General features: G+C 41.1%; 44 protein-coding genes and 1 other RNA gene (1 of these 45 running past the window's edge). 19 read left to right on the forward strand and 26 right to left on the reverse strand.

Annotated features, from left to right (window positions below; genetic code table 11):
• The 4 genes from I6F41_RS08770 to fabB form a co-directional block, all read right to left on the reverse strand.
• The coding region (locus I6F41_RS08770) for a FimV/HubP family polar landmark protein (RefSeq protein WP_331460880.1) at positions 1-2,234 on the reverse strand (2,234 nt) is incomplete at its 3' end.
• A gap of 348 nt (positions 2,235-2,582) precedes the next feature.
• Positions 2,583-3,599 carry an aspartate-semialdehyde dehydrogenase gene (locus tag I6F41_RS08775; protein ID WP_011328736.1) on the reverse strand — a complete coding sequence of 339 codons (1,017 nt, stop codon included), beginning with the start codon at positions 3,597-3,599 and terminating at the stop codon, positions 2,583-2,585.
• Between the two features lie 45 nt (positions 3,600-3,644).
• Positions 3,645-4,766, reverse strand: coding sequence for a 4-phosphoerythronate dehydrogenase (locus I6F41_RS08780; RefSeq protein ID WP_086998476.1), 1,122 nt, complete (start codon positions 4,764-4,766; stop codon positions 3,645-3,647).
• Between the two features lie 109 nt (positions 4,767-4,875).
• Positions 4,876-6,087 carry a beta-ketoacyl-ACP synthase I gene (fabB, locus tag I6F41_RS08785; RefSeq protein WP_011328738.1) on the reverse strand — a complete coding sequence of 404 codons (1,212 nt, stop codon included), beginning with the start codon at positions 6,085-6,087 and terminating at the stop codon, positions 4,876-4,878.
• A gap of 181 nt (positions 6,088-6,268) precedes the next feature.
• Here fabB and mnmC point away from each other — a divergent pair, with 181 nt between their 5' ends.
• Entirely contained in the window at positions 6,269-8,278 is a 2,010-nt protein-coding gene (gene mnmC / locus I6F41_RS08790) for a bifunctional tRNA (5-methylaminomethyl-2-thiouridine)(34)-methyltransferase MnmD/FAD-dependent 5-carboxymethylaminomethyl-2-thiouridine(34) oxidoreductase MnmC (RefSeq protein WP_197108188.1), read from the forward strand.
• 82 nt (positions 8,279-8,360) lie between these two features.
• On the forward strand, positions 8,361-8,996 hold the full coding sequence (locus I6F41_RS08795) for an NAD(P)-binding oxidoreductase (RefSeq protein ID WP_011328740.1): 636 nt from the start codon (positions 8,361-8,363) through the stop codon (positions 8,994-8,996).
• A 5-nt stretch (positions 8,997-9,001) separates the two neighbouring features.
• On the opposite strand, the gene I6F41_RS08800 is transcribed toward I6F41_RS08795, so the two are convergent.
• Positions 9,002-9,760, reverse strand: coding sequence for a sulfite exporter TauE/SafE family protein (locus I6F41_RS08800; protein ID WP_197108190.1), 759 nt, complete (start codon positions 9,758-9,760; stop codon positions 9,002-9,004).
• A gap of 595 nt (positions 9,761-10,355) precedes the next feature.
• Here I6F41_RS08800 and gltS point away from each other — a divergent pair.
• Positions 10,356-11,570: a sodium/glutamate symporter gene (gltS, locus tag I6F41_RS08805; RefSeq protein WP_011328742.1), complete on the forward strand. Its 1,215-nt coding sequence runs from the start codon at positions 10,356-10,358 to the stop codon at positions 11,568-11,570.
• Between the two features lie 713 nt (positions 11,571-12,283).
• Here gltS and ssrA read toward each other — a convergent pair.
• Positions 12,284-12,640, reverse strand: a transfer-messenger RNA (tmRNA) gene (gene ssrA / locus I6F41_RS08810).
• Between the two features lie 270 nt (positions 12,641-12,910).
• Here ssrA and I6F41_RS08815 point away from each other — a divergent pair.
• Positions 12,911-14,536 (forward strand): DUF342 domain-containing protein, encoded by a 1,626-nt coding sequence (locus tag I6F41_RS08815; RefSeq protein ID WP_197108192.1) that lies wholly within the window; start codon positions 12,911-12,913, stop codon positions 14,534-14,536.
• On the opposite strand, the gene rnt is transcribed toward I6F41_RS08815, so the two are convergent.
• On the reverse strand, positions 14,520-15,218 hold the full coding sequence (gene rnt, locus I6F41_RS08820; RefSeq protein WP_011328771.1) for a ribonuclease T: 699 nt from the start codon (positions 15,216-15,218) through the stop codon (positions 14,520-14,522). The two genes, I6F41_RS08815 and rnt, sit on opposite strands and share 17 nt — an antisense overlap.
• A gap of 207 nt (positions 15,219-15,425) precedes the next feature.
• Between rnt and I6F41_RS08825 the strand changes: the two genes are divergently transcribed.
• Complete coding sequence (locus I6F41_RS08825) at positions 15,426-16,304, forward strand: flagellar protein MotY (protein WP_086998494.1); 879 nt, start codon at positions 15,426-15,428, stop codon at positions 16,302-16,304.
• A gap of 10 nt (positions 16,305-16,314) precedes the next feature.
• On the opposite strand, the gene I6F41_RS08830 is transcribed toward I6F41_RS08825, so the two are convergent.
• Entirely contained in the window at positions 16,315-17,205 is an 891-nt protein-coding gene (locus I6F41_RS08830) for a DMT family transporter (RefSeq protein WP_197108194.1), read from the reverse strand.
• A 220-nt stretch (positions 17,206-17,425) separates the two neighbouring features.
• Between I6F41_RS08830 and I6F41_RS08835 the strand changes: the two genes are divergently transcribed.
• On the forward strand, positions 17,426-18,628 hold the full coding sequence (locus tag I6F41_RS08835) for an aromatic amino acid transport family protein (RefSeq protein ID WP_182684173.1): 1,203 nt from the start codon (positions 17,426-17,428) through the stop codon (positions 18,626-18,628).
• A gap of 194 nt (positions 18,629-18,822) precedes the next feature.
• Positions 18,823-19,188: a hypothetical protein gene (locus I6F41_RS08840; protein WP_041454510.1), complete on the forward strand. Its 366-nt coding sequence runs from the start codon at positions 18,823-18,825 to the stop codon at positions 19,186-19,188.
• A gap of 73 nt (positions 19,189-19,261) precedes the next feature.
• On the opposite strand, the gene I6F41_RS08845 is transcribed toward I6F41_RS08840, so the two are convergent.
• Positions 19,262-21,448 carry a TonB-dependent receptor gene (locus I6F41_RS08845; RefSeq protein ID WP_197108196.1) on the reverse strand — a complete coding sequence of 729 codons (2,187 nt, stop codon included), beginning with the start codon at positions 21,446-21,448 and terminating at the stop codon, positions 19,262-19,264.
• Positions 21,449-21,833: 385 nt separating this feature from the next.
• Here I6F41_RS08845 and I6F41_RS08850 point away from each other — a divergent pair, with 385 nt between their 5' ends.
• The gene (locus I6F41_RS08850) at positions 21,834-22,424 is read left to right on the forward strand and encodes a LuxR C-terminal-related transcriptional regulator (protein ID WP_182684175.1); all 591 of its coding nucleotides are present in this window, start codon (positions 21,834-21,836) and stop codon (positions 22,422-22,424) included.
• On the opposite strand, the gene I6F41_RS08855 is transcribed toward I6F41_RS08850, so the two are convergent.
• The 6 genes from I6F41_RS08855 to I6F41_RS08880 are packed head-to-tail and all read right to left on the reverse strand — an operon-like array spanning position 22,414 to position 28,152.
• Entirely contained in the window at positions 22,414-23,265 is an 852-nt protein-coding gene (locus I6F41_RS08855; RefSeq protein ID WP_197108198.1) for a hypothetical protein, read from the reverse strand. The two genes, I6F41_RS08850 and I6F41_RS08855, sit on opposite strands and share 11 nt — an antisense overlap.
• Complete coding sequence (locus I6F41_RS08860) at positions 23,255-25,663, reverse strand: fimbria/pilus outer membrane usher protein (protein WP_197108200.1); 2,409 nt, start codon at positions 25,661-25,663, stop codon at positions 23,255-23,257. Before I6F41_RS08860 ends, I6F41_RS08855 begins: the two co-directional genes overlap by 11 nt.
• A 5-nt stretch (positions 25,664-25,668) precedes the next feature.
• On the reverse strand, positions 25,669-26,355 hold the full coding sequence (locus I6F41_RS08865) for a hypothetical protein (protein WP_231613476.1): 687 nt from the start codon (positions 26,353-26,355) through the stop codon (positions 25,669-25,671).
• Positions 26,356-26,393: 38 nt separating this feature from the next.
• Positions 26,394-27,098: a molecular chaperone gene (locus I6F41_RS08870; protein WP_182684178.1), complete on the reverse strand. Its 705-nt coding sequence runs from the start codon at positions 27,096-27,098 to the stop codon at positions 26,394-26,396.
• 55 nt (positions 27,099-27,153) lie between these two features.
• Positions 27,154-27,630, reverse strand: coding sequence for a hypothetical protein (locus I6F41_RS08875; RefSeq protein WP_182684179.1), 477 nt, complete (start codon positions 27,628-27,630; stop codon positions 27,154-27,156).
• Between the two features lie 51 nt (positions 27,631-27,681).
• The gene (locus tag I6F41_RS08880) at positions 27,682-28,152 is read right to left on the reverse strand and encodes a hypothetical protein (protein ID WP_011328783.1); all 471 of its coding nucleotides are present in this window, start codon (positions 28,150-28,152) and stop codon (positions 27,682-27,684) included.
• A 1,160-nt stretch (positions 28,153-29,312) separates the two neighbouring features.
• Here I6F41_RS08880 and I6F41_RS08885 point away from each other — a divergent pair.
• Positions 29,313-30,518, forward strand: a complete 1,206-nt coding sequence (locus tag I6F41_RS08885) for an acetyl-CoA C-acyltransferase (RefSeq protein ID WP_197108202.1) — start codon at positions 29,313-29,315, stop codon at positions 30,516-30,518.
• Between the two features lie 55 nt (positions 30,519-30,573).
• Positions 30,574-31,368: an SDR family oxidoreductase gene (locus I6F41_RS08890; protein ID WP_011328786.1), complete on the forward strand. Its 795-nt coding sequence runs from the start codon at positions 30,574-30,576 to the stop codon at positions 31,366-31,368.
• 205 nt (positions 31,369-31,573) lie between these two features.
• Here I6F41_RS08890 and I6F41_RS08895 read toward each other — a convergent pair whose 3' ends face one another.
• The 6 genes from I6F41_RS08895 to I6F41_RS08920 all read right to left on the reverse strand — a co-directional run bounded on the left by I6F41_RS08895 (position 31,574) and on the right by I6F41_RS08920 (position 40,191).
• Positions 31,574-32,767, reverse strand: a complete 1,194-nt coding sequence (locus I6F41_RS08895; RefSeq protein ID WP_011328787.1) for an acyl-CoA dehydrogenase family protein — start codon at positions 32,765-32,767, stop codon at positions 31,574-31,576.
• Between the two features lie 25 nt (positions 32,768-32,792).
• On the reverse strand, positions 32,793-33,950 hold the full coding sequence (locus I6F41_RS08900; protein WP_197108204.1) for an acyl-CoA dehydrogenase family protein: 1,158 nt from the start codon (positions 33,948-33,950) through the stop codon (positions 32,793-32,795).
• Between the two features lie 21 nt (positions 33,951-33,971).
• The gene (locus tag I6F41_RS08905) at positions 33,972-35,582 is read right to left on the reverse strand and encodes a FadD3 family acyl-CoA ligase (protein ID WP_197108205.1); all 1,611 of its coding nucleotides are present in this window, start codon (positions 35,580-35,582) and stop codon (positions 33,972-33,974) included.
• Positions 35,583-35,592: 10 nt separating this feature from the next.
• On the reverse strand, positions 35,593-37,317 hold the full coding sequence (locus I6F41_RS08910) for an FAD-binding protein (RefSeq protein WP_197108207.1): 1,725 nt from the start codon (positions 37,315-37,317) through the stop codon (positions 35,593-35,595).
• A 79-nt stretch (positions 37,318-37,396) separates the two neighbouring features.
• Complete coding sequence (locus I6F41_RS08915; RefSeq protein ID WP_197108209.1) at positions 37,397-39,091, reverse strand: class I adenylate-forming enzyme family protein; 1,695 nt, start codon at positions 39,089-39,091, stop codon at positions 37,397-37,399.
• Positions 39,088-40,191: an MBL fold metallo-hydrolase gene (locus tag I6F41_RS08920; protein WP_197108211.1), complete on the reverse strand. Its 1,104-nt coding sequence runs from the start codon at positions 40,189-40,191 to the stop codon at positions 39,088-39,090. The genes I6F41_RS08915 and I6F41_RS08920 overlap by 4 nt, the downstream gene beginning before the upstream one ends.
• A gap of 153 nt (positions 40,192-40,344) precedes the next feature.
• On the opposite strand from I6F41_RS08920, the gene I6F41_RS08925 reads away from it, so the two are divergent.
• The gene (locus I6F41_RS08925; protein WP_011328793.1) at positions 40,345-41,745 is read left to right on the forward strand and encodes a spinster family MFS transporter; all 1,401 of its coding nucleotides are present in this window, start codon (positions 40,345-40,347) and stop codon (positions 41,743-41,745) included.
• 18 nt (positions 41,746-41,763) lie between these two features.
• Positions 41,764-42,858 carry a Rieske 2Fe-2S domain-containing protein gene (locus I6F41_RS08930; protein WP_011328794.1) on the forward strand — a complete coding sequence of 365 codons (1,095 nt, stop codon included), beginning with the start codon at positions 41,764-41,766 and terminating at the stop codon, positions 42,856-42,858.
• Between the two features lie 79 nt (positions 42,859-42,937).
• Here the strand turns inward: I6F41_RS08930 and I6F41_RS08935 are convergent, their stop codons facing one another.
• Both I6F41_RS08935 and I6F41_RS08940 read right to left on the reverse strand, forming a co-directional pair.
• The gene (locus I6F41_RS08935; RefSeq protein WP_011328795.1) at positions 42,938-45,106 is read right to left on the reverse strand and encodes a TonB-dependent receptor; all 2,169 of its coding nucleotides are present in this window, start codon (positions 45,104-45,106) and stop codon (positions 42,938-42,940) included.
• A 352-nt stretch (positions 45,107-45,458) separates the two neighbouring features.
• On the reverse strand, positions 45,459-46,898 hold the full coding sequence (locus tag I6F41_RS08940; RefSeq protein WP_197108212.1) for a coniferyl aldehyde dehydrogenase: 1,440 nt from the start codon (positions 46,896-46,898) through the stop codon (positions 45,459-45,461).
• Between the two features lie 394 nt (positions 46,899-47,292).
• Here I6F41_RS08940 and I6F41_RS08945 point away from each other — a divergent pair, with 394 nt between their 5' ends.
• Genes I6F41_RS08945 through I6F41_RS08975 form a run of 7 tightly spaced genes read left to right on the forward strand, consistent with a single transcriptional unit; the run spans position 47,293 to position 54,697 of the window.
• Positions 47,293-48,273 carry a flavin reductase gene (locus I6F41_RS08945; protein WP_011328797.1) on the forward strand — a complete coding sequence of 327 codons (981 nt, stop codon included), beginning with the start codon at positions 47,293-47,295 and terminating at the stop codon, positions 48,271-48,273.
• A complete protein-coding gene (locus I6F41_RS08950; protein ID WP_182684186.1) occupies positions 48,270-49,058 on the forward strand; it encodes a fumarylacetoacetate hydrolase family protein in 789 nt (262 codons plus the stop codon). Before I6F41_RS08945 ends, I6F41_RS08950 begins: the two co-directional genes overlap by 4 nt.
• A gap of 24 nt (positions 49,059-49,082) precedes the next feature.
• The gene (locus I6F41_RS08955) at positions 49,083-49,985 is read left to right on the forward strand and encodes an acetaldehyde dehydrogenase (acetylating) (protein ID WP_197108213.1); all 903 of its coding nucleotides are present in this window, start codon (positions 49,083-49,085) and stop codon (positions 49,983-49,985) included.
• An 11-nt stretch (positions 49,986-49,996) separates the two neighbouring features.
• A complete protein-coding gene (dmpG, locus tag I6F41_RS08960) occupies positions 49,997-51,031 on the forward strand; it encodes a 4-hydroxy-2-oxovalerate aldolase (RefSeq protein WP_011328800.1) in 1,035 nt (344 codons plus the stop codon).
• Positions 51,028-52,341, forward strand: coding sequence for an MFS transporter (locus I6F41_RS08965; RefSeq protein WP_041454514.1), 1,314 nt, complete (start codon positions 51,028-51,030; stop codon positions 52,339-52,341). Before dmpG ends, I6F41_RS08965 begins: the two co-directional genes overlap by 4 nt.
• A 49-nt stretch (positions 52,342-52,390) precedes the next feature.
• Positions 52,391-53,158, forward strand: a complete 768-nt coding sequence (locus tag I6F41_RS08970; RefSeq protein WP_011328802.1) for an SDR family oxidoreductase — start codon at positions 52,391-52,393, stop codon at positions 53,156-53,158.
• Positions 53,159-53,191: 33 nt separating this feature from the next.
• Positions 53,192-54,697, forward strand: coding sequence for an FAD-dependent oxidoreductase (locus tag I6F41_RS08975; RefSeq protein ID WP_011328803.1), 1,506 nt, complete (start codon positions 53,192-53,194; stop codon positions 54,695-54,697).
• 240 nt (positions 54,698-54,937) lie between these two features.
• Here the strand turns inward: I6F41_RS08975 and I6F41_RS08980 are convergent, their stop codons facing one another.
• The 3 genes from I6F41_RS08980 to I6F41_RS08990 form a co-directional block, all read right to left on the reverse strand.
• Positions 54,938-55,864, reverse strand: coding sequence for a TauD/TfdA dioxygenase family protein (locus I6F41_RS08980; protein WP_197108214.1), 927 nt, complete (start codon positions 55,862-55,864; stop codon positions 54,938-54,940).
• A 39-nt stretch (positions 55,865-55,903) separates the two neighbouring features.
• The gene (locus tag I6F41_RS08985) at positions 55,904-56,674 is read right to left on the reverse strand and encodes a class II aldolase/adducin family protein (protein ID WP_197108215.1); all 771 of its coding nucleotides are present in this window, start codon (positions 56,672-56,674) and stop codon (positions 55,904-55,906) included.
• Positions 56,675-56,804: 130 nt separating this feature from the next.
• Positions 56,805-57,671: the 3' portion of an AraC family transcriptional regulator gene (locus I6F41_RS08990; RefSeq protein ID WP_011328806.1), read on the reverse strand. The gene runs 150 nt beyond the window's last position; only the last 867 of its 1,017 coding nucleotides appear in the window; its start codon lies beyond the right edge, outside the window — the gene reads right to left on this strand; its stop codon occupies positions 56,805-56,807.

Below are 57,671 nucleotides of genomic sequence, written 5' to 3' on the forward strand. Positions count from 1 at the left end.
GCTTCAGGCTGTTCTTCATCATCCTGCTCACTTACTTCATCGATTAAGCTGTCGATATCGTCAATATCATCTAAGTCAAAGTCATCAGCTTCTTCTACTAACTCAGCTGTATTATATTGCTCTTCAAGCGCTGCTTCAGGCTGCTCTTCATCGCTTTGTTCGCTAACTTCGTCGATTAAGCTGTCGATGTCGTCAATATCAACACCATCATTTTCTTCAACTAATTGTGTCGTGCTGCTTTGTTCTTCAAGCAGATCATCATCCTGCTCGTTTGCTTCATCGATTAAGCTATCGATGTCATCTAAATCAAAGTCGTCATTCTCTTCTACGAGCTCTGTAGCGCTGCTTTGCTCTTCCAGCAGATCATCGCCCTGCTCGTTTGCTTCATCGATTAAGCTATCGATATCATCTAAATCAAAGTCGTCGTTTTCTTCAACTAGCTCTGTAGCGCTGTTTTGCTCTTCCAGCAGATCATCGCCCTGAACGTTTGCTTCGTCAATTAAGCTGTCGATATCATCTAAATCAAAGTCGTCGTTTTCTTCAACTAGCTCTGTAGCGCTGTTTTGCTCTTCAAGCAGATCATCGCCCTGTTCGCTTTCTTCATCGATTAAGCTGTCGATATCGTCTAAATCAAAGTCGTCGTTTTCTTCTACGAGCTCTGTAGCGCTGCTTTGCTTTTCAGGCAGAGCATCGTCCTGCTCACTTACTTCATCGATTAAGCTGTCGATATCATCTAAGTCAAAGTCGTCGTTTTCCTCTACCAACTCTTCTGTATTTTTTGGTATTGATGATTGCTCTGATTCTAATAAATCATCAATATCAAAATCGTCATCTTCACTTGCTAACTCTTCACTAAAGGCAGATATTTCATCGTGAGAATCCCCACTCTCTGGTGCTACTTTGTCGCTATCACTCGATTCAATTTCTGGTAAGCTATCGTCTTCATCAAATAAGCTATCTAAATCATCAGCACTTAAAATATCATCACTGTTTTGTGATGTGTTTAAGTCTAAATCAATAGTGTCCTCTAAGCTGTCATCTACAGGCTCATCAAAGCCTTGCTGCATAAAAATATCGAGCTCATCATCGTCTTGGCCGTCTTCATCATCAAAAATGATGTCATCGCTCAGTAAGCTTTCTAACTCATCTTGATCTAATAAATTGCTATCGTCTAATGAGTCGTCAAACGCTACATCGTCATCTAACAGCGCGTCATCCGAAATACCGTCATCTAATTGAACACTTAAATCATCCAACGGATCAGGAATAATAGGATCGTCGTGGCTAGCTGCACTTACAACATCATCGCTGTCATCACTGCTATAAACGGGAGTTTGCGGTAAAAACTCTTCATCTTCTTGGTTATTTTGTTCTGTGTTATTTGCGCGTTTACGTAACAACATTACAACGGCAAAAATAATTAATAATGCAGGTATAGTCATTAACAAAATTAAAACCAGCGGATTAGATAGCAAGGCTCCTAAGTCAAATTCGGCATCTTGTTTGGCGTCTTTGATTTTTTGTTGCGCTATTATTTCATTTTGTTTAACTATTAATTCTTTAAGTTGCAGCTGTATTTCGCTGTCTTGCCCTAGTTGCTCGCGTAAGTTTTTTAGCTCTTGTGAAATACCTGTGAGTTGTTTTTTAAGCTTGTTATTCTCTACTAATATTTCTTCAACATTGTTTACCGAACTTTTAAATTGCTGTTGCAGCTCAACTAATCTATTACTTTGATCCGTTTTTATGTCATTTAATTCTTTTTGTAATTCTTTTTTAGCTTCGTCTACGTCAACTTTACGCGCTTGCGTTACTTTGGTTTGAGCTGTATTAATTTCGCTTTGCGTTAGCGTGCCGTTTTTCTTTTTTTCCCATAACTTGTCGTCTTGTTCAGAGCGCTGTCTTGCTAGCTCAGAGCTAACACTTTTAATTTCAGCTAAGGTGGGTATGTTTAAATAGGCACCACTTTGCATGTGGTTAAGGTTTTGTTCTAAAAATGAATTTGGATTTTTGTTATACAAGGCCTGCATAACTTGATAAATGCTTACAGAGTTATCAGGACGAACTTTAACAGCAATACGCCAGAGTGTATCGGTCGGTTTTATTGGCCCTATTGCTCGTCCTTGCACACCATAGTCAACGCCTTTAGGCCCCTTTAGTTGGGTACTGTCTTGAGAGTAAACAGAAGTGACTATCAATGCAGACGCCAATATAATAAGTGAAGCTAAACCGCGCATGCTGATCCTTTAATGTTTAAATGTTAACGTAGCGCCACAAAGTGGGCGCATAAACATTGATTATTCTTGCCGTTATCAACCAAATGGCTGACTCACATTTTTTATTACAATCTATTTTTATTGCAAGCTCTATTCCAGTTACAAACTATAAACCAGTTAGCCACTAATATCCATCGCAACACTTTGAAAATAAATACCTTAAATTTATAATTAAAAGTATTTAAATCTGTTACATCAACATCTTTATACGCTTTTAAATTATATGCGGCAATTAATTGACAGCCATATAAACAAAAAGCGGCAAACAAATAATGTTTACCGCTTTTTTTGCTTTAAAGCTATAAGTAATTACATGTAGTTAGCAATAAGCTCTTCTGCAATTTGTATGCTATTTGTTGCTGCACCTTTGCGGGTATTATCGCTTACAACCCACATATTTAAACCATGTGGATGTGAAATATCGGCGCGTAAACGACCAATATAAACTGTGTCATTACCGCTGGCATCAGATACCGCTGTTGGGTAATCGCCCGCATCATCAATAAGCTCAACACCTGGCGCGTCGTTTAATAACTGTTTTACGTGTTCAAGGTCATATGGCATACGTGTTTCTATATTGATTGACTCTGAATGACCAAAAAACACCGGTACTCTTACACACGTTGGGTTTACTGCAATGGTAGTATCGCCTAATATTTTATGCGTTTCGTTAACCATTTTCATTTCTTCACGGGTGTAGCCGTTATCTTCAAATGCATCTATTTGTGGGATCACGTTAAACGCAATTTGCTTAGGAAATATATCGCTGTCAACTGGACGGGCATTCATTAAGTTAGCGGTTTGCTTTGCTAACTCATCAACCGCTTTTTTACCTGCGCCCGACACTGCTTGATATGTTGATACATTAATACGGTCAATTCCGTAAGCATCGTATATTGGTTTTAGTGCCAACATCATCTGAATAGTTGAACAGTTAGGGTTGGCAATTATGTTACGGTTTCTAAAATCGGCTAAGCTTGCTGCGTTAACTTCTGGTACGATTAGAGGGACTTCAAAATCATTTCTAAAAAATGATGTATTGTCGATTACTACACAACCAGCATCTGCAGCAATTGGCGCGTACTGCTCTGACACACTACCACCAGCAGAGAAGAAGCCTATGTGCGCTTGGCTAAAGTCAAAGCCTTCAACATCTAGTACTTCAATGGTCTCACCACAAAACTTAATGTCTTCGCCTGCGCTGCGGCTGCTAGCAAGTAAAAAAAGTTGATCCACTGGAAATTTACGATCTGCTAATGTTTCAATGATTTGACGACCAACTAAACCTGTAGCACCAAGTACCACAACGTTATATTTTTGCGACATATTTATTCCTCTTTAAGCGATATTAAAACAACATCGCTAGTTAAATTAGTTTGCAACAGTAAACCCAAGCTGGGCTAAAGCGGCTAGCTGCGAGCTATCACCTTGTATTGTTAAAGTGCTAAATTCTCGTCTTACAGGGTAGTTTTTACGTAAACTATCAAAACCGTTATTCGCTAAATCACGCAGTAAAATACCGTCATCACGGCGTACGTCGTAAATTAAATGCACCAAACGCGCAATATCAGCTTCATTAAAACTTTGTCCTAATGTAGCTTGCGTAATTGCAGGCACGGGTAAAAACTCGTCGAGCGACTTTGTTGCTTCTATCCCTTTGAGTTCACAAAACTTTTGATACAATATTTGTGTACCACGGGCTTTCCCTTCAAGGGTGTGCCCTGCAATGTGAACGCTTGCATAGCGCACATGCTCCAATAGCTCAGTTAAAATAGTGGGTTCGTTTTCCCATACATCAAGCACTAAATCTAAATCGGCACCCGCTTGCATCACTTCTAATAATGCTTGATTGTCAATCACATCACCACGGCTTGCATTAATTAACGTAAGCCCGGGTTTGAGCGCTTTTAATCTGGCTTTATCCATCATATGTAGCGTTTTATGCTCGCCACTTTTTATAAGCGGAACATGAAAAGTTACAATATCTGACTGCGCAAGTAATTGATCAAGTGCTACGTGCTCGTTTAATAAGCCTTGCGCATGTTTTATTGGATCACATAAAAGTACAGTTAAATTCAGCGCTTGTAATTTTTGCGCCAAACAACTGCCAATACTGCCTACGCCAACTATACCTATTGTTTGATTATTAAGTGGGCGGGCGTTTTCTTGGCTTAAGGCATATAAACTGCTTATTACATACTCGGCTACCGCAATTGCGTTGCAGCCTGGCGCGCTACTAAAGGCAATATTTTTATCATTTAATAATTGCGTATCAATATGATCAACACCAATTGTTGCGGTGCCAACAAAGCTTAGTTTGTTAGCGTGTGCTAAAAGCTCATTATTAACCTGAGTGACTGAGCGAGTAAGCAGCACATCTACGTCTATTAGTTGATCGGCTGTTAATTGTCGCCCATCAAAACGCTCAACTTCACCAATGTCTGCAAAGTACTGCTCAACTAAAGGCATATTCTGATCGGCAAGAATTTTCATACAGAGTCCGTTTGGCAATTAAGGGTCGCTATTGTAACGAACAACCTAGGCTTTGCACAAACTAAAAAGCCGAGCAATGCTCGGCTTTGGGTATTTAGTAAGAAACTAATTAACCTTTATATTTACTCATAACTAACGTGGCATTTGTACCACCAAAGCCAAAGCTGTTCGACATTACAGTATTTAACTCAACATCACGACGTTCAGTAACAATATCAAGGCCTGCAGCTTGCTCGTCTAATTCATCAATATTAATTGATGGTGCAACAAAGCCATGCTCTAGCATTAATAAAGAGAAAATAGCCTCGTGAACACCCGCCGCACCTAGGGCATGGCCTGTCATTGCTTTAGTTGCGCTGATCATTGGTGAATTACCACCAAATACGTCTTGAATAGCGCCAAGCTCTTTAACATCGCCCACTGGAGTAGATGTGCCATGCGTATTTAAATAATCAATACTTTCTACGTCTTGCATAGCTTGGCGCATACAGCGTGCAGCACCTTCGCCTGAAGGAGCAACCATGTCGTAACCATCAGACGTTGCACCATAGCCAACAATTTCTGCGTAAATATGTGCGCCACGAGCAAGAGCATGTTCAAGCTCTTCAACCACAACAATACCGCCACCACCAGATATAACAAAACCATCGCGGTTTGCATCGTACGTACGCGATGCTTTTTCTGGTGTTTCGTTGTACTTAGTAGAAAGTGCGCCCATAGCGTCAAATTCCATTGCTAAAGTCCAGTGCAGCTCTTCACCACCACCAGCAAAAACAACATCTTGCTTGCCAAGTTGAATTTGTTCTACTGCATTACCAATACAGTGCGCTGATGTAGCACATGCAGAACTAATAGAGTAGTTAACACCTTTAATTTTAAACGGTGTTGCTAAACATGCAGACGTGGTGCTTGCCATAGTACGTGGCACCATATAAGGACCTACACGCTTTACGCCTTTTTCGCGTAAAATATCAGCCGCTTCTACTTGCCATTTAGATGAACCACCACCAGAACCAACTATAATACCCGTACGCTCGTTTGACACTTGCTCGTCAGATAAACCTGAGTCTGCAATCGCTTGCGTCATTGAAATATAAGAATAGGCAGCAGCATCACCCATAAAACGCATTGCTTTGCGGTCAACATGTTCTTTAACGTCAATATCAATTTTGCCCGACACGTTGCTACGTAGCTTGTAATCGGCAAATTCTTGGTTAAACGCAATGCCACTACGGCCTGTTTTTAACGATTCTAATACTTCTTCTTTGTTGTTACCAATACTTGATACAACACCGATACCTGTAATTACGGCTCTTCTCATGGGTAATTCCCTTAGCTTAATACTTAATTGCGTTCTATTTTACGCGAATTTAATCATCTAAGTGGTCAGCTTTCTAGCGTACACTTGTACTCTGAACTGCTAGCTTATAAATAACGCCAGACTATTTCAAAGAAAACACGTAAAATAATTAAAAAATTTCATCTCTAAAATTAAATGGGTCATGATAAAAAACGCCAACATTCACTTTAACCACCAAGGCACACCTGTTGCCAATGACTTCGATGATATTTATTATTCTGACGATAATGGCTTAGCTGAATCTTATTATGTGTTTTATCAGCAAAACAATATAGATACACGGTTACAAAGCCATGACCAAGCACATTTTGTTATAGCCGAAACCGGTTTTGGTACTGGCCTTAACTTTTTAAATACATGCCAGCACTTTACTGACCACCTTGCACGCCAACAAGTTCAAAAGCAACTAAACTATGGTGTAAAGCGACTACACTTTATTGCCTTTGAAAAACACCCATTAAGTGTAAGTGACTTAAGCAAAATATTAACAGCATGGCCTGAACTTAATTTATTAAGTGAGCAACTTATCAGCCAGTATCCCATTAATTTAGCAGGCTGCCATCGACTTGAATTTAATAATGGGACAATAGTGCTCGATTTATATTTTGGTGATGCACTGGAATCGATTAAAACAATGAGCTATCCGCGCTCAGGTATAGTAGATGCTTGGTTTTTAGATGGTTTTGCACCGAGTAAAAACCCTGACATGTGGCAACAAAGCCTGTTTAATGCCATGGTTAACATTTCAAAAGTAGGAGCCACCCTTGCTACCTTTACCGCTGCCGGCTTTGTTCGTCGTGGGTTAAGTGATGCAGGCTTTACCATGCAAAAAGTTAAAGGATTTGCGCACAAACGTAGCATGCTAATTGGCACATTAAAACACACTAACGATACGCAATCGGCGCCAAGTTATTTTAATCACGATGCAAGCCCGCTTAGTAATGTGGCGGTAATTGGTGGTGGTATTGCCAGCAGCTGTATTTTATACAGCCTAGCTAAGCGAGGTATTAGCAGCCAATTATTTTGCCAAGATGCTGCACCCGCTATGGGGGCATCGCACAACGTGCAAGGGGCGGTATACCCTCATTTACAAGCAAAAAACTCCCCACACAGCGAGTTATTTGCGCATAGCTTTTTATATGCCAAACGGCTTTATAAACAGTTACTCAATGATGGCTTTAGTTTTGATCATAGCTGGTGCGGTGTATTGCAGCATGCAGTAAAACAGCCACTCGTTGATCGCCATGAAAATTTAGCCCAGCAGCAATTATGGCCACAAACATTAATGCGTAACGTAACCGCAGAGCAAGGAGATACTATAGCCGGAGTTACTACTGGTTATTCTGGCGTCTATTTTGAACAAGGTGGCTGGGTAAACCCACCACAACTAGTTAATGCTATGTTGAGCGCCGCCCATTGTTTGGCGCCTTATAAAAGTACTTTTAACTGCCATATAGAACAATTAAAAAAAACCAGCAACGGCTGGCTACTTTTTAGTAACGGCAAACAGTTTGGCCCCTTTAGCGATGTAATTATATGTGCAGGTGAGCACAGCGATGCATTTGCACAAACTAAAGCACTACCAATCGTTGGTGTACGCGGGCAAGTATCGCATGTGCAGGCAAGTGAGCAGTCAACTAAACTAAAAACAGTGCTGTGCCATAAAGGCTATTTTACACCCGCTTATTTAGATCATCATTGCATGGGTGCAACGTTTGAAAAAAACACCAAAAGCCGACAAGTAACTGAGCAAGACAACCTTAGTAATCGCGAGCAATTACTCAACTTTTACGGCCACTGTAATTTTGCAACTAGCTTAGGCAATATAACCGCAGCAAAAGCCGCAGTGCGTTGTAGTTTTATTGATCACTTACCTATGGCAGGAGAATGGGTAGAGCAAAGCGATTACCTAACTGCCTTTGCTAATTTACGTTTAGGTAAACGCTATCAGTACCAAGCCCTAAGTAAAAAACAACAAGGGCTACATATTTTCACCGGCTTTGGTGCACGTGCTTTATGCAGTGCGCCACTTTGCAGTGAACACTTAATTAGCAGTTTAAACAACGAGCCGCGCCCTCTCAGCGAGCGTGTAAGCCAAGCTATTCACCCTGCTCGTTTTATAGTGCGTGATTTAATTCGTAATAAAATTTAATCAGTTAGCTATACTTGAAAGGTATACCAACGAGTCACGATCTACTGTAAGCTGAAATAGCAAACAAATTTAGGAGTTAATGATGAGTAAAACCTTAATTATTGGCGCAAGCGGGCAAATTGGTAAAATGACTACCGAGTTATTACTCCAGCATGAGCATAATGTAATCGCTTTAGTGCGCAATAAAAATAAACTAAGTGATTTAAATAGCGTACATTTAACTATTATCGAACAAGATTTAGAAAGCGATTTTAGTGACGTAGTAAAAGACTGTGAGCAAGTTATATTTGTTGCTGGCTCAGGCGGCGGTACAGGTGCTGATAAAACCTTATTAATTGATCTGTGGGCTGCTACTAAGGCAATTAACTTTTCAAAAGAGCACGGTGTTAAACACTTTATTATGGTGAGCTCGTTAGGTGCTGACGATCCTGATGCAATTCAAAGTGATCTAAAACCTTACCTAGTAGCTAAACACATGGCAGACAGATACCTAATAAATAGCGGCCTTAGTTATACCATTGTACGACCGGGTGCATTAACCAACGAAGCTGCATCAATGCTTATTAGCACAACACGACCAAGCGATCGTTCAAATGCAAAAATAAGCAGAGAAAACGTTGCTCATGTTTTATTTAACATTGCGCAAAATCAATGTAATAGCAGTTGTATTTTTGAGCTTTTTGATGGCGACAGCCCTATTAAAGCTGCGGTAAAATAATCTGCTTATAGCAATATTTCACTTATGCCTTGCCAAGCCAATTGGCAAGCCATAAGTGTTAATATAACCTTAAAAATAGCTTTAAAACGTGCTGTAGGCATACGTTTAAGTAAATAAATACCTAACCAGGTGCCTAGCGCACCACTGGCAATCATACCTATCACCAATGGCAACCATTGCCAAAAGTTAAACCCAATAACAGTATAAACAAACGCCTTTAACACATGCTGTAGGGTCATAATGCTAGAAAACGTTGCAGTGAACTTTAATTTGTCATAATTATTAATATGCAAATAACTCGCTACTAGCGGTCCACTTGCGCCAACAAACATAGAAATAAATGCCGTTATTAAACCCGCAACTAAACGCCCCAGCTTTGAGTCGTTTTTAAATTTAGGCGTTTTACCCCACAATAAATAAACCACAAATACCGCAACCGCCAACTTCATACCATCTAACTGAATATCATTAACTACAGTGCTAGAAATGCCAGCGCCAACCAACCCACCAAGCGTAAAGTAAATAAACATACTTTTATCTATATGTTTAATGCTCAACACTAGTCTATTTGCATTCGATCCTAATTGTACTAAGCCATGCACTGGCACCACGACCGTCATTGGCATAATTGATGCCATAACAACTAATAACATCAGCCCGCCACCGGCACCAAACGCGGCAGATACAAACGATGTAATGCCTGCAAGTACAATAAGTAACAGCGCTATACCGGGAGTAACAAACTCTGTAGCCAATAAATCCATATTTATGCTCTAGGGTGAATAACACCTTATATTGAGGCTTATTTTAGTGATTTTGTATAACCATTAGGTATAACATGCATAGTTTAAATTGCGTTCAAAAAATATAAGCATTGTGTAAAGCCACAGCACATTAAAGCTCAGCATTAAGTTTAAAATATGCTTACAACAATTAATTATAGATTCAATTTTAAAGTTAATAACCCGCTATAAATTAGCCAAAACGCGTAACGAATAAAAATGAACTGTCCCTTTATCTATTCAACTTTTAACAATTACACCCAACTTTGCTTGTTGAAAAAAAACACAACTACACAAAATCTAATGAATAAGGACTGCTTTATGACTGTATTTGCTGCAAAATAGTATACAAACTTAAAATATGCATCTTGATTGGTAACCGGTATATGCTAAGCTCCTGCCCTCAAAATTAAACTTTGCCTGTTTTTTATTAATGATTTGCTAAGTTGCAAGGTACTGCTTTTGCTTATGGCGCTCTAAAGTTTTGAACTGCTAATCTGTTGATTACCTCTTCACGGTCAAACTTTGGTTCATGTGCAAACAAAAATATACCGTATTAAAAAGGTTAAATGCGCTTATGAATATTGAAATTTCTATTATAGAAACCTTGTTAGTTTCTTTGTTAATACTTTTTGCAGGCTATTATCTCAATAGCAAAATTGCTTTTCTTAAAGACAACAACATTCCTGAACCCGTTGTGGGTGGTATTGCCTTTTCTATTATTGCGGCCATTCTGCACGTTTACTTTGATATTAACTTTCAATTCGATATGACTTTTAAAACCCCATTAATGACCATGTTTTTTACCACTGTTGGTTTGGGTGCGAGTTTTAGCTTATTAATTAAAGGTGGCCCTAAAGTCGCGCTGTTTTTGGGCGTCGCAACAATTTATTTATTGGTGCAAAATGCCTTAGGTATATCTATTGCGGTAGCAACCGGTATGGAGCCTTTAATGGGGTTAATTGGCGGCTCTGTAACACTCTCTGGTGGCCATGGTAGTGGTGCTACGTACGCTGATTTGTTTATTAATGAATATGGTATGCAAAGCAGCGTATTTGAACTGGCAATGGCAGCCGCTACGCTTGGGCTTATTCTTGGTGGCTTAGTTGGCGGCCCAGTCAGCAGGCGCCTCATTAATAAATACAACTTAAAAGCAGACACTTCATACCATGAAGAGCGCGATGACACAGTTACCTTCGACCCAGATGATCACGACCTAGTAACACCGCGTAAAATGATGGAAACCTTGTTTGTTATATTATTATGTATGTACTTAGGCCGCATGGGCTACGACGCATTAAAAGCAATTGACGTTATTCTACCAGCATTTTTAATCCCATTATTATTTGGTGTTTTTATTACTAACCTTACTGAATTTTCTAAAATTTATAAGGTAAGCCGCGCCTGTATAGACTTATGGGGCACCATGGCGCTATCAATGTTTTTAGCCATGGCTTTAATGTCGTTAAAAATATGGGAACTGCTGAGCTTAGCCGGCCCAATGATATTTATGATTTTAGTACAAGCCGTTATGCTAATGCTATTTGCTTACTTTATTACCTTTAGAGTAATGGGTAAAAACTACAACGCCGCAATAATAGCGGGCGGTCATTGTGGTTTTGGTTTAGGCGCAACGCCTACCGCAGTTGCAAATATGGAATCTTTAGTATCTCGTTACGGCCCCTCACCACAGGCATTTTTAGTAGTACCTTTAGTGGGCGCATTCTTCATTGATATTACCAACGCACTCATTATACAGCTGTATTTAAGCTTTCCTTTTGTTAGCGGTTAATAGCCGCACTTAAGCTATTGTATTAAACATTAAGCCAGCCTTAGCGCTGGCTTAATGTTTACTTCGTATCTACTTACTGCTTTATCTCATCGCTAAGCAGCAACCTTACAAACGTATCAAATCTCAACTTACTTTCAATAATCTAAAGCAATACAAGTTTAGTATTATTTACTAAGGTAGATCCCCCCATAAAAGCCCTTCACAGCCTGCTACAGCGCTTTATAAGAAGTTATCTATCGTTGTGGTTAAACCTTGTTAAAATCTCTTACAAGCTATTGGTTTTTTGAGCATTAGGTATTAAGTTGCCAATAACCCGTTTTTTAGCGCCAATTCGCTTCACCAGCCCAGATTCTTTCAAAACCTTTATTCGCCTTTAGATGGTGCTCAACGACGTTTCGCTAGCGACAACTAACTGTGCGTTTGTAATATGAGGATCGTTGCTAATAAGGTTGATTATTAATTTATCTACATCAGACAGTTTTAAACTCTCAGTTACTCCCCTCATTTAAACCTTCATTTTTTAAAAGCTTAGCTTCGGTTACTGCATCAACACTCAATAAAGAGCGCTACCGGCTTGGTGGGTACTTTGGCGAGTAGCTTAATGGGTCTGTGATCTTAATTAACCTTTAGCCATAAAAAAACCCGCAAGCTTGATTTCTCAAGCGTTGCGGGTTTTTTAGGGTTTTTAGACAAACGAATCTAAAAACCGATATTGGTGGAGCTGGGGGGATTTGAACCCCCGTCCGAAAAGCCTCGACCGTCGGTACTACATGCTTAGTATTGTCATTTAATTAACCTTTAAGTCCCGGACAAACACGGTAAATAAAGGCGAGGCCGCTTAGTTTTAACGCTTCAACCCCGGCCAGGGTTTCCATCGCGATCAGGTGTTAGGGTGACACTCCAAAATCTAGTCCACAAGAATACATAGAAGGAGCGCTAGCTGGCCTAAGCCGCTAGAGAGTAGTTATCGTCGTTTGCGATTACTTTAGGTTGCGGCTGTTTAACGAGGCAAACCGCACCTCGACATGCACCTTGGGCTTCTTGAATTCCGTCGAATCCTAATCAGCCCCTGAATTAGTAACTCATTCAGAGCGTACGGCTAGTATAACCGAGTAATATGCTGATACTCAAGGCCCTTCGATGCTTTATTTTTACTTACTAGGCACTATTGTGCATTAAACAGGCAAAGCTATGCAAACAACCCGAGTAAGCAATAACATTTACTTAACACACTCTCTGCTTTGTGCTCAAATACGAGATTAAAATTTATTTAATAACAAATTTTGATCTTTATATAAAAAATAAAATAATAACAGGCATATTACGTAGGGAATTTATAAATGTCGGTTTTCTCATTTAATCAACAAACAGGGTACTTGTCTTTATTAAAGCATCCTATAGACAGTGGTTTTATAGCAACAACAACACAGTTAATAACATTGATAGAGCAATCTCAGTATTGTGACTTTGAGATTATAGCTGTCAATATTAGTAAGTTATTTACGCAAAGTAAAAATTACCAAAGCGAATCGTTAATTGTTGCACACGCAATTAATGCCGCTATTACTATTAATATTGATGACAAAAATATGGTAGCCGAAGCAACGATTAAAACGGCAAAAGGTGGTGTATTGCTATCAATGCAAGACGCACAAAAAGCACTTTTTGATGCTGGTATTAGTAAGGGCATAAGCCCACAAGCCTTAGATAACTTTTTAGGACAGCAATTTGAGCACCCAGCAGGAAGCGAATATTCTGCAATTATTGCGCATGGCCGTAACCCTAAAAAAGGCCTTGACGCCAAATTTGTACGTTTGTGTTCAACCGCACAAGATCGCGTACTTAGCCCGCAAGCTAAGGAAGGCGGTAAAGTTGATATGAAAAATTTAGGGGCAATTATTACGGTAAAACCAGGCACGCCACTTATGCAGCGAGTTGCGGCTACTTTAGGTGAAGATGGTTATACTGTATTTGGCGATATTATTTTAGCAAAGCCCGGAAAAGAGCATCAATTGCAGCCCTTTGAGGGAACCAAAATAGATCCTAATAACCCAAATATATTAATAGCTGATTGCAAAGGCGTACCAGTTGCCCTCCCCCGTGGAATGCGTGTGGATGACGTGTTATGTTTTGATAACGTAGATGTAAGCACCGGCCATATTAACTTTACCGGTAGCGTAATTATTAGTGGTGATATTAAAGATGGTATGCATGTTAAAGCGAATGGCGACATTACTGTTTTAGGCTTTGTAGAATCAGGAACAATACACAGTAAAGGTGCAGTAACCATTATGCTAGGTGCCATTGGCCGAAAGCGCGAAGTTGATGAAGCATTTAGTTGCCACATAATTGCTCAGCGGACTATTTGCGTTGGATATGCGCAGTATTGCCACATAGAAACAGCGCAAGATCTCTTTATTGAACGCCAGGCTTTACATTGTGATTTACGCGCTAAGCGATTAATTAGAGTAGGAAAAGCGAACAATCCGCGCGGTAAAATAATTGGCGGTAATATATTAGATGCACTGCGTCTTGAAACTGGTGAGCTGGGTGCGCCCGCAGGAACTAAAACCAAGGTGTTTTTAGCACAACATTGGTTTGAACTGAGAGAAAAGCAAACTGAAATTTTTGACTTTGAAAAGCTGCTTGCTGATAAATCTGCTGTGCTAAAAAATGCGCGAATTAAGGCCAACAAAATCCCAGCGCCGGCACAACGTCAACTATATTTAGATAAAATAAAACTTAACGAGCAGCATATACAAACACGTACTGCCCAGTTACAACGTCAAAAACAGCTTATTAAGCATAAAATAATGCAACTATTGGCCACCAGCCACTTAAAAGTTAACGATTTAATGCATCCGGGTGTGGAGCTTAAAATAGCAAAAGACACTAAGCAGTTTTCGCGTATTTATCCGCCCCATTTAGTCAAACTAAGCGAAGGTAAAATTACTCAGACGTTTTAGCATCATCGCTGTCAATATCATCTACTTGTAACTCAGTATCGGTGTTTTCTAATGGCGCTAGTGGCCAACCGCCTAGTTGTTGCCAGCGATTCACTATTAAACAATAAAGCTCAGCGGTACGCTCTGTATCGTAAAGTGCTGAGTGTGCTTGGCTATTATCAAATTCAATACCCGCTGCTCTACATGCTTTGGCAAGTACAGTTTGCCCTAAAGCAAGCCCTGCTAACGATGTAGTATCAAAACTTACAAATGGATGGAACGGCGTGCGCTTTATATTATTGCGCTCTATTGCTGCATTTAAAAAACCATGATCGAATGCTGCATTATGCGCAACCACAACTGAACGTTGGCAGCCGGCTGCTTTTTGCGCTTTGCGCACAACTTTGCAAATTTCTTTAATTGCATGCTCTTCAGGCACGGCACCGCGCAGTGCTGAAAATGGATCAATACCATTGAACTCAATGGCCGCTTGTTCAATGTTAGCGTCTGCAAACGGTTCTACATGAAAGTGCACCGTGTGATCTATGCTAAGCAATCCTTCGTCATCCATTTTTAAAACAGATACTGCAATTTCTAATAAAGCGTCGGTATCTTTATTAAACCCGCCAGTTTCAACATCAATTACCACTGGAAAAAAGCCACGAAAGCGTTTTGCGAAAAGTGTTTGCTCAGTATTTGCCATAGTCTTCTTGGTTTGTAGGTGTAAGCCATCTATTATGTCAAAATTGAGGGCCTTTCGGCTAGGGGATTTATTGATTAATTATAGCTAAAACTATAGGCATGTAATTTGCTTTGCAGTTAGAGCTTACTCAGTATTGTTTACTATTAAGTGCTATTACACGGTATTTTGCCAAATTATTGGCAATACTGATTTACTGGAGAATTCCCGATGAAGTTTAAGTTGTTATTTATTAGCCTTGGTATTACCAGCGCACTTTGCAGTTATAGCAGCTATGGTGCTATGCGCCAATACATTGCCGATCAAGACAACTCTAATTGGCAAGTAGTTAAAACCACTCGTTTACAATGCCAGTTAAATCATGAAGTTCCATATTATGGGGAAGCCATATTTAATGTTAATGCAAGTAAAAACAAAGACCTTACTTTTAATTTAGATATGGTTGTTCGCCCTGATAATTATGCTATTGCGGGCTTAAAAGCAGTGCCACCAGCATGGCGAGCCGGTACGCCAGTTCGCGATATAGCTGACATGAAGTTACTTAAAAAGTTTGACGGCGAACTGGGTAATAAAACCGCATGGGAAATGCTCACCGAACTTGAAAAAGGTAATCAGCCTACTTTTTATTATCAAGACTGGCAAAATAGTGCCGATAAAATTGCCGTAGGCATGTCGGGGGTTAATTTTAAACAAGCCTATTGGGCCTTTTTACAATGCCGCGATGAATTACTGCCATATAGCTTTGAAGATATTTCGTTTACGGTAATGAACTATCAGTCTAACAGCAGTAAATTAACTAAATCTTCGCAGCAACGTTTAGATAAAATTGCTGAATACTTAAAAAATGATCCAAGTATTGAGTCAATTAATATAGCGTCTTATACCGATAGCTATGGCGGTCGATGGAATAACCTAGACCTTTCTAAAACACGCGCTAAAGCAATTAAAGATTATATGATTAGTTTAGGTGTTGATGAAACTAAAGTGCATACCGATGGGTTAGGTGAAAAACGTTTTGTAGACACTAACGATACTATTTTAGGGCGCAACAAAAACCGTAGATTAGTAATTCAAATAGCGAAAATATGATGCTTTAACATCATATTTTTTGCTTATTTCGATTAACTATTTGCTCGCCAAACTGAAACACACCTAAGCTTAGTAAAATAATAACCGCACCATTAATAAGCTCCTTGCTAAGCGGTTCATTATTAAGCCATGCGCCAAGCCCTAATGCAAAACTTGGGGTAATAAGCGTGGTAAGTGCAACAGTACTGGCATTTAAGTTTTGTAATACATGAAAATACGCCAGCGCTCCTAACAATGAGCCAAATACTCCTAAATAACCAATAGCCCATATTGATTTAGCACTCCAATTTTGTATATTTAATTCACCGTCTAGCAGCAACCAAGCAATAAAAAATAAAGGTGTTACAAACACCAGAGCACCAAATGTAGTTGCCATAGGATGAATAGCAATTTTAACCCGCTTGATCATCACTCCACTTAAACTAAAAAAACACACCGCTATAAACACATATAACAAACCAAGCCCCTGAGTTTGCGAGTGCTTAATTTGGTTATAGCTGACAAAATATAATCCGATTAGGGCACATGTCAGTGCGATTAGCTTAATTGCACTAAACTTAGGCTCGTTAAGGAGTTGCTGGGCAAGTAAGCCCGATAAAATAGGCGCTAAGCCAAACATTAATGAAATAATGCCTGAGGGCACTGTTTTAGCCGCCATATAACTAAGTAACATGCCACCAAAAATACCTATGCTAGAGTAAAAATAAAGTAAGCAGGCATTTTTATTCCACGGCACCCTAATACGCGTAATAGCTATAATTACAGCACCTAAAGTAAGCCCTACCAACATACGTAATAAAACCGCTAATGTTGGCGATACTGTATCGCTGCTCCACACTATACCTAATGGTGTGGTTGACCATATAAGAACCATTATAAAGTACGATACTTTAATTGGCACATGCCGCTCCTTAGCCATTAACAATAAAACTCAAAAAACTTCAAATAAACTATACGCTTAAAGCACTTTTTTAATAGTTAATATTAATAAAAGATGCATTTAAATTACAGTTGTAAATAGATAATTACACTTTATTTTATTTCTTTTATAACAAAACTATTTAAGTTTTGGTTAACTAGTTATATCTTGCGTACCTCTCAAGATTGATCAGGATCATTAAGTGCTTAAAAATAAAACAATAGGTAGCATGTTAATTGTTGCAGGTACTACCATAGGTGCAGGTATGCTGGCCTTACCAATTGCATCAGCCGGACTAGGGTTTAGTACTGCGCTGACATTAATTGTCGGTTGTTGGTTATTAATGACCTACACTGCACTGCTAATGCTTGAGCTCCATCAATATGCTCCTCGCGATGCGACGCTAAATACCTTAGCTAAACTTTGGCTTGGCAAACGTGGGCAATATGTAGCTAACTTTTCGGTGATATTTTTATTTTACGCTTTGTGTGCAGCTTATATTGCTGGTGGTGGCGCACAACTTCAAGATCGCATAAACACGGGGTTTAACGTGAGTATTGCACCGCAACTGGCCTCTGTTTTACTGGCGGTTTTAATTGCTGGTGTCGTAACTCTGGGTACCAGTAAGGTCGATAAATTTAATAGAGTGCTGTTTTCAATAAAAATTGTGGTACTTGCCAGCCTGTTTTATATGTTAACGCCTTATGTACATGGCCAACATTTACTTGAAATGCCAGTAGAGCAAGGCTTAATACTCTCGGCTATTCCGGTGGTATTTACCTCATTTGGCTTTCATGGCTCTATTCCTTCAATTGTTAAATACGTAGGATTAGAAATAAAAACACTGCGTAAAGTAATGATAGCGGGTGCAACGCTACCGTTAGGTATTTATATTTTTTGGCAAATATTAAGCCAGGGTATTATGAATCAAAATGATTTGCTCAATAGCCAAGGTTTAAGTGGCTTTGTACAAAGCATGGCGAGCATTGCGCACAACCCAAACGTTGCCACTGCCGTTAAGTTATTTGCTGATCTTGCATTGGCCACTTCATTTTTGGGTGTAAGTTTAGGTTTGTTTGACTTTTTTGCCGACACTTTCAAAAAAGCAGATACAAAAGCGGATCGAATTAAAACGGCATTAATTACCTTTATACCTCCTCTTGGTTTTGCCATATTTTATCCGCAAGGGTTTATTATGGCGCTTGGCTACGCAGCGATTGCCTTGGTTATTTTGGCCGTTTTTTTACCTGTAGCTATGGTTTATAAGCAACGTAAAAGTACACAGAACACAGGTTATAAAGTACGCAGCGGTAATATTGGCTTAGCCATTGCAGCATTATGCGGTTTAACTATTATTAGTGCCCAAGGCTTACAAATGGCCGGATTAATACCCGCAATAGGCTAATTCTAATAACTCCCGAGCTCAATGCTCGGGGCTCAATAAACCGTAGTTACACCAAGTATTGAGCCAATTTAAACAGCTTAGGGCAATCACTTTTATCCATTAATTTAAAATTTAATCGTTTTGTTACGGGTATGTTCATTTTCGTTACTTATAATGGTGTTAAATATTATTTTATATCGATGGAAAAATTACACATGAATAAATTAGCAGGTTTAGCATTATTAGGCACTTTACTTACATTAACCGCGTGTGAAGATGCCAAAGAGATCAAAGAAGACGCCAAAGACACCGGTGCTCAAGTACAGCAAGAGCTAGATAAAGCGTGGACTAAAGTAAAAGAAACCACTCACGAAATTAAACATGACGAGTCGCTTAATCAGTTATTACAGCAAAGTAAAGCAATGGGTTTAGATATGTACGATGACGGCAAAGAAGTTGCTGTTGATGCGTGGATAAAAAGTAAAGAAACGGCAGGCGAGCTAACCGAAAAAACCAAACAAAAAGCACGTGAAATTGCCGAAGAAATTGAGCAAGCACGTAAAGATCTTAACAAAGATTAATTTTGCCCTACTAATATTAAAAAAGGTAAGCCGCGGCTTACCTTTTTTGTTTAAATGCGTTAGCTAAATTAGTTTACAGCTCGAAGTCTTTTTTGAACTTTAAACCAAATTCACTGCGGTCATTACTGCGCATAACGCCAACAAAACCAGTTTGTTGTAGGCGTCCTACATCGTACACTTCGTTTAATACGTTTTCACCATATAATGTTACTTCCATATCGCCGTACGGGTTAGTGTAAGAAATATTAAAGCCAACTAACTCACGAGAATCAATTGTTTCGCTATAGTTAAATACTGACTGACCTTGCATTTCACTGCGGTACGAGTAGTTTGCATTAAAAGCCAGAGTGCCACCGTTATTTAAATCCATAAAATATGAAGGCGCAATCATCACAGTCCAGCGTGGTGTTAATGCAGGCGAATCGCCTTTACCAATTCCTTGTACGCCTGCTGCTACTTCACTAATTTCTGAATCTAAGTAACCCACTGCACTGCGAATAGTAAAGTCGTCAGTAATGGCTACTGTTGTTTCAAGCTCAATACCTTGCGCTTTTGATTGACCAGCATTTTCAACGATAGTTACAAAACCACCGCCCGAAGTAGGGTCTGAAAATGGCAGCGCTAAATCTGTGTAGTCAGTTACAAATACAGCCAACATCATAGATACATTTTCGTGTACTTGGCCTTTTAAGCCAATTTCGTAGTTAATTGCTTTTGTTTCATCAAATGATGAAAACTGATCAGGCCCGCCAAATGGACGCGGTGGAAAGCCACCTGTTTGGTAACCTTTTTGAACTTGACCATACACATTCATATTATTACTAAGCTGGTACGAAGCATTTATATCCCATGTCACAGCATCAAAGTCTGCAGATACATATTTACGTTCGGCAAAAGATGGAAAAATCGCATTCGCTTCTTTTTTATCTTTTGAGTAGCGCAGGCCACCACCAATGCTTAAATCGTCGGTTAAATCGTAGCCGGCATTAAAGTAAGCAGCATAAGAGTTGGTTTCTTGATTTATTTCGAAGAAGCCAAAACTGTCAGGCGTATTGTATGGGCTAAATACAAAGTCTTCTGAGCGGGTAAAACCATCTTCATTAAAAAAGTATAAGCCAGATACAAAGTCCATGTTGTCATACGTTGCGTTTAACTGAACTTCAAATGAGTATTGATCTGCACCACCTTGCTCTGGAAACTCAGATAAATTAAGCGCTGATGCATCATCATCTAAACCACCTTCATACTCAGAGGTACGGTAGCTTGAGATAAACTTACTTGTATAAGTGTCGTTAATTGCCCAGTCAGCAGCAAATGAAGTACCCCAACCTGAGTAAGAAGTTGATTCAATACCCGCAACGGTTGTGCCTAAATCATCTGGATTTGCCGGAATTAAGTCTGGTGTTAATAATGGGAAATCGCCATTGTTCTCATCATTTGGATCAAGTGGTGCGGTAAGCTCAATTGTATAAGGCGATTGGCCCGATTCGTTATCAACGCCATCTAAAGAAAAAGTAAATGCAAGGTCGCTAGTTGCTTGGTATTTAAATGCAACACGGCCACTAAACTCTTGCTCTTCACCAATTTCCTTTTCTGGGTTAGCTAAATTAACTGCAGTACCCACCCCATCACGCTGCTTGTATGACGCACTTGCCGACATACTTAAATCATCAGTTAATGCGTTATTAAAGTAAATATCGCCTGCTACACGACCGCGGCTACCCACTTTTGCAGTCGTTGTTAAAATGCCTTCATCACCTGGTTGCTTGGTTATTACATTAACCGCGCCACCTAAAGTATTACGGCCATATAAAGTACCTTGAGGGCCACGCAATACTTCTACACGCTCAACATTCGGTAGCGATAAATTTGACCCCATTTGACGGCCTAAATACACACCATCTAAGTAAACCCCAACACCAGGATCGGTAGTAATAACATGATCTTGAAGGCCTATACCGCGAATAAACACAGATGCATGTGCCGAGTTACCCACGCCATAACGAGTAATATTTAAATTAGGTACATACTTACCAATATCTTCTAAATTACTCATATTGGCTTTATCAATGAGGTTTGCACCTATTGATGTAATTGCGGTTGGAGACTCAAATAAGCTTTCTGTACGTTTACGAGCGGTTACTTCTATTTTTTCAAACGCGTCTTGCTTTGCTGTTGTTTTGGTTTCTTCTGCATTTACTGAGGTAGTGAGTGCAGCAATAATTGCTAAGCTTAACGGTGAGAGGTTGCGTAATTTCAAAAATAATCTCCAAAGGGTATAGGTTTTGTTATGCGTTATATTTTTATAAAATATAAATTGTAGGCATAAAAAAAGATGCGTTGTAGCATCTTTCCTCTGGATGTAAATTATATGATATAAACAAGATGATATGTATCATTTTCTAATATTTTATTAATAAAAACCCTGCCGCGCCACAACTCCTCGCTAAAAGTTATTCAGTAAAACGCCATTCACCTTAAATTATTAAAATGAAGAGGTAAATAAACCCACAGAGCCTATTGCGTATACTACAATTAAACAAGCGATTTAAGTTAAATAACAAACGATTTGTACATTATTCCACCATTGATATTAACTGAACTTAGGAATATAGTATTAATACTTAAGTGTATGGAATAAATTTATGGCAATTGAAAATGTAACGAATAAACAGATAAAGTGTTTAAATACTTCCGGGTATACTTCTTTATTTTGTGTGGCGACACAATACAATATACTGCTGGTAAATTATCAAGCACTTAACGTTATCACTAACTATGAACTAATTAATCAGTTTATGTTAAAAAATGAGCACCAAGGGCTTGTTATTTTTGACGTGCCTAAAGACAGTGATGTTATTCCATTAAAAGAATGGCCTAACTTAAAGGGCTTATTTTATGCTAATACAGACGAAGCTCTTTTTCACCAAGGGTTAGAAGCGATTAATAAGGGAGAACTTTGGTTTCCTCGCGCAGTTACTGATTGTTGGATGAGGCAAATGCTGGCTAGCGAGCAACAAACAACACTGCAGTCGAATAACCTTACCTGTAAAGAAATTAAAGTTTTAAACTTACTGTTTTCAGGAATGCACTCCAGTGCTATTGCCGATAGCCTGTTTATCAGCGAAGCAACTGTGCGAGTTCATTTACATAAGGTGTATCAAAAAATCGCCGTTAAAAATAAGCAGCAAGCACTTGCATGGTGTCAAAAAAACTTAAACAAAGTTAATAGTTAAGTGGGCTAATTTGAAACCTTATAGTATCTGTATACTCACCAGCGGCTTGCTCTTTAAAGTCAGCTAACTGTATTTTAAGTGGCAATAAAAACACAGTTTGCCCAGCGTATGAAAACGTTTTATTTGTATCATGACTCAATCCTAACCAATTACCCGCCAAATCTAAATTATAATCTATCGCATATTGTTGCTGATACATACTGTGCACTAACTTACCTTTATTATCAGAGCTAACACGCAGCCGAACATCTGAATTAGTCACTACTTGCAGGCTAGGTAACATAGCGTATTCTTGCAGAGGTATTAACTCTCCTAAGTTAATGGTATTTGCAAAAGTATTATAACCAAGCACCGACAGGCTGGTTCTTGGGGCAATATCTGTTTCAATGTCAAGTTGACGCTCATCGAGCAGCTGATTATTTTGATCATAAAGTTTTATTTGCAATCTATCTGTGTATAACCCTGCCTTTACCGGTGTACCCGATGGGATCAAAAGTTTAACTTCAGCCGCTGACTCTACTAGTTGTAAACGACTAATTGATGAGCTGACTAATTGCTGAGTATCACTGCGAAATTGATAAGCAATACTTTGAAAAGCGCCTTTTAGCTGCGCTTGGTTTTCACTGGTTAATATTATATGCAGCTGGCACTGCTCGTCATTTATTACATTAATGCGCAGCTGCTTTTTTGCATCTACTTTTTGTAATGCATGGTACTGATCAAAGTCATCAAATAGGTGGGCAATATTATCTAACCTTGCATTACACTGTGCATAGCTAATATGAGGTAAAAGCAATAAAGCAAAGCCGCTAATAAAAGTAACCATTTTTTTAGTGTACATAAATATTTCCTTTTCTTTGTAGTTGCTCACCTTCTTTTACATCTAAAATAAATTGCGATTTTTCGCTATTATTTAATTTAACTTCGTAACTACAAGGTATAAGCCCAGTTAGTGCAAAACGACCTGATTTATTAGTAAAAAACTTATGCTCTTTATTACTTTTATCGCTAGAACAAATAGCAACGCCAACTTGTAAAGCTAATGGCTGCTGTTGTTGGTCAAGTAAAGTGGCGATAACCGATATATTTGCAGCAGTACCAATCATTACACTGTGACCACTGCGATAAGATGGAAAAAATACCACTAAACCAGAACCTAAATCGTAACCAGGCGCTAAATCATCAATATCAACAGAAACAACTGTACTATCGTATGAGCTAAGATCGTTTAATAACATAGTGTCAAAATCTGCGTTATTTGCTCTGTATTGATCTTTATATTGGCCCAAGGTTATTTTTTTATCTTTTAGGCTCGAGTGGGGTTTAATTAAAGCAAAGCTGTCGTATATAGGCTTACCTATTGCCCAATCATCTCCTGCAAATGCTACGCTGGATGCAAAGCTTACCCGACTTTGATGATAAGCTGAACTTGCATTTAATTGCTCATAAAAGCTAGCATGATCTAAACTTGCTAAGAACCGGTTGCCATTATATTGCGTGTTTAAGTCAAATAATGCTTCATTTTGGTCATTATGTTCAATTCCTGTTCTTAAACTAAATGCTCCTACATAGCGTTGGTTAGCATCTTGGGTGTACTCTAAACGTGTTTTGTTTCTACGTGATTGGTGAGATAACTTTAAACGTCGATCATTACTAAACTTATAGGTTAAAGAGAGCCTAATTCCCCACTCTGCATTATCTGCTATTTCATCCCATTGAGCGCCTAAGCTATAGCGCCAATTGCCATTACTTACATCACCTGTAAAGTTAACACCTGCAGATTTATCAAATTGAACTTGGTCATGCGCTCTTGATACATTTGCAAAAAAAGAGGTGCGTAAAGTAGGGCTATTAAAAAAACTATAGTTAGCTTGGATTAAATGCTCTAGTAAGCGGGCACTATCTTGCAGCTCAGGCCGATAACCTAGTGCTCGAAAGTCTTTAGTAGAGTACTCATAGCCAAAACTATAATCCAGATGTTTATCACTATTATCGGTAAAGTTACTGTATACAAGTCTATACGCATAACCTCTTTTATCGCTAAAGCTAACTGAGTTCTCAAATGCGACTTGTCCTAATTTAGCTGCATAAATATTTTTAAATCCAACCTGTTGCACAATTTCATCAGCTTGAGCTGCAAAGCCAACAGTCCAACTTGGCGATATACCATAATCGAGGTAAGTACTGATTAACGGATAATCATCATTATAATCTAACTGATCTGTTAATTCTGATGGCACCCCAATATGGACTTCATATTCTAGCTGTCCCTCTGCAAATAAGTCGAGCCCTGTAGTAACGTCAAAATTAACATAACGTACGACACCTGCAATATCAGTGATCCGCAAGCTGATATTATTACTCCCCTCATTCAATGGAATATCATCTAATGAATATATGCCTGCTGTTAAATTTAATCGCTGTACAATCCTATCGTCGACTAACACTTCAACCGAGGACGGACTATCTAAGGTAAAACTTCTAGATGCACTGGGCCTTATTTGTCTATCGGAAACCAATGAAAAATCATGAGCAAACGACACGCCCAGAATACGTGACGTAGATTGAAAATAACTACCCGAGCTGTAATTATCGCCTATTGATATGCGAGCTCCTTTTAACGGCAAGTCATGAACTAAGCGTGTACCTAAACGCTTTACATTAGGTGAAGTTGCCTCAACATCTGATAAATACTCAAGTTCATTTTCTACTACCCATCCCCGCCAGTTCATTACCATTTCAGCGCGTGCCGCTAATTGTTTGTCCTCTGTATCTGTAATACTATTTTGTTGGTATAAATAGCTAGAATAAAGGTTAACAAAGCCACTTAAGTTTGCAACTTCAGACGCTTGTAGTCTTCTATCGTTTGATTTTAAGCTTAATGTTTGCGGGCGGGTTAAGTTAAGAGGCGCATTTATTTTTAAACTAAAGTCGCTTAAGTCAAAGTTAATCACAAAGCCAAATTTCTCTAACGCTTGCTTGCTAAGCATACCATCAACAACTTTAGCTTTTAATGTAGTAAGACCTTGTGGATAGAGTTTTTCATTGAACACTGTTTCAACTTCGTCCCACTTAAGTAGTAAATTATCACCTGGCTCCACTGCAAGTGTTACTCTGCCAATATCTGTTTTATTAAGCTCAGCCTCAACACTTAGCTCAATCGTTCGGTTAGATGGGTTTATTGTTGCTAGGCTTACTTGAGTGAATAAAATTAATAATAAACAAATAAATATACGCATATTTATTACCTCATTAATTCTAAGCGTAAGCTTTTAAAACTATCCTTTTTTATCGATTTTGGTTTAGGTATTTTTATATAGTGGCTACTATTAGGTGCAAAAAACACATCATAGCCTTGTGCTTTTAATTGTTGCTTTAAAATGCGCTCTATTAATACTCCAGAACTTTCATCAGTTAACTTGATCTCATAATCACTTAATCGACTCGCACCTAGGCCTTTATTTATTATATTTACCATAATGTCTGTTCCCTCAATATGAGACTGCCCAACGGCTAAATCTGCTATTAACTGCGGTTGATCAACATGCACAATTAAGTTCACATTAAGCAGCATGGTCAATTGCGATGCTTTGTCTGCTAAGTGAGCGTTTAATGGTTGCTCAATCAAGCTAACTTGGTAACTTTTATCTGTGGTTGGTAGTACTTTATCTAGCCATCTAAATTGAATACGCTGACTTTGCCCTGCTTGTAGCAATAACGACGGCGGAAACACCCACAATGGCGAATTTTCTAACGGTACTAATTGTGGTTCATCTTGTGTAAATTGAATTTCGTATACCTGTATATCAAAGGCAATATCACGTGGTAACTGATTGTGTACTAAACTAGATGCGCCATTTGACACGCCATTTGGTGAAAAAGTAACTACCATGGGTGTTACTTCTAAAGCGTAGGCGGGCAAAGCTAACATTACAAATAATAATAAATAATAATTCAGCAGCCTACACATTAGAACAGCACCTCTAACTCACTTTGCTCTGCATTGAATTGAGCTGGTATTTTTATCGTTACTTCTCGACTTGAGTTAGGTAAAAGTAATTTCCCACTTAATGCTTTACTTAAATCTTCCCCTTCAAGCACTAACTTTTCATTATTTCCTTTAATTACCCACTGCGATTGCGTTAAGCGAATATATTTATTGCCGGTATTTTCTAATAATACTTTCCAGATATCATTAGATTCTTGTGTTTTACTTTTAATTACTAATTTAGCTTCTGCGTTTTTTGGCACCACATTAAATAATGTTTTAAAACTAACTGACATACCAAAACCAGAAGTTGTTCCCTCAGCTACATCAACAGCCACTTGGTTTACTGTAATTCGATAGGCTTTTGAAGCCTCTATAATAGGTTCACCAATATATCTAATAATTACAGATTGGCTTTTTCCTGGTGGGATAATAGTTGTCATGGGTATAATTAAAAAGTCTTCCTCATTACTGACCAGATCCTCATTCCCTTCTTCAGTTATCAGCAAATCATGTGCTGACACTTCAATAGTTAAAGGCTCGTTAGAAGTATTGAGTATGCGCATTGTTTGCTGCGATTGACTACCCATAGATTCAAGTTCTGCAACCATAGGCTGCACCTGAAAAGCAACTGTAGAAAATGAGGTGAAAGTGATAATTAAAGTAAATAAAATTATATAGCGCATATGATTCCTTCCATAATAAATGAAAAAAGGCAGCCTAAAACTGCCTTAATAATAACTAATTAGCTATAATCGATAGCTTCAGCGTGTCTGCGTACGTACCTGAGTATAGCGCAGCTTGCTTAATAGTAATTTTAATAGTACCGCTTAGGCCATTTGCTAAACCCGCGCTACCACTTTCATCTTGAACTACACTTGTATCATTAGCGCCTGTCATTGCCTTTAAGGTCAGTGCATATGGTGCAGCATTTAGTTCAGCCCAATAACCAACACCCTTGTCTTCTTGATCTGCATTTTGTAAATGCCCTTCAGAGGTTGTTAGTGAAACTATTGCCCCATCTGGATCATTACATTTAATACTAACACCGACAGTCTGAGACGCTCCTACTGATAATGCAGGAAATAAGACCGCGCTGCCGCCAGTCGTTGATGCTTGACAGATTGATGCTACTGCACCACCAACGTTAAGGTTTTCTGCTAGTGCTGCACCTGATGTAAGTGCTGCGATTGCTGATAATACGATTAACTTTTTCATTGTTATATTCCTTATCCATGTGACATATGTTTATGTTTAATAATTAATGGTTTACCGCACGCCACCAGAGACTGCAGATGGCGTCATTTCTATGCGAATAACATCCTGGTAATTTCCTGCATAAATTAAAGGGTCTACTAGCTCTAACTGTAGTTTTGCTACACTGTTAAATAAAATTTTATCAACATTAAATGTTTGTGATACTGTTAGGGTCTGTGACGAAACAGACATACTTTGATTAGCATCTGCAATTGACAAGTTAACGTTATAAGCATTTAAGTGAGTACCCTGCTGGTGGCGCAAACCACCGTTTTCTGACAGCATAGATACCCGCATAGGTGAGTTACAATTAATTGCTAACTCTGTATTAGCGAAGCCATCTGAAGAAATAATTAAGTTTTTATTTTCTGCCGTAAACTCACATTTAGGTGAAATGTACCCAACTAAAGTAAGTGCTACTTCATCGTTGCTATATGCATTACATGCAAAGCAACATAATAAATAACCTAGATATTTTTTCATTATTGCCATTTCCTTTGAGCAACTTCGGTAAGACGATTTAATCTTAAGATAAAATAACGGTTTAGTGAGTTTTCATTTGCTTACTTACCAAACAATCCTGCAATTAAATGTAATAGTATTAGCACTTAATTTTTATAAATATGCGTACTAAACAATTCACAAGCCTCAACGACCCATAAATTAAAAACCGTTTTAATAGTGTGTAAAATATGTGTTTATAATTTATAAACAACGTAAAACTAGGTAAACAAAAAATAAACTGTCTTTATTTGATCCTAATAACTTTTATAAACTCTATTAGCTAAACATAATTAAATACCTCGTTCACTTTTCATTCATTTCATGTGTTTTTTTAGCCTGTTTAATTAATAAAAAACAACTTTCCCACTTAAAAAATTCTTTTTAATTAGAGCCTGTTTACCATCTAAGGTTTAATTTTTAGCAATTTGCTTGGCTTTTAGGTTAGACAGAGCCTATGTAATGTCGTTATTTCCCACATACTAGGTGATATAGACGTATAAATGCCAAACACACGCTGATCGAGTAGTTTTGCCAAGGGTGATGAACTATTTTTATCTACATGGGTATAGGTGAGCGGCGGAAGCTTTGCTCGTTTTTACTTATTTTTACTTGGTTTTAAGCTAGTAGAATAAGGAAAAAACAGTTACCGAGAATACTAGGTTACAAATCTCGCACCGCGATTAAAGCCCCCTAGAGTGAAAAAGGTTCAACCATGAACGGTCAATATACCCTAACTACTTTCAATAAATTGCAGGAACCACAACGTAAATTCATTAAAATTAATTCCGTTTGTAACTGTTTCCCTTTCTAAAATCCGCGGCAAATGTTGTCTTGCTTTACTCATCACTATTAAAGCTAAACTCGCCCAATAAGCGAATTAATAAGCAGTACAAACCAATAACTAATTCTCTTTATTTTACTAATTAGTTATTGCCTACCTCAAATGGTCGATGTTCACAGTGACGCGATAAGGGTTAATGTAGATATGGAAAACTCTATTTTTACCCGTGGTAATAATTGCAATTAATCTGACTAATTTAACCAATACACACGTGTTATTGCAGCAACTCAGCATTATTACCTAGCTAAAATTTAACCGTAAGAGTGCCTTTGCACTTCAAAATAAAAAAGGAATAATCATGCGCGAAGCAGTTATAGTTTCTACCGCCAGAACGCCTATGGGCAAAGCCTTTCGTGGTGCCTTTAACGATACCGAAGCGCCTGCATTATCAGGTCATGCAGTTGAGCAAGCCGTTAAACGCGCGGGTATTGATGGTGCTGAGGTTGATGATGTGATCATTGGTTGTGCAGCGCAGCAAGGTACTCAAGGCTATAACTTGGGCCGTTTAACAGCGACCGCTGCAGGCCTACCTAATAGCGTGCCGGGTATGACTCTTGACCGTCAGTGTTCATCTGGATTAATGAGTATAGGTTTTGCGGCGCAAAATATTATGCTTGGTTCAATGGATATTGTGGTTGCCGGTGGCGTTGAATCTATTTCTATGGTGCAAAACAAACACAAAAATACTTATCGTAATATTTCAAAAAAAGTACTGTCGCATTCAGAGCATGCCTATATGCAGATGATCGAAACGGCAGAAGTGGTTGCTAAGCGCTACAACATTTCACGTTTAGCGCAAGATGAGTACAGCTTACAGTCGCAACTGCGTATTGCTGCGGCGCAAAAAAACAACCTGTTTGATAATGAAATTGTGCCAATGGCATCTACTAAATCAGTATTTAACCGCGAAACCAAAGAGGTAACCTTTGAGGACGTATTGCTAGCTAAAGATGAAGGCAACCGCCCTTCTACAACTATTGAGAGCCTACAAAGCTTAGAACCGGTGTGGAAAGATGGTCGCGTTATTTCACAAGGTGAATTTATTACAGCAGGTAATGCAAGTCAGTTATCTGATGGCGCATCAGCCTGCGTGGTAATGGACTCACAATTAGCGGCGCAAAAAGGCTTAGCGCCAATGGGTGTGTTTCGTGGTATGGCGGTTGCAGGTTGCGATCCCGATGAAATGGGTATTGGCCCTGTGTATGCTATTCCTAAGCTATTAAAACAACATGGTTTATCAATTGATGATATTGGTTTGTGGGAAATTAACGAAGCGTTTGCGTGTCAGCTTATTTATTCGCGCGACTACCTAGGTATTGATAACAATAAACTTAACGTTAATGGCGGCGCTATCGCCATTGGCCATCCCTTTGGTATGAGTGGTGCGCGTATGGTGGGCCATGCCCTTATTGAAGGCAAGCGTCGCGGTGTTAAATATGTTGTGGTGAGCATGTGTATTGGCGGTGGCATGGGTGCTGCGGGTTTATTTGAGGTATGCCTGTAAGGCAACCTTAATTTGCACAGCAACATGTTAGTCTAATTTAAGTAAGGAGATATTAATGTCTATACTCGATAGATTTCGCCTCGATGGCCAAGTCGCTATTGTTACCGGCTCAGGGCGTGGCATAGGTGCTGCCATAGCACTGGCATTAGCCGATGCGGGTGCCGATATTGTAGTCACTGCCAGAACCATCGAAGATATTGAACAAACAGCAGCGCAAATACGCCAACGCGGCAGCCGCGCTTTAGTCGTTGCGTGCGATGTACTTGATGAGCAACAACGACAGTCATTAGTTGATAAAACAATTGAGCATTTTGGTCGACTCGATATTTTAGTCAATAACGTCGGTGGCTCAGGCGCAATTAAGCCTACACTTAGCAGCAGCGCAGCAGAGTTAGAAAATTGCTTTAAGCTCAATACCGCTACCGCGTTTGATTTGTCACGTATTAGTGCCCCGCACATGGTAAATACCAGTGGCCAAGGCAGTATTATTAATATTTCATCGGTAGCTGGGCAGTTAGCTCAGCCCGGCTTTATCAGTTACGGCATCGCCAAAGCGGCATTAAATTTTATGACGCTTAATTTAGCGCAAGATTTTGCACCTAAAGTGCGCGTTAATGCAATTAGCGTAGGCTCAACCCTTACCGAAGCACTTAAAGGCGTAATGAATGATGAAATGGAGCAGGCTATTGTTAAACGTACACCTATGAATCGCTTAGGTCAGCCTGAAGATGTAGCGGCTTGTGCGCTATTTTTAGCCTCGCCGGCGGCGGGCTATATCACTGGTGAAATTTTTGGTGTTAATGGGGGACTAACCGACGCGCCAATGCCTATGCCTCGCAGTAGTTTTTAACGTCCTTACTGTATTCAAATAAAGCCCGCTGATTAAGCGGGCTTAGCTTTACAGCCCTTCTTACTCTTTAGTTAATTTTTGAACTCACAGCCTTCGCTAAAAATAACCCCACCAGCCCAGTCGTAATGAGCAATAAAATAAGTAACCTGACGTGCTGGTTAAGCGATTTTTTATCCGTTACATCAGGTTAAGTAATACAATTATTTTATGCGGTTATTTTAGGCTCTTTGGGCATACCTAAGCCACGTTCAGCAATAATGTTACGTTGTATTTCGTTAGTGCCACCATAAATGGTATCTGAGCGAACAAACAAATACATAGCCTGTAAACGGGTTAATGTATAAGGGCCTGACTCTAGTATTTCGGCTTCGGGGCCAAGTACATCCATTGCCAGTTCGCCTAAATCACGGTGCCATGTTGCCCAAAATAACTTATAGATCAGCGCTTCTTTTTGTAAGCCGCCATCACCTGTATCTGAGAGCATACGCATACTGTTGTAGCGCATTATTTTAAGCCCTATATGAGCGTCAGCAATGCGTTGGCGAATAGTTGGATTTTGGCTTTTACCATTGGCTTTGGCTATATCAATAATTTGATTAAGCTCATTTTGAAACTGCATTTGCTGACCTAAGGTCGACACGCCACGCTCAAAATTAAGTAAACCCATAGCAATAGCCCAGCCTTCACCTGGTTGCCCTACAATATCGTCGGCATCACATTCGGCTTGATCAAAAAACACCTCATTAAACTCAGAGGTGCCGGTAAGTTGCCTTATGCCACGCACTTCAATACCTGGCTGATCCATTTTCATTAAGAAAAAGCCTAGCCCTTTGTGAGCGCTAGAATTTGGGTTAGTACGCGCTATAACAAAAATATAGTCAGATTCATGCGCAAGCGATGTCCACACTTTTTGCCCGCTAATAATCCACTTACCTTTGGCTTCGTCAAAATGTGCCTTGGTATTAACATTAGCTAAGTCTGAGCCTGCACCAGGCTCAGAATAACCTTGGCACCAAAGTGCGGTTCCGGCTGCAATGCCTGGCAAGTATTTTTGTTTTTGCGCTTCACTACCAAAGGCAATTAACGTTGGCCCAGCAAGCCCTTCACCTATATGCCCAACACGACCCGGCGCACCGGCGCGAGCATATTCTTCATTAAAAATAACTTGCTGCTCAATAGAGCACCCTCGGCCACCATATTCTTTAGGCCAACCAATGCAGGTCCAACCTCCTTGCGCGAGCTTTTGTTCCCACTTTTTACGCTCCAGAGGAAACATGTGTTCATCCCCTGGGCCACCGCGAAATTTAAGCTGCTCAAATTCACCCACTAAATTCTCAAAGAGCCAAAGTGCCACTTCGGCGCGAAATTTTTCGTCTTCATCACTAAAACTTAATTTCATCTGTTTTACCTTTTTTAGCAGCCATTTAATCTAATAACAATGTTGCGACGTGTTCACGATGATAAGCTGCATCACCTAAAAATAACTCAGACGACTTGGCTCGTTTAAAATATAAGTGCACGTCATATTCCCAGGTAAACCCTACTCCACCATGAAGCTGCAGCGCATCTCCGGCATTTTTAAAGTAGCCTTCTGAGCAATACGACTTAGCTACGCTGGCTGCTTCGCCTAACTCATCGGCCAACAAACCACCACTGAGCGCCTCCTCTGCTACGCACGCAGCGTAATAAACGGCTGAGCGCGCCACCTCGGTACGCAGCATCATATCTGCCGCTTGGTGTTTAACTGCTTGAAAACCCGCTATAGGCCTACCAAACTGCACTCGCTCTTTGGTGTACTCTACAGTTAAATCTAATACTTGTTGCGAGCCACCTACTTGCTCTGCTGCAATGGCTATAGCAGCTAGTTGCAATACTTTATTTAGCTGTGGCCAAGCATTATTTTCCTCGCCCATTAATTGGCTGCTGCTCACTCGCACATTATCAAACACTATTTCTGCCTGTTTACGTGTTTGATCCATAGTTGGCAACCAAGTGCGCTTTACTCCGGGGGTGTCTGAGTCTATTGCAAATAAACTTATTCCTTGCTCGCCCTCACTGCTTTCATTACGTGCGGCAACTATTAATAATTGCGCCGTGTGGCCATCTAGTACATAACGATATGTGCCATTAAGTACATAATCATCGCCCTGTGCAGTTACAATGCCTTGCACTGCTGTTGCGTCCCACTGGCCATTTTTACTGGTATAGGCAAGCGTAGCGGTTAAACTACCTTCACATATTTGCGTTAAATATTGTTGCTTTTGCTCATCAGTGCCGGCAACTATTAAGGCATTACTGGCTAAACACACGGTTGAAAAAAACGGCGAACATAATAAATAACGTCCCATTTGCTCCAGCATAACCACCAAATCTACATAGCCTAGTCCCATGCCGCCATATTCTTCCGGTATATGAATTGCCTGCCAGTACATTTCTTCGCAAATACGTTGCCATATTTGTGGATCAAAGCCTTGCTCAGTGTCCATTGCGCTGCGTATTGCATTCGATGACGATACTTCAGCTAAGAAGGCTTGCGCAGTATCGCGGATCATTTTCTGCTCTTCGGTAAATGAAAATTCCAAATGTTTGCTCCTTCTAAAATTTTACTGTTGCAAAAAATGCTTTATCAGTTCTGCTTTAACTACTTTGTTAGAAGCATTTACTGGCATTGCGTCAATTATTTTGATTTTTCTGGGTACTCGATAATTTGCCATGCGCTCACGACACCAAGTCATTAACGTTGCCTCATCAAGTTCTGCTGATGATTTTAAAGTAATAAATGCACAGCCAACTTCTCCCATGCGCTCATCTTTAATTCCTACCACTGCAACTTGTGCAATAGCGCTGTGCTCAATAAGTACTGCCTCTATTTCTGCCGGATAACAATTAAATCCGCCCGAAATGTACATATCTTTTAGTCTGTCGGTAATGCTTAAATAGCCATTTTTATCTAAATGCCCAACATCGCCGGTGTGCAGCCAATTGTCTTTATCTATGGTTTCGGCGGTGGCTTGTGGTTGCTCAAAATACCCTTTCATTACATGAAAACCACGAATACAAATTTCGCCAGTTTCATTAGCACCGAGTATTTCACCCTGCTCAGACATTATTGCTATTTCGGTGCCTTCTATTGCACGGCCACTGGTACTGGCGATGGTGGCAACGTCGGTATCAATGCCACAAATACTTGCTAAACCACCGCACTCAGTTAATCCATAGGCTGTGGTTACCACTTTAAAACCTAATAACTCACGCATTCGCTCTATTAAAATAGGCGGAATAGTTGCAGCGCCAGTAACGGCTATGCGCAGGCTACTTAAGTTAGCGCTTGCCAACTGTGGATGAGCAAGCAATGATAAATAAAGTGTTGGTGGCCCAGGTAATACGGTTATTTTATCTTGGCTAATTCGGGCAAGTACATCATCGGCGTCAAACACTGCTTGTGGTAAAATAGTCGCGCCTGCTAATAAACAACTTACCCATCCGGCTTTATAACCAAAGGCATGAAAAAACGGATTAACCACTAAATAGCGATCGCCAGGTACTATGCCTAAGGTTTTTACAAATACGCTAAACGCTTTAATTATTGCCCCATGGCGGCTCATAACACCTTTGGGTTTGCCTGTAGTGCCAGAGGTAAACATAAGATCAGACAGATTATCTGCACCAACCCCTAAGGCAATTTCACGGGCACTGCGCTCATCTATGCTGTCTTTTCTGGCTAAAAAGCTTTGCCAATCACAACAAATATCAAGTGGCTCCCCTTTACGCGGGGTTAAGGTTACAATCGACAGTTGCTGTGGAGTGAATAATTTTGCCAATTCGCCGGGGTAGTCACTTTTTAAAAAGTCACCAACACTAAACACTAACTTTGCGCCACTGCGATTAATAATTTCAGCCGCTTCAACTGCTTTCATACGGGTATTGATAGGTACTAACACTGCTCCGGCCATTTGCAAACCAATCGCGGCAAGCACCCAGCGCCCAGAGTTTGCTCCCCAAATAGCCACGCGATCGCCCGGTTTTATTCCAAAAGCAATAAGTGCACGGCTAACATTTAAACTCTCAGTAGGTAAGTCTTGATAGGTTATTTTTGCTTCGCCATCTTCAATGGCAATAAGTTGTCCATGGCGCTTTGCAGCAGCAAACACTAATTTAGGAATACTATCCACTTCGCTGCTAATGCCAGGGTCTAATGAATTATCGATCGTCATATGCAATTCTCTAGTCATTGGCTTCTGCGCCGCGGTTAGCTGTAATGTGATTAGCCGCAACGTAACCAAAGGTCATAGCTGGGCCAATTGTTGCACCCGCGCCTGGGTAACTTGTGCCCATAACTGAGGAGGAACTATTACCTATGGCATAAAGTCCTGCAATGGGCTCACCCGATGGGCGTACCACTTGGGCATACTCATTAGTAAGCAAGCCACCTTTAGTGCCAATATCGCCCGGATGAATTTTTAATGCGTAATAAGGGCCTTTTGTTAGCGGTGCTAAACAAGGATTAGGTTTTACTTTGGTGTCGCCGTAATAACGGTCAAACACATTACCGCCACGGTCAAAGTCTTCATCTACACCCGTTGCTGCGTAGTGGTTCATCTTTTGTACTGTTTGTGCTAATCCATCAGCATCAATATTAACTAGTTTTGCCAGCTCTGCTAAGCTATCGGCTTTAAAATAAACCGAGCCTAACCAGGCTTTGGGCGCTCTGCTATCTGGCATAATTTTGCCAGGCATCAGTGGTCCCATAGCGTATTCATGGCGAAAATGGCCATCAAAAACCACCCAAGCAGGAATAGAATTACCCATTTTTTGATGATTACGATACATAGCATCACCAAATTCTAAATAAGGCGCTGCTTCGTTAAAAAACCGTTGCCCGGCACCATCAACAACAATAGCACCAGGAAAGGCTCGCTCGGCAAATAAACCACGAGCGTTGCGCTCTTTAGGTACATTTAAGGTAGGTGTCCACCAGCACCAATCAAGTAAATCGGTGGCTGCACCTAGTTTTTGCCCCGCTTCTAATGCCGCGCCAGTGTTACCGCCTTTAGGTGTTGCACTCCAGCTTTGTTGTGACGGTGCCGGTAAATATTTTTCACGTAATGCTTGATTTTGCTCAAAGCCACCACTGCCCATTATTACGCCATAACGCGCATTTAATGTAAGTTCTTGGCCATCGCGTAGCACTTTAATACCGGTCACTTTGTCGTTATTAATAACAAAGTCGGTAAACTCTGTATCGCGCCATAATGGAATATTACGATCGCATAACGAGTGGCGCAGTGATGCCACTAAACTCGCGCCTAACCCTGCTCTGCGATCGCGGCGTCCTTTTTTACGCTGCTTAAAGTCCAATTTATAACGTAGCATTAAACCAATTATCATCAGCATCCAGCCGCGCTCCTTCGACACTGCTTTATGTGCTTGGCGCGCAGTCCACGACATTTTCCCCATCAGTAATGCATTACCGGCAGCAGGCTGTTGGTTATCCATTTCATCGCCCAGCCCTGTGGTATCGTATAGCTCTGGATCCATACTACGCCCACCCGGTAATGAGCCTTCAAGGTGTTGATAGTAATCGGGGTACTTATCGGCAACCGCAAATTTAACGCGGCTGTTAGCTTGCAGCTCGTGCAGCATTTTTGGTGCATTATCTAAATAGGCACGAATACGCGTCTCATCAACACTGCCTTGGCTGGCCGCTTTAATATAAGTGAGTGCTGCTTCATAGCTGTCTTTGCCGCCAAGTGCACGAAATTCATCGTTATTTGGGATCCAAATACCACCTCCAGATATTGCAGAGGTGCCTCCGTATTTATCGGTTTTTTCAACAATAAGTACTGAGTTACCCTGATCGGCGGCAAACAGTGCTGCAGTCATTGCACCCGCTCCCGAACCGACAACAATTACATCGTAATTTTTTTCAACATCATTGGCTGTGGTCATCTACCTTCTCCTGTTCAATTATTTTTATTCACTAATGACTAATCTGCGCTTTATTGGCTTTTTTAACGGCGATTAACATTTATTGATAAAGCTTTGTTTTTAATTTGTTTCTTAAAATTTTACCAGCCGGATTACGCGGTAATTTATCTTCCATAAGATGAATTTTCTGCGGTACTTTATATTTAGCCAGTCGTTGTGCTACATGTGCGAGCAATTGCTGCTCTTCAATAAACTCGCCTTCTAATGGGCAAACAACAGCAATAACGGCCTCACCGGTTTCTTCATCTGGAATACCAAACACTGCTACTTCGGCTACCGCAGGGTGTTCAAGCAAACACGACTCTACTTCGGCTGCGGGAATATTTTCCCCCGCGCGGTTAATCACATCTTTAATACGGTCAACAATAAACAAAAAGCCTGCGTCGTCTATATAGCCCAAGTCGCCGGTATGTAACCACCCAGAGCGTATTGCATCTTGAGTTGCTGTTAAGTCGCCAACATACTGATCCATTAAAGTAATACCGCGCATACATACTTCGCCCACACTATTGCTAGGTAACGACTGTCCATCTGTTGCGCAAATACGTACTTCCATAATGGGCGAAATAAGCCCAGAGCTTTTGGGTGCATGGCGAAATAAATCGCCAGACGCTGCTGCGCCCACGCCATTGGTTTCGGTCATACCAAAGCCAATTCCTATCATTTGCTCAGGTAGGCTAGACAGCGTTTTATCAATTAAGCTTGCTGGTAGTCCTGCGCCGCCAAAACCTAAACCACTAAACGAGGCCATAACTTCTGCACTATGAAAACTCGGCTCTCGTAATAACTGCATCACCATAGATGGCGCACCATTAAATTGTGTTACTTGCTCTTTTTTGATCAGTTCAATTGCCTCTAGCGGATCCCACTTATGGGTAAACACTAAGCGCCGCCCGCCACGTAATGCCGACAATAACTGGGCATGTAAACCACTTACATGAAATAACGGCACCGCGGTTAAAATAGTAGGCACCAGTCCTTTTTCCATAATTAGCGCTAATGCTTTAGGTGAGGTCATTGCCGATATTGCACCAATAAAGTCAATATTATAAAGTGCTTGGCACACTGCAATATGGCTCGACTCAACCGCTTTAGCCACGCTGGTCGCACCTGAGGTAAACAGTACTAAAGCCGCATCGGTCGCTGTTATTGTGGGTGGTTCAATGCTGTGTGCTGAATAATTAAGCGCCTCTGTAAAGTCTATTGCAGCAGCAGATTGCGATAAATCTAATGCTGTATCGTTTAATACTAAGGTATCGGTTAACCACTCATTACTTTGGCTAATTCGCTGCCATCTTGGGCCATCACAAATTAATAATTTAGGCGTAATACCATTAAGTGCAGTTATTAGCTCTTGCTGCATCCCAAAACTGTTGAGTGGTGCAGGTACTGCACCTATCAATGCTATCGCGCAAAAAGCAATAACCCACTCAGATCGGTTACGCATTGCAATAGCAACACGATCCCCTTGCTTTATGCCATGTTGCTGCAAGTAACTGGCAACATTATCAACGTGTTGAAAAAACTGTTTATAGCTGCAGTGCTCTCCCTGATAAACCAAAAATGATTGCTCATCAGTGCGCCTTGCATCATTAATCACTTGCGCTAAATTAAGCGGCGCGTTGCAATACACCTGATAACTTTGACCATTGATTTGCTTATTAGTGATTTCAAATGGTGCGCCAGGTGCCATTAATTGTGATTTAGTGGCAGTGACTAAATTAAATAAACTCATAATGTATTCCCAGCTGCTAATTTTTTGTCCGTGAGTAAGTAACTATTAATGCCTGAATCAGTTTTACGCTGACAAAATAATTCATCATTACTTTCTAACCAATTTAGGTGCGCTAAGGTTTCGCCCAATGCCATCATACTTTCTATGGGTGAAAGAGCGCGTTTAAATAAATGCTTCATTGCCTGATAGGCATTAAATTCAGGAGCTTGCAGTGCAAATGCTCTTAATATATCTAACTGCTCAAAATGATGATCAATCAACTGTTGTACTCGTAAATGCATGTGGCGAAATACTGGGCCATGGGCTGGTAATACTAAGGTTTGTGGGTCGAGCGTTTGTAGCTTTTCAAGCGAACGTAGCCAGTTTTTTAATGGCTGACCTTGCGGCTCTAACTCAGACACTAAAATATTTGAACTAATATTGGGCAATAACTGATCGCCAGCTAGCAGTAGCTTGTCGGCTTCACAATAAAGGCACGCATGCTCTGGCGAATGCCCCTCCCCTATGACTATTTGCCAACGGCGCTTACCTATGGTGAGCACATCCCCTTCACGCAGACGATTAAATGACGGCGGGCTAAATTTTATAAAGGGATCTTTACGGCAACTAGTAATGATCACGTCTAACTCATCACGTGGTAAACCTGCACTATGATAAAAATCTAACTGGTTGTCACTGCCTAGTGCTGCGGTGTTATTACTCAGCGTTTTTAGCATGTAAAACTCACCAAAAGTCATATATAGCGGCACATTAAACGTGGCCATTAACCAACTAGCTAGGCTGCTATGGTCATAATGAAAATGCGTACAAATAACGCCTTTAATTACTTTTTTGTTGCAATGCTGTTTTATTACCGTTAACCATAATTGCCGTGTTGTGTCATTATTAAGCCCGGTATCGAGAATATACCAACCATCGTTATCTTCGAGTAAATAAAGATTTATATGATCCAACGACATCGGCATAGGCATACGTAACCACAACAAACCTTCAGCTATCTCCACTACCGAACCATCCGCATTGGGTGGAGTAATTGGATATTCTAAAAGGCTATGCAGCTGATGGCCTTGTGATTCTTTGGGTAAAATCATCGATTTCATTATTTCTCCAAAAATAAGTGATCAGCGCGTTTATATTTTCTTAACTTAATAAGAAGCCATTTAGCGATTCTGTAATACGTCCAAAAGGACGATGCTGAAATTATTAGCAAAGTTAAGGTAGCTTAAAACAATATCAAAAAGAGAGTGCAATAAATGCAAGTAGGTCAAAGTTCATTAAGCGCAGGTCGGACTCGTCTGACGCTATTATTGCTTTCTATTATTTACGTTTTTTCGTATATCGATCGCAATTTAATTGCCATTGTTCTTGAGCCAATTAAATTAGAGTTTGGCGTATCAGATACTATTATGGGCGCGGTGAGCGGCCTTGCATTTGCCGTTTTATACTCTGCGGTTAGCTTTCCGTTAAGCCGTATGGCCGATAGAGGCACCGACCGTAAAAATATTATTGCGGTATGTTGTGGGCTCTGGAGCCTTGCCACTATGGCCAGCGGTGTTGTTACCCAATTTTGGCAATTTGTAGTTGCCCGTATGACAGTTGCCATTGGTGAAGCAGGCGGTACATCACCGTCTATTTCTATGGTATCTGATTTATACCCTCCACATCGTCGCTCATTTGCAATTAGCTTATATATGCTTGGCCCACACATTGGTTTGTTAGCCGCCATGGCATTAGGTGGTTGGATAGCCCAAGAGCACGGCTGGCGCGCAGTATTCATCTTTTTCGGTATTCCAGGGCTATTACTAGCATTGCTACTTTATGTTTTTGCAAAAGACCCTGGCTTAGGTGTTTATGACACCGATGCTGAGCGTAATATTCGTGCCCAACCGCAAGAAAACTTTTTCCGTGCTGTTGCCGATATTATGAAACTAAAAGGGTTTTTCTTAATTTGTATGGGTACTGCCGTTGCTGGCATGGTCGGCTATGGTTACGCCATTTGGGCCCCTACTTTTATGGTACGCAATTACGATATGTCACTTTCACATGCAGGCCTTACCTTTGGTATAGCCAGTGGTGTTTTTGCTGCTACTGGGTCAATGTTTAGCGGTTATTACTGCGACAAACTAAGCCAAAAAGACTGTCGTTGGCAATTACGTATGCCTGCGATTGGCGTATTAATTAGTATTCCTTTTGGCTTGGCTTTTTTACTTTGGCCTGCCGGCGCCTTTTGGCAATTAGGGAGCCTTAAAATACCGCACGCGATTATATTTGCTGCTGGCTTTAGCTTTTTTAATAGCTGGTGGCCAACACTTGCATTCGCTGCAGTGAGCCATTTAGTTAACAGCTTTCAAAGAGCTACTAGCATTGCAATCTTAAGTTTATTTTTAACCTTTTTTGGTGCCGGTATTGGCCCATTGCTAACCGGTACACTCAGTGACTTATTTTCTGTTGGTGATGCGGGTGAAGGCCTTAAGTACGCCATTGCAGTGATGATTGCTTTATCGTTGTTTTCGGTTTGGTTTTACTACAAAGCCATTGGCCCTTATCAACAACGAATAGCAAGTAAAGTAAGTGATAACGATAAAACAGCGCAATCTTATAATAATAAAGCAGATTGCACCTCAGACAATAATTCAAGTACATCTACTACCTAAATATAAAAAGGAATACTTATGGCCACTACACAAGATTATCGCCTCGGCGATTATACATTCCCAAGAGGTTGGTTCATGATAGCTACGGCTGAAGAGATCAACACGCATAAGCCCCTAGCCGTACGGTTTTTTGGTCGCGATTTCGCACTATATCGCGGTAGAGCAACAGGTCGAGTGGTACTACTCGACGCATATTGCCCGCATATGAAAACGCATTTAGCCGCCGAAAATGATACCTCTTACGTTATTATTGATGGCGGTGGTACCAACATCGAAGGCGATAGCATTCGTTGTCCTTATCATGCATGGCGTTTTGGCCCTGATGGCCAATGTGACGACATTCCTTACCACGACGGACCAATCCCAAAAACAGCCTGTATTAAAGCGTGGCCTGTGGCCGAGAGCATGGGTGCAATTTGGATATGGCACGATCCTGAAAATGGCGATCCTGAGTGGGATCACCCAAGTTTGCCACAATGGGACGATAAAGCGTGGGTACATTGGCGCTTTGACGACTTGGGAATACTTGAGCAGCATCCGCAAGAAGTTATTGATAACATTTGTGATTATAGCCATTTAGCACCAATTCACGGCTCTACCGTACAGCGCTACGAAAATGAATTTGATGGCCACGAAGCAATTCAACGTCAATGTGGTCCGCACCGTACTTTAGTAGGCGAAGATGGCGCAAGCCCAGTGCTGCATACAATAACTAAATACCATGGTCCGGGCGTATTAATTTCACATTTGACTGGCTATTACGAGTCTTACTTAATGATAACACATACCCCTGTAGAGGATGGTTCAATTAGAGTTTGGCACGCATTATTAGTTAAATCACCGGGTGGCAATGAAGTAGCCACAGTAGAGGATGAAGTAGCAGCACGCCAGTTCCAAGACGCAAGTAAGTTTGCATTTATGCAAGACTTCCAAGTGTGGACAAATAAAGCACCTTGTTTTAATGGGCTGTTTTTACCAAGCGATGGTCCGTTTATGAAAGCGCGTATTTGGTACAAACAGTTCTTTAATCCAAGAGCGCGTAAAGAAGAGTTCCAAAGCAAAGTAAATGGCGTATATGTGCCTAAAGGCACCGTAGCTTATACCCAAGACTAATCTATTTTTAAATAAATTATAGATACAAAAAAGAGCCCCTACTTAAAAAGTAGGGGCTCTTTTTAGCTGTAACTCTTTATTAAAATGAGTAAGTTATTTCTGCTCCATAAGTTACTGGGTCGCCATAGTAATTTAAGCCACCAATGAATACCCCTGACGAATCACCCAACGGCACACCGTTAATTCGGTACTCTTCGTCGGTCATGTTTTTACCCCAAATAGAGGCACTAAAGTCACTGCCGGCAATTCTTTTAAGTGAAACTCGGGCGTTAAGTAAGTTGTATTTTTCAATCCGAGTATATTGGGCTGAAGGTTGATTATGAAACGCAAAGTGATCGTCCACAAAGCTGTAGTCGGCGCCGGCGCTAAACTCACCAAGGGCTGTTTCACTAATGTAATTTAATCCAAGCGACCATTTGTTTTTTGGACTATAGGGAAACTCGGCACTGTCGGTAACATCGTTTGCTACCCCAGTGTACACATCGTAAGTAATAAACTTGTCGTATTTAGGGTCTAACAAACCGTAATTAAAGTTTAACGTTAAATCATCGGTTAATGCCGCTACTAATTCAAACTCTAACCCCGCCACTTTTGCCGAGCCTGCGTTTTGAATATCTGAGTACGCACCTAAGTATTCCGACATTTGCATATTGGTAATATCGTTATAAAACACCGCTATATTGGCTTGAATGCGTTGATCTAACCAGCGCGATTTAAGGCCCCATTCGTAGGCAATTACTTCCTCTGGTGCATAGGGTTTTACTGCTAATGCTTGAGTTGCTGCTTCACCGTTAAAACCACCCGCTTTCCAGCCTTGTGATACTTTTACATAGCTGTGAATATTGTCGGCTAACTCATAGTTAAGTGATGCCATAGCCGAGGTGTTATTCCAAGTATCGCCCGCTGTGGTGTATGGCAGTGGGAAAAAATAAGCAAAGCTAAAGTCATCTGGGTGTTCTATATAAAATGATTTTTCTTCTGTGGTCCAACGCAGACCCCCTGCCAACATTAGCTTGTCGCTTAGTCGATATTCTACATTACCATAAGCGGCAACCGAGGTAGACTCAACACCATAATAGTTATTCACTGTGCCAAAACCCAGTACATACGGGTTGTTTACATCAGATTCTTCTTTAAAGTAAAACAAGCCTGCAACGTAGGTTAAATTATCTATATCGCCAATAAATTGTAGCTCTTGTGATACTTGCTCATGCTCTACATGGCGGTAGGTATGAAAGCCAAGAAAATCAGCGCCATCGTAGTCATTGCCATCATCGTAATCTATTTCACGTAGTGCCGTAATTGACTTAATAGTTAAGTTATTACTTTGCTGCCATGTAACTGTAAGTGCATGGCCCGAGCTTTTAGAGCGATCGAATATAGCGCCATCTAATGCAGCACTTTCTTGGCGATCTTTCGTATCTTCTGGCATTGCACCGGCAATATAAACTTGGCCCAACGGAGGAGTGTTTTTTTTATTACTGCTATCGTAAGTGTAGTAAAACTCTAGATTATCGCTGTGCTCATACAAGGCACCAAAACGCAGTGAGGTAGAATCAAGCTCTTTAAACTTATCAATATCAGAACTTGTCGAAAGGTTATCGTAAAAGCCGTCGCGCTGTTTTTTATTAGCGGTAAAATTAAAACTGAGTTTGTCGTTAATTTGCGCCGAGTCGGCAGTAACATAAACATCTGTCATACCGTAGTTACCTGCCCCTACGCGTACTTCGCCGGTAAACTCACCACTGGGTTTACGCGTTACAATATTAAGCGCCCCACCTATTGTATTTTTACCATAAAGCGTCCCCTGCGGCCCGCGCAGTACTTCAACGCGCTCTATAGCGGCTACATCAAATAAACCACCGACATTTTTAGATACAAATACCCCGTCTATATACACACCAGTGGTGGGCTCCCAGGTAACCGCAGGGTTAATTGTAACCGAGCCACGAATAGCAATTGTAGCACCAGTACTGCCGCCTGGAGTTTCTGATATTTGCATGTTTGGCGTATATACACTGAGATCTTCAACATCTGTAATGCCTTTATCGGCCAATGCTTGGGCATTAAACACGGTAACTGCCGTAGGTAGCTCTTGTAAGTTTTGTACCCGCTTTTGCGCGGTTACTTGGATCACTTCCAAACCTTCTTTTTTAGTACTTTGCTCTTGAGCCGCTAGTGTCGAATTTGCCATGCTAATTAAGGCTAACGCTATAGCTGCATTTAGTGGTTTTTTATTAATATTCACTATTTAGTCCTTGTTTAAAATTGAACGCGAGTAAAATTAACTAACAGGAATATCGCCAGTTACGCGCGCTGTACCTAACACTACATAAGTTAATTTTGAGACCGCTTTACACGGCCTAAAAACTTAACGTATTGCGTTTTCATAATTACAAAAAGCAAATTGCTGTATCACGTTATAATCGCGTGTTTATCAACAATAAATGTAAGGTTTTTATCCTCGCACACTATTACAAAAACTAAATAGTCCGCATGAACGATAACTAAAAATAATGAGGAATAACAAAGACTAAAAGGCAGGAATTAATAAAAAACATTAGGCACTGTTATTATTAAAATAACAGTGCCGGTTAACGTCAGTCGGCCGTTACTTGCGCGACCATCATAGCTTTAAACTGATCATGATGCGGCGGTAATAAGCCCCACTCACCACGAGGGTCGTGTTTTGGGGCAACAAATACAGTACGCTGATGGCTAAAGGCTAAAAAGCCTTCACGACCATGATAATGCCCCATACCCGATGCACCTACGCCACCAAATGGCGCATCGTGCATTGCCGCATGCATTAAGCAATCATTTACCGCTACTCCACCCGATGAAGTGTTTGCTAAAAGCTTACTCAGCTCTGCGTCATTTTCGCCAAAATAATACAGCGCTAGTGGTTTAGCACGGCTGTTAATATCGTTAATAACGCCATCTATATCATCATAAGGAAGTAGCACTAATGCAGCGCCAAATATTTCTTGCTGCATAATATCCAGTTCTTTATCTGGGGATATAACTAATTGCAGTGGTAAACGTTTATCGCTTGTGACCAACTCTGCTAAATTAGCAACCTCATGACTACTAAGAACTTGGCATCCTGCATCGCGAGCTTGCTCAACTAAATCGACAACTCGCTGGCAATGTTGGCGGTTAACGCTAGGTACAAAATCTGGATTATGAGTGATTTCTGGATAAAAGTGACGAAAATTTTCGAGTAATAATGCAGCCACTTGATCAAGCTTATTACGCGGTACATAAACAATGTCAGGGCTAACACACACTTGGCCGCCATTATTACTTTTTGCTAAGGCTAAGCGTTTGCAACTTTCGCTTAAATCGCAATCTTGGCTAAGCACTGCCGGCGATTTACCGCCAAGCTCTAAGGTAACTGGCACTAAATTTTTAGCCGCTGCCGCCATAATTTTTTTACCTACTTGGGTACTACCAGTAAATACTAAATGATCGAACGGCAGTTCGCTAAATTTAGCACCAGTGTCGGCGCCACCTGTAACTACACTCACTAGTAATGGGTCTATGTGTTTGGCAAATAATTGCGCTACTAAGGCCGCTGTTTTAGGCGTGACCTCAGATGGTTTAAGTATGGCGCGGTTACCCGCCCCTAATACACACGCCAACGGGGCAAATAAGGTATAAAGTGGCGCATTCCAAGTACCTATAATACCCACACTGCCTTTGGGTTGGTATTCAACCCGTGCGGTACTACCGAGTTGATCATAAGGGGCAAACACTTCGCGGCTTTCACTTTTAAGCCATGGCTCTAAGTTGTCGCGGGTATATTTAAGGCTGGCTAGCGAGCCGAGCACATCATTCATAATAGAAAAGCCTTGGCTGCGACCATTAAAGTCAGCTTCTATTGCCTCGGCAAATGCTTGGTGATGCTCTACAAGTAAATTTATAACTTGTTGAATACGCTCTCGCCTTTGCGCTACAGTTACCAACATTTGCAATTTATGCGCTTGTTGCTGATGCTGCAGCAAAGCTGCCATTGAACCTGAATCTTTGCTGTTCATGCACTATATCCTTACTAGGTTTTACACTTGCCTGGCGAACAATATTTGCTTACACACCATATTGCAGCTTTTGCATTGCAAGTAAACTAATTGAGCTGTGCTTCCTTTCTAGCTGTTTTTACTCAAATAAACCTCGTCCACTTGGACGAGCTCTCGTATTTAAATTATTTAATGTACGGTTGCTGCAGTCACTATTTTGCCCTATTTAAATAGGCCACTTAAAGCTAACCTTCGTAATAAAACTTAGCCGTTGTTTAATATAAAATAACCTAAATAAATTGCTGAGTAATCATATAAATAGCAAATGCCTGTGTTGTTTAGTCCATTAAGACGATGATGAAAAATAGCCAGATCATGATACTGAAGTTATATAACAGTAATAAGGCGAGTTAACATGGCACAAGCAGAATTTGATAGTCAGGCATTTAGACAGGCGCTCGGTAGTTTTACTACTGGCGTAACAATTATTACTGCCACCGCTCCAGATGGCACCCCTGTTGGTCTTACCGCAAACAGCTTTAATTCTGTTTCGTTAGACCCACCTATGGTGCTATGGAGCTTGGCAAAAACCTCTCTTAGTGTGGCTGCCTTTAGCGAGGCCGAGCACTGGAACGTTCATGTTCTCTCGCAGCACCAACAAGAGCTGTCAAATAAATTTGCCGCAAAAGGCGAAGACAAATTTAATGACACTAATCTCGAAGCGGGGATTAGCTCTGCACCACTTATTGCCGATTGTAGCGCGCGTTTTCAGTGTCGTAATATGGTAACGCACGATGGGGGTGATCACCTTATTTTTATAGGTGAAGTACTGGGGTTTGATCATCAAGCACTACCGCCACTGGTGTTTCAGCAAGGTCAGTACGCAATGACTGCACGTAAACCGTGGGCAGCGGTTAACTTATCTAGTGAACCTACAGCGCCACAGTGCAGCTACAACGAAGATTTACTAGGTTACTTGCTTGGGCGTTCACATTTTCAAATGCTGTACCGCATGCGTAAAGTACTCGATGAGCAAGCGCTGGAAGATTCACACTTTTTTGCATTATCGGTATTAAATATTCAGCAAAATCTGAGTTTAGAGCAGCTAAATACCCACCTTGATTATACCGGCCACAGTGTCAATCTTGAAGATATGGCCTTTTTAGAAAAGCAGGATCTTATTTGCCAAAAAAGCGAAGACAATTACCAACTTACCACCGCTGGGCGAGAAACCTCACTACACCATATTGCGCAAGCAAAAGTAATTGAAGAAGAGCTCATTACAGAGCTTGGTGCAGGCGACGTAATGGCATTAAAGCTATTACTTAAACGCCTTATTCATCAAACCGATCCTGGCTTACCTGATCTTTGGTCTACAGAGGATAAAAGCGCATGAGCGAACTACACCAGCATTTAGCACAAATTCTTTATGATGCGCAGCAACAGCGCACACCTATTGCGCCATTAATTAAAAATAACCCTGAGCTTACAATCGACGATGCCTATCAAGTGTCGTTAAAAACACTGGCAATACGCACTCAGGCTGGCGAAAAAATCATTGGTAAAAAAATTGGTGTTACCAGTGAAGCAGTGCAAAAAATGCTTAATGTGCATCAGCCCGACTTTGGCTTTTTAACCAACACTATGCACCACCCTGATGGCAGTAATATTAGCCTTAAAAAATCACATTTAATTCAACCACGCGCCGAAGGCGAAATTGCGTTTTGCCTTAAACACGACTTACAAGGCCCAAACGTTACCGCAGAGCAAGTACTTGCTGCGACTGATTGGGTGGCACCGTGTTTTGAAATTGTTGATTCGCGTATCGAAAACTGGCAAATCACCATAGTTGATACCGTGGCCGATAACGCCTCATGCGGGGTATTTGTAATTGGTGATAAACATACCGACCCAAGCACACTCGATTTAGCTGCAGCCACTATGGTAGTTAAACACAATGGTAAACAAGCAGTAACCGGTGTGGGCTCAGCAGTACAAGGGCATCCTGCGCAAGCAGTTGCATGGCTGGCAAATACGCTAGGCGAGTATGGTATAGAGTTTAAAAAAGGCGAAATTATTCTGTCGGGAGCTCTGGCTCCTCTAATAGATGCTAACAGCGGCGATCATTTTAGTATGGAGATCGAAGGTCTCGGTTCATGCTCTGTCAGCTTTTGCGATTAACAGTTAACCCACGAGGGAAGTAACATGAAAAAGATTAAATGCGCCCTGATCGGTTCAGGAAACATTGGTACTGACTTACTTTATAAGCTCAAACGCAGTGAGATATTAGAACCCGTTTGGATGGTAGGCATAGACCCTGACTCAGAAGGCTTAGCGCGCGCACGCGAATTAGGTATTAAAACCACCGCTGAGGGTATTGATGGCTTAATACGGCATATTGAAGCCGATGAAATCAAAATTGCTTTTGATGCAACCTCAGCCTACGTGCATGGTGAAAACTCAGCTAAAGTGAATGCAAAAGGCGTGTTGATGATAGATTTAACCCCAGCGGCTATTGGCCCTTTTTGTGTGCCTCCGGTTAACCTAAATCAACTTAATGCTGATATTAAAAACGTTAACATGGTGACCTGTGGCGGCCAAGCAACTATTCCTATGGTTGCTGCGGTATCGCGCGTACAGCCGGTTGAATATGGTGAAATTGTTGCCACTGTTTCATCAAAATCAGTTGGCCCAGGTACACGCCAAAATATTGATGAATTTACTCGCACTACCTCAGGCGCAGTGGAGCAAATTGGTGGCGCTAAAAAAGGCAAAGCCATTATTATAATTAACCCTGCTGAGCCACCATTATTAATGCGCGACACCATCCATTGCTTAACCGAAACAGAGCCAGATCAAGCCGCTATCACTGCATCTGTGCATGAAATGATTGCTGAAGTACAAAAGTATGTTCCAGGCTATAAACTAAAAAATGGCCCGGTGTTCGATGGTCGTAAAGTGTCTATATTTTTAGAGGTTGAAGGTTTGGGCGATTACTTGCCTAAATATGCCGGTAACCTTGACATAATGACCGCGTCGGCCGCGCGTACTGCAGAAATGTTTGCACTACAAATGCTAGGTCAATCGCCATCAGATAGTCAATCTTAAGGAGTAATATCATGGATTTAAAAGGTAAAAAAGTTACCCTGCACGATATGTCATTACGTGATGGCATGCATGCTAAGCAACATCAAATTAGCTTAGATGAAATGGTGTCTATTGCCACTGGCTTAGATCAGGCGGGCATTCCTTTAATTGAGGTTACCCATGGCGACGGTTTAGGCGGCTCTTCACTTAATTATGGTTTTCCTGCTCATACCGATGAAGAATACCTAAGTGCTGTAGTGCCAAAAATGACCCAAGCTAAAGTCTCAGCGTTATTAATTCCGGGCATAGGAACGGTTGATCACTTAAAAATGGCTTATGATCATGGCGTAAGTACAATTCGAGTGGCTACTCACTGTACTGAAGCTGACGTTTCAGAGCAGCATATTAGCGCAGCGCGTAAAATGGGTTTAGATACCGTTGGCTTTTTAATGATGGCACATATGATCAGCCCAGAGGAGCTACTTGCACAGGCTAAACTAATGGAGTCTTACGGTGCTAACTGTATTTACTGTACGGATTCTGCTGGTTACATGTTGCCCGACGACGTAAGTACCCGTATTGCGTTACTGCGCAGCGAACTTAACAGCGAGACCGAAATTGGCTTTCATGGTCATCATAATTTAGGCATGAGTATTCCAAATTCGCTGGCGGCAATCGAAATGGGCGCTAACCGCATCGATGGTTCGGTGGCCGGTTTAGGTGCCGGTGCAGGTAATACGCCGTTGGAAGTATTTACCGCGGTACTTGATCGTATGGCAGTTAATCACGGTATTGATTTATACAAAATTATGGATGTTGCTGAAGACTTAGTCATGCCAATGATGGATCAACCTATTCGTATTGACCGAAACTCATTAACTTTGGGTTATGCAGGTGTTTATTCGTCATTTTTATTATTTGCAGAACGCGCCGAGAAAAAATACGGTGTACCTGCACGTGATATTTTACTTGAACTCGGGCGCTTAAAAACCGTAGGCGGACAAGAAGATATGATAGACGACACCGCAATGACTATGGCTAAGGCCTTAAAGGCGGCGAAAGCTTGAACATAAAAAAATCTAATTGGCGCCAACATGCTTTATTGTTGGTGCTTACTTTATTTTATATAGAAAGTTTTGTTGGGCGACAAATTATGGCGGTGATGATTGAACCCATCAAAGCTGAATTTGGCGCCTCAGATGCGCAAATGGGCTTATTAACCGGCCTAGGTTTTGCCATTGTATTTACTTTAACCGGTTTATCGGCCGGCAGACTTGCTGACAAAGTGAGCCGCACACGTTTGTTAGCCGCCAGCGCATTAGTGTGGGGCATTATTACAGCACTTAGCGGCATAACTGCAGGCTTTATTAGTTTACTAATAATGCGTATGTTGGTGGCAGTAGCTGAAGCACCGGTTACTTCGGCCTCTTTATCGTTACTTTCGGACAGTTACCCGGTTGAGCGACGCTCATTTGCGATTAGCTGTTTTACCTCTGGCGCTACCTTTGCCGCCATTATTGCGCTTACCTTAGGTGCATATTGGGTAGAGCTGTATGGATGGCGAGAAACCTTTTTTATTATCTCTACTCCCGCTTTGTTTATTTCTTTTTTGCTATTTTTTGTGATGCCCGAACCTAAACGCGGTCAATACGATGATGCCATTAGCTCTCCAACTTCACCGCTGCAGCCTGCACTAACCACAGGTTTTAGAGCATCAACAAAAGCATTGTTAAAGCGCAAAGATTATCGACTATTAGTTTGCTCAAGCGCCATTGCAACGTTAGGCGCAAATGCGTTTGGCATGTGGAATGCCACTTTTTTAGTACGCAGCCACGACTTAACACTGAGCCAAGCCGGCATGATGGCAGGCTTTTTTGGCGGCGGTGCGGCAGCGATTGGAATTCTTTCTAGTGGCTATTTGGCTGATAGAATCGCCAGACGAAAAGGTGTTTTATGGCTACCTATACTAGGCCATATACTGGGGTGGGTATTTATTGTTATATATTTTTTATGGCCTAAAGGCTTAGGCGATGACCTATTTTTTGCCGGTATTCCATTTGCTATGCTGTTTTGCACCTTAGCGAGTTTCTTTTCTGTATGGTGGGTTAGCCCTTGTCTCACATTACTCACTTCAATTGTACCGGGCACTCAGCGGGCATTGGCTATTTCAATGCAAACCGTGCTGATTACTTTTTTAGGCATAGGTGTTGGGCCTATGTTGGTGGGCGTGCTTAGTGAAGTATTTAGCGAGGTGGCCGGTGTTGAATCCTTACGTTATGCTTTACTTATTAGTACGAGTACAACATTAATATCGGTATTTTTACTGTTTAAATTAAAATCTTATCAAGCAAAACAACTCATAAAACCCATTCAGTAAATTAAACTTTGTTTTAATTACTATTAACCAATAATGCTAGGAGTTTATTATGTCAGTTACCGCAGTTACAGGTTCAGCATCAGGGATTGGCGCCGCCGTTTGTGAAAAACTACGCGCAGCAGGTCATACTGTGATCGGCATAGACCGCCATCAAGCCGAGGTTAATGCCGATTTATCATCCCCCGAAGGTCGCGCTAATGCCGCAGAGCAAGTTATCAAATTAGCCAATGGTAAACTAGATGGCCTAGTTTGTTGTGCGGGCCTTGGCGTTACCGCACCAAGTAGCAGTTTAGTGGTTTCGGTTAATTATTTTGGCTCAACCGAGTTAATTGAATTACTTCAACCTGCACTCGCTAAAGGTGAGCAGCCAGCTATTACCGTTATTGGCTCAGTGGCCGCCAGTCAACAAGTGGCAGATCCACATCCTATTATTGAGTTAATGCTCAACAATGATGAGCCAGCCGCTCGCGCACTGGCAGATGAGCTTGGCCAACCACAAATAGCCTATTCGGCATCTAAATACGCACTCACTGTACATTGTCGTCGTTTAGCCGTTAAAACGGGGAGTACCGGCGTACGTATTAACTTAGTTGCGCCTGGTGCAATTGAAACTCCACTGCACGAAGCCTCTAAGCAAGATCCGCGTTTTGGCGAAGCCGTACGTAACTTTGTTGCGCCTATTGGTCGCAATGGTCAGCCAAGTGAAATTGCCGATGCGGTCAGTTTTTTACAATCAGCCCAAGCCTCTTTTGTGCATGGCAGCATTATTTATGTAGATGGTGGTATGGACGCCATGATGCGCAGTGGCAAGTTTTAAACACTAAATATTAAATACTTATAAGGATATAACTTGAACCCAATACTAAGCACACACAAAGTTCGCGCTTTTGAATCGATTAGTCACTTTGATATTAGCACCGACGTACTCGTGTGCGGTTATGGCGGCGCAGGAGCCGCCGCCGCACTAGAAGCTGTAACCTTAGGTGCTAAGGTTACTATTTTAGAACGTGCCAGTGCTGGGGGTGGCTCGACTGCATTATCAAGCTGTGAAATGTATTTAGGCGGCAGTGGCGGCACTGCATTACAAAAAGAGTTAGGTTTAGAAGATAGCACCGAAAACATGCTGGCTTATTTACGCGAAGCACTTGGCCCGTATGGCGATGAAGATAAGATGCGTTGTTATGCACAAGGCGCTGCAGGACATTTTGATTGGGTTGAATCCCTTGGTGTACCTTATAAACGCGCAGCCTTTTTAGAGCGTACAGTAGTGCCACTCAGTGATGAGTCGTTATTATTTACCGGTAATGAAAAAGCTCACCCTTTTAATACCATTGCTAAGCCCGTTCCACGCGGTCACGTGCCCTCTAAAGTGGGCGACGAAGGCGGTAAAATATTTATGGATGCCATAATGCAGCGCATCGCAGGCGCGGGCGCTGAGGTAATTAATGATTGTCGCGCTATTGCTTTATTAGTAGATAAAAACAATCGTGTTTGCGGCGTAATTGCTAAGCGCGACAACCGAGAAATTGCGATTCGTGCAACTCGTGGTGTGGTATTAGCCACCGGTGGCTTTGTAATGAACGACACCATGACACGTCAATATATGCCTGAGCTACTTGAGTATTGCGTACCTTATGGCAACACCTTCGATATGGGGGATGGTATTCAATTAGGCCAAGCAGTCGGCGGGCAAACAATTAATATGGAACAGGCTTTTATGTCGTTTCCGCTCTATCCACCAGCAAAGCTAACCTACGGTATTTTACTAAATAAACACGGTCAGCGTTATATAAATGAAGATGCGTATTTAGCCAGATTGGCGCATTATTCTTGCCAACAAGCTGAGCAAAAGTTTTATTTGTTAGTACAAGAAGAGGATTTTGAGGCGTCGCATTATTTACAACGTGCAGCCATTGTTGCCACTGGCGATAGCATAGCAGAAGTTGCCAGTGAAGCGCCCTTCCCGGCCGGTATACTTGAGCAAACTGTTAGCTACTTTAATCAGCACGCCAGTAATAAACAAGACCCACTATTTCATAAAACCGCCGAGTGGCTAAAACCGTTAAACAAGCCCCCTTTTGCCTTATTAGAATACTCTGCAAGTGAAATGACTGCTGTAATTATGCCCGGCACCAAAGGCCCGCTCATATTTACGCTTGGTGGGCTAAAAACACTCACTACGGGTGAAGTGGTTAATTTAGACAATGAAATAATAAGTGGGCTTTATGCAGCTGGTCGAGCCACCGCGGGATTACCACGTACAGCCAAGGGATATGCCAGTGGTATGTCGGTTGGAGATGCCACTTTTTTTGGCAGGCTCGCTGGGCGCAGCGCCGCTAAGCACCTGCCAATTTAACCTCGAAAAATAAACACGCCCTAGCACTTAATTTAACAACCGTTATAGCAAACTGCGTAACGGTTTAACTTACTTATTCTGCTTAGGTAATAAATCTGCGTATTAAACGCAAGTATATTAAGTGCATGCTATAGATTAAAAATTAGCAGATTGAAATGTCGTGTAGAGGCTGGTAAGTATTAATGAAAGATATAAAAAAGCAGCAGCTGGTTAATTTAAGCTGCTGCAATAGATGTAAAGTTATTCTGTTTTTAACACACGGCCAAGCGTTATATCGCCCTCAATGGTGGTGCGGTTAATAACGCGATTGATCCCAGGCTTAGTGCCGGTAGTGCAGTGCATTGCACGCCAGTTATCCCACAGTACCATGTCGCCTTCGCGCCATTTATGAAAGTAAGTAAATTCCGGCTTTTGTACATGCGCAACAAGTCGCTCAAGTAGCTCTATAGATTCATCATTCGATAAACCAAATTGCTGTGGAGTAACAACTCTATCTAAAAACTGCTCTACCACCTCAAGTACTTTACGGCCACTGATCGGGTGTGTAACTACCATAGGGTAAGCAGCGTCTGAAAAGTCAGGAAAGCCAATGTCGGTTGGTTTTGTTGGGCTGTTAGGGCCAGGCTCATAACCGTCTAAGTTAACGTAGCGCATATGGCGGCGCTGCATACTAAAGCTGTAAACCACTTCTAGCTGTTCAATTAAAGCTTTAGTGTCGTCGTCGAGTGCATCGTACGCTTTTGCTAAATCGCCAAAACCGGTCATGCCATCTTCTGCTGCCACCACCACAGCGCGCAACAGTGCACCATGATTTGGACGCGCTGTATAATGCAAATCCATGTGCCAATCTAACCGACCCACAATTTCTTCGCCTTTATAAAAAGCAGTTTGAAACTTATCCATAGGGCCACCATTTTGTAGCACAAATAACTCTGGATATTTATCACTGGTGGTAACTTTTAACGGATGTAATTCTAACGGGCCAAAAATGCGACTAAACTCAATTTGCTTTTCAGGGCTAATATCCTGATCACGAAACACTAAAATAGCGTGTTCGTACCATAGTGCTTTTAGTTCAGCTTTTATTTTATCGGTAAGTGGCTCGTTAATATCGAAACCCGACACTTCTACGCCAACATTATCAAGCGGAGTTACTGTAAGCTTCATTTTTTATTCCTTCTACTTAGCTAAGTGAATCCGACAAATTTAGTCGACTAAACCTGGATCTAGGCGTAATTCTTTACGCGCCATTGCTTCCCAAACAAAAGGGAAACCGTTGTCGTCAGCAATAGACACTTTTTTAACTTCTTTATCACTTAATGGTCGCCCGCCACCTGCTAATTCCACTTCATACGCGCGTTTACTGCGCCACTCTAAAGTAATTGCTCTTAGGTGTGCTTGGCGCAGATTTTTACCCACTACTAACGAGCCGTGGTTTGCCAGTAATGCCCACTTGGCATCACCGAGCGCTTCAACTGCTGATAAGCTAGTTGCTTCGTTTTCAAAGGTGCCTTCATATTCATCATAAAGTGGTAATTCAACACCACAATAAGCACTTGCTTGGTCATATACTGGCGGCACTTTTTGCATACAAGCCCAAATACCACTCCAATGCGGGTGATTGTGAATAACAACATGTACATCAGGTCGCATTGCGTGCAGCTGTAAGTGCAAACCTATCGCTGGGGTCACATTCCAATCACTATCAAGCACATTACCCTTTGGGTCTAGTGTAACGATATCGCTGGCGGTTAACTCCCCCCAAGCGAGCTCCCATGGATTAGTTAAAATATTACCGTTTTCTAATCGGTAAGTAATATGCCCTGCAATATGCTCATCCCATCCTTCACGAATAAGCATGCGACACATAAGCGCAACTTGCGCTTTTTCGCTTAACTCTGGTAATAATTCTTTGCGACCCGGACGAGTTGCAAAGCGCTCTAGCATTGATTGATTAAGGCCATCATATTTTTTCATTATTATTATACCTTCCTGTTGCTGTGCAAAATAAACATGTTAAATCATGGTTAAAATAATAGGTCTGAGTGGTTAATAAAGCTTGTCTCATTGCGCCAAGTTGTTATCCGATCTAGCCATTAACTAGCGATTAGCGCACCGCAAATAACGCATGGCGAAAAGCACTTGGCGACAACCCAGTCCATTTTTTAAAAGCGCGATGAAACCCCGAACTATCGGCATACCCAAGTTGCTGACCAATGCGAGTGATTGATAACGTAGGATCGCTCAAATGCCGCCGCGCATGTATCTCTCGTACTTGATCGATTAATTGTTGATAGCGCCAACCTTGCGCTAATAATTTACGGCTCAAGGTACGGCAACTACAATGCAGCTTTAGTGCTGCATCGTGCAGCGATGGAGGACTGGCAGGATCTTCAACAATAATTTGCGACAAGCGCCATGCTATGTCGCCATGATTTCGAGTAATGCTTTTTTCTTCGCACAGTTTTTTATAAAAGTTGACACTTTCTGGGCTCGACTGCGGGAGTGGTTGATCCAAAATCGCAGCATCAAAAAATAGCTGGGTTACTGGGGCATCAAATTCGACGGGGCAATTAAAAATGGCTTGGTAACGCTCAGCATGAACTGGCGCCGGATAATTACAACGTAGTTTAGTAATAGGCAATGCTTGACCAAGCACCCAACGACAAGTCGTGACTATATTGGCAAGTAAATCTTCTATTGCTAATACACGCAATTCACCCAGCTCAGTTTTAGCGTCAATTTGATAACAGCCTTCGGCTTGAATTTCACTAAAGGAGGTCACTACTAAATTACCAGAAAAGCGGCCTGAGTAATTTTGATATTTAAGCCCAATATGGCTGGCATCGCGCAGCGTCGCGCTGCTCATCATTAAATATGCAAGTTGGTCGTGGGTAGCAATAGAGCGTTTTAAACCTAATATGAGTCCAAGATCGCTGCCCTCATAACACTGCTGTGCATCAGTTAGTAAACC

The sequence above is a fragment of the Pseudoalteromonas sp. SCQQ13 genome (genome assembly GCF_015864415.1).
GTDB lineage: Bacteria > Pseudomonadota > Gammaproteobacteria > Enterobacterales > Alteromonadaceae > Pseudoalteromonas > Pseudoalteromonas nigrifaciens.

Bases quoted from the DNA above. Each gene is read 5' to 3' on its own strand.
- I6F41_RS08825 (WP_086998494.1), top strand. From the start codon at position 15,426: ATGAAGTTTAAGTTGTTATTTATTAGCCTTGGTATTACCAGCGCACTT.
- I6F41_RS08890 (WP_011328786.1), top strand. From the start codon at position 30,574: ATGTCTATACTCGATAGATTTCGCCTCGATGGCCAAGTCGCTATTGTT.
- I6F41_RS08775 (WP_011328736.1), bottom strand. From the start codon at position 3,599: ATGTCGCAAAAATATAACGTTGTGGTACTTGGTGCTACAGGTTTAGTT.
- I6F41_RS08930 (WP_011328794.1), top strand. From the start codon at position 41,764: ATGGCCACTACACAAGATTATCGCCTCGGCGATTATACATTCCCAAGA.
- dmpG (WP_011328800.1), top strand. From the start codon at position 49,997: ATGGATTTAAAAGGTAAAAAAGTTACCCTGCACGATATGTCATTACGT.
- I6F41_RS08925 (WP_011328793.1), top strand. From the start codon at position 40,345: ATGCAAGTAGGTCAAAGTTCATTAAGCGCAGGTCGGACTCGTCTGACG.
- I6F41_RS08905 (WP_197108205.1), bottom strand. From the start codon at position 35,582: ATGACGATCGATAATTCATTAGACCCTGGCATTAGCAGCGAAGTGGAT.
- I6F41_RS08795 (WP_011328740.1), top strand. From the start codon at position 8,361: ATGAGTAAAACCTTAATTATTGGCGCAAGCGGGCAAATTGGTAAAATG.
- I6F41_RS08915 (WP_197108209.1), bottom strand. From the start codon at position 39,091: ATGAGTTTATTTAATTTAGTCACTGCCACTAAATCACAATTAATGGCA.
- I6F41_RS08945 (WP_011328797.1), top strand. From the start codon at position 47,293: ATGGCACAAGCAGAATTTGATAGTCAGGCATTTAGACAGGCGCTCGGT.
- I6F41_RS08860 (WP_197108200.1), bottom strand. From the start codon at position 25,663: ATGCGTATATTTATTTGTTTATTATTAATTTTATTCACTCAAGTAAGC.
- I6F41_RS08985 (WP_197108215.1), bottom strand. From the start codon at position 56,674: ATGAAAAAATATGATGGCCTTAATCAATCAATGCTAGAGCGCTTTGCA.
- I6F41_RS08910 (WP_197108207.1), bottom strand. From the start codon at position 37,317: ATGACCACAGCCAATGATGTTGAAAAAAATTACGATGTAATTGTTGTC.
- gltS (WP_011328742.1), top strand. From the start codon at position 10,356: ATGAATATTGAAATTTCTATTATAGAAACCTTGTTAGTTTCTTTGTTA.
- I6F41_RS08800 (WP_197108190.1), bottom strand. From the start codon at position 9,760: ATGGATTTATTGGCTACAGAGTTTGTTACTCCCGGTATAGCGCTGTTA.
- I6F41_RS08955 (WP_197108213.1), top strand. From the start codon at position 49,083: ATGAAAAAGATTAAATGCGCCCTGATCGGTTCAGGAAACATTGGTACT.
- I6F41_RS08865 (WP_231613476.1), bottom strand. From the start codon at position 26,355: ATGTTAGCTTTGCCCGCCTACGCTTTAGAAGTAACACCCATGGTAGTT.
- I6F41_RS08780 (WP_086998476.1), bottom strand. From the start codon at position 4,766: ATGAAAATTCTTGCCGATCAGAATATGCCTTTAGTTGAGCAGTACTTT.
- I6F41_RS08940 (WP_197108212.1), bottom strand. From the start codon at position 46,898: ATGAACAGCAAAGATTCAGGTTCAATGGCAGCTTTGCTGCAGCATCAG.
- I6F41_RS08920 (WP_197108211.1), bottom strand. From the start codon at position 40,191: ATGAAATCGATGATTTTACCCAAAGAATCACAAGGCCATCAGCTGCAT.
- I6F41_RS08850 (WP_182684175.1), top strand. From the start codon at position 21,834: ATGGCAATTGAAAATGTAACGAATAAACAGATAAAGTGTTTAAATACT.
- rnt (WP_011328771.1), bottom strand. From the start codon at position 15,218: ATGGCAAATACTGAGCAAACACTTTTCGCAAAACGCTTTCGTGGCTTT.
- fabB (WP_011328738.1), bottom strand. From the start codon at position 6,087: ATGAGAAGAGCCGTAATTACAGGTATCGGTGTTGTATCAAGTATTGGT.
- I6F41_RS08895 (WP_011328787.1), bottom strand. From the start codon at position 32,767: ATGAAATTAAGTTTTAGTGATGAAGACGAAAAATTTCGCGCCGAAGTG.
- I6F41_RS08815 (WP_197108192.1), top strand. From the start codon at position 12,911: ATGTCGGTTTTCTCATTTAATCAACAAACAGGGTACTTGTCTTTATTA.
- I6F41_RS08855 (WP_197108198.1), bottom strand. From the start codon at position 23,265: ATGTACACTAAAAAAATGGTTACTTTTATTAGCGGCTTTGCTTTATTG.
- I6F41_RS08885 (WP_197108202.1), top strand. From the start codon at position 29,313: ATGCGCGAAGCAGTTATAGTTTCTACCGCCAGAACGCCTATGGGCAAA.
- I6F41_RS08970 (WP_011328802.1), top strand. From the start codon at position 52,391: ATGTCAGTTACCGCAGTTACAGGTTCAGCATCAGGGATTGGCGCCGCC.
- I6F41_RS08870 (WP_182684178.1), bottom strand. From the start codon at position 27,098: ATGCGCTATATAATTTTATTTACTTTAATTATCACTTTCACCTCATTT.
- I6F41_RS08880 (WP_011328783.1), bottom strand. From the start codon at position 28,152: ATGAAAAAATATCTAGGTTATTTATTATGTTGCTTTGCATGTAATGCA.
- I6F41_RS08875 (WP_182684179.1), bottom strand. From the start codon at position 27,630: ATGAAAAAGTTAATCGTATTATCAGCAATCGCAGCACTTACATCAGGT.
- I6F41_RS08980 (WP_197108214.1), bottom strand. From the start codon at position 55,864: ATGAAGCTTACAGTAACTCCGCTTGATAATGTTGGCGTAGAAGTGTCG.
- I6F41_RS08840 (WP_041454510.1), top strand. From the start codon at position 18,823: ATGAATAAATTAGCAGGTTTAGCATTATTAGGCACTTTACTTACATTA.
- mnmC (WP_197108188.1), top strand. From the start codon at position 6,269: ATGATAAAAAACGCCAACATTCACTTTAACCACCAAGGCACACCTGTT.
- I6F41_RS08950 (WP_182684186.1), top strand. From the start codon at position 48,270: ATGAGCGAACTACACCAGCATTTAGCACAAATTCTTTATGATGCGCAG.